The 57671-nt window shown below is 71.6% G+C and carries 46 protein-coding genes and 2 pseudogenes (1 of these 48 running past the window's edge); 24 read left to right on the top strand and 24 right to left on the bottom strand.

The features are described from left to right. From IPQ09_24830 to IPQ09_24815, 4 genes are all read right to left on the bottom strand, one after another. Nucleotides 1-94, bottom strand: the 5' end (the start) of a protein-coding gene (locus IPQ09_24830; GenBank protein MBL0197394.1) for a HAMP domain-containing histidine kinase. 1517 nt of this gene lie to the left of the window's left edge; only the first 94 of its 1611 coding nucleotides appear in the window; the start codon lies at nt 92-94; its stop codon lies beyond the left edge, outside the window. Between the two features lie 84 nt (nt 95-178). Further along, nucleotides 179-736 (bottom strand): GAF domain-containing protein, encoded by a 558-nt coding sequence (locus IPQ09_24825; GenBank protein ID MBL0197393.1) that lies wholly within the window; start codon nt 734-736, stop codon nt 179-181. 2 nt (nt 737-738) lie between these two features. Continuing rightward, nucleotides 739-2484, bottom strand: coding sequence for a hypothetical protein (locus IPQ09_24820; protein MBL0197392.1), 1746 nt, complete (start codon nt 2482-2484; stop codon nt 739-741). A 150-nt stretch (nt 2485-2634) separates the two neighbouring features. Next, nucleotides 2635-4167 carry an ABC transporter permease gene (locus tag IPQ09_24815; GenBank protein MBL0197391.1) on the bottom strand — a complete coding sequence of 511 codons (1533 nt, stop codon included), beginning with the start codon at nt 4165-4167 and terminating at the stop codon, nt 2635-2637. Nucleotides 4168-4284: 117 nt separating this feature from the next. Between IPQ09_24815 and IPQ09_24810 the strand changes: the two genes are divergently transcribed. Further along, nucleotides 4285-5895 (top strand): serine/threonine protein kinase, encoded by a 1611-nt coding sequence (locus tag IPQ09_24810; GenBank protein MBL0197390.1) that lies wholly within the window; start codon nt 4285-4287, stop codon nt 5893-5895. Nucleotides 5896-5929: 34 nt separating this feature from the next. Here IPQ09_24810 and IPQ09_24805 read toward each other — a convergent pair whose 3' ends face one another. Beyond that, nucleotides 5930-6937, bottom strand: a complete 1008-nt coding sequence (locus tag IPQ09_24805) for a serine/threonine protein kinase (protein ID MBL0197389.1) — start codon at nt 6935-6937, stop codon at nt 5930-5932. Between the two features lie 172 nt (nt 6938-7109). Between IPQ09_24805 and IPQ09_24800 the strand changes: the two genes are divergently transcribed. The 7 genes from IPQ09_24800 (at nt 7110) to IPQ09_24770 (ending at nt 18374) form a co-directional block, all read left to right on the top strand. Beyond that, on the top strand, nt 7110-7502 hold the full coding sequence (locus tag IPQ09_24800) for a CesT family type III secretion system chaperone (GenBank protein MBL0197388.1): 393 nt from the start codon (nt 7110-7112) through the stop codon (nt 7500-7502). A gap of 112 nt (nt 7503-7614) precedes the next feature. Further along, nucleotides 7615-8448, top strand: coding sequence for a PspA/IM30 family protein (locus IPQ09_24795; protein ID MBL0197387.1), 834 nt, complete (start codon nt 7615-7617; stop codon nt 8446-8448). 298 nt (nt 8449-8746) lie between these two features. Then, on the top strand, nt 8747-11578 hold the full coding sequence (locus IPQ09_24790; GenBank protein MBL0197386.1) for a cation-translocating P-type ATPase: 2832 nt from the start codon (nt 8747-8749) through the stop codon (nt 11576-11578). Between the two features lie 78 nt (nt 11579-11656). Then, nucleotides 11657-13777: a hypothetical protein gene (locus IPQ09_24785; protein MBL0197385.1), complete on the top strand. Its 2121-nt coding sequence runs from the start codon at nt 11657-11659 to the stop codon at nt 13775-13777. A gap of 79 nt (nt 13778-13856) precedes the next feature. Further along, nucleotides 13857-15176 (top strand): sigma 54-interacting transcriptional regulator, encoded by a 1320-nt coding sequence (locus IPQ09_24780; protein ID MBL0197384.1) that lies wholly within the window; start codon nt 13857-13859, stop codon nt 15174-15176. A gap of 327 nt (nt 15177-15503) precedes the next feature. Continuing rightward, nucleotides 15504-17309: a serine/threonine protein kinase gene (locus IPQ09_24775; protein ID MBL0197383.1), complete on the top strand. Its 1806-nt coding sequence runs from the start codon at nt 15504-15506 to the stop codon at nt 17307-17309. A gap of 75 nt (nt 17310-17384) precedes the next feature. Beyond that, the gene (locus IPQ09_24770) at nt 17385-18374 is read left to right on the top strand and encodes a hypothetical protein (GenBank protein MBL0197382.1); all 990 of its coding nucleotides are present in this window, start codon (nt 17385-17387) and stop codon (nt 18372-18374) included. Nucleotides 18375-18441: 67 nt separating this feature from the next. Here the strand turns inward: IPQ09_24770 and IPQ09_24765 are convergent, their stop codons facing one another. Further along, nucleotides 18442-19380 (bottom strand): ABC transporter ATP-binding protein, encoded by a 939-nt coding sequence (locus IPQ09_24765; GenBank protein MBL0197381.1) that lies wholly within the window; start codon nt 19378-19380, stop codon nt 18442-18444. 107 nt (nt 19381-19487) lie between these two features. On the opposite strand from IPQ09_24765, the gene IPQ09_24760 reads away from it, so the two are divergent. From IPQ09_24760 to rbfA, 8 genes are all read left to right on the top strand, one after another. Beyond that, complete coding sequence (locus IPQ09_24760) at nt 19488-20852, top strand: sigma-54-dependent Fis family transcriptional regulator (GenBank protein MBL0197380.1); 1365 nt, start codon at nt 19488-19490, stop codon at nt 20850-20852. A gap of 186 nt (nt 20853-21038) precedes the next feature. Further along, entirely contained in the window at nt 21039-23336 is a 2298-nt protein-coding gene (locus tag IPQ09_24755; GenBank protein MBL0197379.1) for a carboxypeptidase regulatory-like domain-containing protein, read from the top strand. Nucleotides 23337-23583: 247 nt separating this feature from the next. Continuing rightward, nucleotides 23584-24144: a ribosome maturation factor RimP gene (locus IPQ09_24750; GenBank protein MBL0197378.1), complete on the top strand. Its 561-nt coding sequence runs from the start codon at nt 23584-23586 to the stop codon at nt 24142-24144. 58 nt (nt 24145-24202) lie between these two features. Further along, nucleotides 24203-25834 (top strand): transcription termination/antitermination protein NusA, encoded by a 1632-nt coding sequence (gene nusA / locus IPQ09_24745; GenBank protein MBL0197377.1) that lies wholly within the window; start codon nt 24203-24205, stop codon nt 25832-25834. A gap of 1 nt (nt 25835) precedes the next feature. Continuing rightward, the gene (locus IPQ09_24740; GenBank protein MBL0197376.1) at nt 25836-26495 is read left to right on the top strand and encodes a YlxR family protein; all 660 of its coding nucleotides are present in this window, start codon (nt 25836-25838) and stop codon (nt 26493-26495) included. Then, entirely contained in the window at nt 26492-29389 is a 2898-nt protein-coding gene (infB, locus tag IPQ09_24735; GenBank protein ID MBL0197375.1) for a translation initiation factor IF-2, read from the top strand. The genes IPQ09_24740 and infB overlap by 4 nt, the downstream gene beginning before the upstream one ends. Before the next feature lie 65 nt (nt 29390-29454). Continuing rightward, nucleotides 29455-29820 (top strand): DUF503 domain-containing protein, encoded by a 366-nt coding sequence (locus tag IPQ09_24730; GenBank protein MBL0197374.1) that lies wholly within the window; start codon nt 29455-29457, stop codon nt 29818-29820. 9 nt (nt 29821-29829) lie between these two features. Further along, nucleotides 29830-30198 (top strand): 30S ribosome-binding factor RbfA, encoded by a 369-nt coding sequence (rbfA, locus tag IPQ09_24725; protein ID MBL0197373.1) that lies wholly within the window; start codon nt 29830-29832, stop codon nt 30196-30198. Nucleotides 30199-30267: 69 nt separating this feature from the next. Here the strand turns inward: rbfA and IPQ09_24720 are convergent, their stop codons facing one another. Beyond that, complete coding sequence (locus IPQ09_24720) at nt 30268-31221, bottom strand: methionyl-tRNA formyltransferase (protein MBL0197372.1); 954 nt, start codon at nt 31219-31221, stop codon at nt 30268-30270. 131 nt (nt 31222-31352) lie between these two features. Here IPQ09_24720 and IPQ09_24715 point away from each other — a divergent pair, with 131 nt between their 5' ends. After that, nucleotides 31353-32924, top strand: coding sequence for an aldehyde dehydrogenase family protein (locus tag IPQ09_24715; GenBank protein ID MBL0197371.1), 1572 nt, complete (start codon nt 31353-31355; stop codon nt 32922-32924). 75 nt (nt 32925-32999) lie between these two features. Here the strand turns inward: IPQ09_24715 and surE are convergent, their stop codons facing one another. Beyond that, nucleotides 33000-33773 carry a 5'/3'-nucleotidase SurE gene (surE, locus tag IPQ09_24710; GenBank protein MBL0197370.1) on the bottom strand — a complete coding sequence of 258 codons (774 nt, stop codon included), beginning with the start codon at nt 33771-33773 and terminating at the stop codon, nt 33000-33002. Between the two features lie 101 nt (nt 33774-33874). On the opposite strand from surE, the gene IPQ09_24705 reads away from it, so the two are divergent. From IPQ09_24705 to IPQ09_24680, 6 genes are all read left to right on the top strand, one after another. Beyond that, nucleotides 33875-36154 carry a S9 family peptidase gene (locus tag IPQ09_24705; GenBank protein MBL0197369.1) on the top strand — a complete coding sequence of 760 codons (2280 nt, stop codon included), beginning with the start codon at nt 33875-33877 and terminating at the stop codon, nt 36152-36154. A gap of 126 nt (nt 36155-36280) precedes the next feature. Continuing rightward, nucleotides 36281-36562, top strand: coding sequence for a hypothetical protein (locus IPQ09_24700; GenBank protein ID MBL0197368.1), 282 nt, complete (start codon nt 36281-36283; stop codon nt 36560-36562). Between the two features lie 135 nt (nt 36563-36697). Continuing rightward, complete coding sequence (locus IPQ09_24695) at nt 36698-37156, top strand: hypothetical protein (GenBank protein ID MBL0197367.1); 459 nt, start codon at nt 36698-36700, stop codon at nt 37154-37156. A gap of 276 nt (nt 37157-37432) precedes the next feature. Beyond that, entirely contained in the window at nt 37433-38413 is a 981-nt protein-coding gene (locus IPQ09_24690; GenBank protein ID MBL0197366.1) for a hypothetical protein, read from the top strand. Nucleotides 38414-38510: 97 nt separating this feature from the next. Beyond that, the gene (locus IPQ09_24685; protein ID MBL0197365.1) at nt 38511-40433 is read left to right on the top strand and encodes a DNA mismatch repair protein MutS; all 1923 of its coding nucleotides are present in this window, start codon (nt 38511-38513) and stop codon (nt 40431-40433) included. 127 nt (nt 40434-40560) lie between these two features. Beyond that, a complete protein-coding gene (locus tag IPQ09_24680) occupies nt 40561-41562 on the top strand; it encodes a hypothetical protein (protein MBL0197364.1) in 1002 nt (333 codons plus the stop codon). 112 nt (nt 41563-41674) lie between these two features. Here the strand turns inward: IPQ09_24680 and IPQ09_24675 are convergent, their stop codons facing one another. The 16 genes and pseudogenes from IPQ09_24675 to IPQ09_24600 all read right to left on the bottom strand — a co-directional run bounded on the left by IPQ09_24675 (nt 41675) and on the right by IPQ09_24600 (nt 55092). After that, nucleotides 41675-41923, bottom strand: coding sequence for a MoaD/ThiS family protein (locus IPQ09_24675; GenBank protein MBL0197363.1), 249 nt, complete (start codon nt 41921-41923; stop codon nt 41675-41677). Continuing rightward, nucleotides 41923-42396 carry a MogA/MoaB family molybdenum cofactor biosynthesis protein gene (locus tag IPQ09_24670; protein MBL0197362.1) on the bottom strand — a complete coding sequence of 158 codons (474 nt, stop codon included), beginning with the start codon at nt 42394-42396 and terminating at the stop codon, nt 41923-41925. The genes IPQ09_24675 and IPQ09_24670 overlap by 1 nt, the downstream gene beginning before the upstream one ends. Nucleotides 42397-42566: 170 nt before the next feature. Next, a pseudogene (locus tag IPQ09_24665) lies at nt 42567-42968 on the bottom strand (molybdenum cofactor biosynthesis protein MoaE). After that, on the bottom strand, nt 42965-43441 hold the full coding sequence (moaC, locus tag IPQ09_24660) for a cyclic pyranopterin monophosphate synthase MoaC (GenBank protein MBL0197361.1): 477 nt from the start codon (nt 43439-43441) through the stop codon (nt 42965-42967). Before moaC ends, IPQ09_24665 begins: the two are co-directional and overlap by 4 nt. Before the next feature lie 110 nt (nt 43442-43551). Beyond that, the gene (locus IPQ09_24655) at nt 43552-44802 is read right to left on the bottom strand and encodes a molybdopterin molybdotransferase MoeA (GenBank protein ID MBL0197360.1); all 1251 of its coding nucleotides are present in this window, start codon (nt 44800-44802) and stop codon (nt 43552-43554) included. A gap of 200 nt (nt 44803-45002) precedes the next feature. After that, nucleotides 45003-45946: pseudogene (gene genX, locus IPQ09_24650) on the bottom strand (EF-P lysine aminoacylase GenX). Nucleotides 45947-45972: 26 nt separating this feature from the next. After that, complete coding sequence (locus tag IPQ09_24645) at nt 45973-46653, bottom strand: TetR/AcrR family transcriptional regulator (GenBank protein ID MBL0197359.1); 681 nt, start codon at nt 46651-46653, stop codon at nt 45973-45975. Nucleotides 46654-46730: 77 nt separating this feature from the next. Next, nucleotides 46731-46991, bottom strand: coding sequence for a flagellar biosynthetic protein FliQ (locus IPQ09_24640; GenBank protein ID MBL0197358.1), 261 nt, complete (start codon nt 46989-46991; stop codon nt 46731-46733). Between the two features lies 1 nt (nt 46992). Further along, the gene (locus IPQ09_24635; GenBank protein MBL0197357.1) at nt 46993-47427 is read right to left on the bottom strand and encodes a hypothetical protein; all 435 of its coding nucleotides are present in this window, start codon (nt 47425-47427) and stop codon (nt 46993-46995) included. 109 nt (nt 47428-47536) lie between these two features. Further along, nucleotides 47537-48136: a CDP-diacylglycerol--glycerol-3-phosphate 3-phosphatidyltransferase gene (gene pgsA / locus IPQ09_24630; GenBank protein ID MBL0197356.1), complete on the bottom strand. Its 600-nt coding sequence runs from the start codon at nt 48134-48136 to the stop codon at nt 47537-47539. A 251-nt stretch (nt 48137-48387) separates the two neighbouring features. Next, nucleotides 48388-50232, bottom strand: coding sequence for a tetratricopeptide repeat protein (locus tag IPQ09_24625; GenBank protein MBL0197355.1), 1845 nt, complete (start codon nt 50230-50232; stop codon nt 48388-48390). 33 nt (nt 50233-50265) lie between these two features. Beyond that, on the bottom strand, nt 50266-51117 hold the full coding sequence (locus tag IPQ09_24620) for a CPBP family intramembrane metalloprotease (GenBank protein ID MBL0197354.1): 852 nt from the start codon (nt 51115-51117) through the stop codon (nt 50266-50268). A gap of 15 nt (nt 51118-51132) precedes the next feature. Then, a complete protein-coding gene (locus IPQ09_24615; GenBank protein ID MBL0197353.1) occupies nt 51133-51645 on the bottom strand; it encodes a biotin/lipoyl-binding protein in 513 nt (170 codons plus the stop codon). A gap of 824 nt (nt 51646-52469) precedes the next feature. After that, nucleotides 52470-53240 carry an ATP-binding protein gene (locus IPQ09_24610; protein ID MBL0197352.1) on the bottom strand — a complete coding sequence of 257 codons (771 nt, stop codon included), beginning with the start codon at nt 53238-53240 and terminating at the stop codon, nt 52470-52472. Beyond that, nucleotides 53237-54727 (bottom strand): IS21 family transposase, encoded by a 1491-nt coding sequence (locus IPQ09_24605; GenBank protein ID MBL0197351.1) that lies wholly within the window; start codon nt 54725-54727, stop codon nt 53237-53239. Before IPQ09_24605 ends, IPQ09_24610 begins: the two co-directional genes overlap by 4 nt. Continuing rightward, the gene (locus IPQ09_24600) at nt 54724-55092 is read right to left on the bottom strand and encodes a hypothetical protein (protein ID MBL0197350.1); all 369 of its coding nucleotides are present in this window, start codon (nt 55090-55092) and stop codon (nt 54724-54726) included. Before IPQ09_24600 ends, IPQ09_24605 begins: the two co-directional genes overlap by 4 nt. Nucleotides 55093-55885: 793 nt before the next feature. On the opposite strand from IPQ09_24600, the gene IPQ09_24595 reads away from it, so the two are divergent. After that, nucleotides 55886-56095 (top strand): type II toxin-antitoxin system HicA family toxin, encoded by a 210-nt coding sequence (locus IPQ09_24595; GenBank protein ID MBL0197349.1) that lies wholly within the window; start codon nt 55886-55888, stop codon nt 56093-56095. Nucleotides 56096-57671: the final 1576 nt, after the last annotated feature.

Genomic DNA, 57671 nt, shown 5'->3' with positions numbered 1-57671 from the left:
AGTAGGCGAGGACCGCGACCGCGACGATGACGGCCGGCAGAAGGACGAAGCGGGTCAGGCGGTCCCGCCGGGATCGCTCAGCCTCGCGCGCCACGGCGTTCCTCCGCGGGCTCCGCGGGGAAGCGGGGTCGCCGCGCGCCGCGTGCCTCTCGCGTCCGCGAGCTCAAGGGAATCTAGCTCAGCCTTGGGCCGCGCGTGCGCGACCGTGATCGAACACCAGGCCTCGTGAGGACAGGAACTCGGCGAATTGTTCGGCGATGTAGGTGAGCGCGTTCGCCTCGGCCTGCGTGAACGGCGCGCCGTCGGACGGGTTGACGAGCTCGAGGATGGCGAGCGCGCGGCCCGCGACGAAGACGGGGCAGAGCACGACGCTCGTGGCCCCGCCCAGCGTCATGTAGCGGCTCGTCAGCGCGTCGTTGGCGTCCTTGAGGATGGCCTTCTTGGTGCGGACGGCCGCCGACAGCAGGGGCTCCGCCTCGAGGTGGCGCTTGCCGACGAGGTCCTCCGTGTCCTCGCCCTTGGCGCGGACCAGCACGAACTCGCGCTTCTCGACGTCGAAGAAGTGGGCGTAGCCAGCCCGCGAGGGGATGACGCCGATCGCGAGCTGGAGGCAGAAATCGGCGCCTTGGATGGCGTCCTGGAGGAAGTGGAGGTCGTGCATCGCCTCGAACAAGGTGGCGATGAGCTCGTCGCCCGAGACCCGCGTGCCCGTCTGTGATCGGGGCGGGATGACCACGGTCACGTTCCCCGGGGGGGGCGTGAAGGGGGACTCGGCATCGGAGCGCGCGGGGGCGGGCGCCGGCGCCGGCGGCACCATCGCGACGGCCCCGGGGCCCGGCGTGAAGCGTGGCAGCACCAGAGGCCCCGCCGGAGCGGGCGCGGGGGCGGGAGGCGGGACGCTCTGGGGGCGCGCGACCGGGGCGGGAGGCGGGACGCTCTGGGGGCGCGCGACGGGGGCGGGAGGTGGCACGCTCTGAGGGCGCGCGGCGGGGGCGGGAGGTGGCACGCTCGCGGGTCGGGAGGCGGGGGCGGGAGGCGGGACGCTCGCGGGTCGGGTGGCGGGGGCGGGAGGCGGGACGCTCGCGGGTCGGGGCGCGGGGCTTGCGGACGCGGGGCTTGCGGACGCGGGGCTCGCGGACGCGAGTGTGTGCGGGGCGGGGGCCGGCGCGTTCGGCGGGAGAGGCTCGACCAGCTGCGGCACGCCGAGCAAGGTCGCGGCGCCGCGGCCCGGGCGCGCGGGGCCGGCCGCTCCGCCGTGCGCTCGAGATCGGCGGGCACGACGATGCGGAGGGGTTCTTCGGTGCGCCCCTCGGCGGGGCGGATCGCGCGCGTGTCGTCGAGCGTGGTGACGGGCTCCACGAGCGTCTGCTTGACGGCCGCGGGCGGCGCTGCGGCCGCTGGCGCTCCCGCCGGCGCGCTGGACGCTTTGGATCCCGGGGCTGCGCGCCTCGGGAAGTGGACCGTTGGATCGCCGCGCCAGTCCTTCCAGGTGAGCGTCGCGAGCGGAGGCTTGCTGGCCTTCCCCTCGAACCGCTCGTCGAACACTGCGAGCTGCACCAGCTTCCCGGTCTGCGCGGTGCCTAGGGCGGCCTGCACCAGCTCGAGCTGCGCGAGCAGCAACCCGACCGCGGCTCCCTCCTTCGTCCCTGCTTGCACCAGGAAGGCGTACTCCCGGTAGCTCAGGGGGAGGCTCTCGGTGGGCGAGTGCTCTCGACGCGACAGCACCTCCAGCCCCGACCCGACGGCGGCTGCGTTGTCGGGCACAGGCTCAGCCGGGGCGCCCTGCGGCGCCACCGGCGCGGGCACGGGCACCACGGGAACCTCTACGGTCGCGCTCTCGAAGACGTTGCGACTCGCGTTTCCCGCGACGTCGAGCGGATCCACGGTCTTCACCGTGGTGTCGAGGTCGGTGGAGTTCGCGAGCGACGCGGGCAGGGCGCGCGGCGCCGACGGCTTCGTGGCGGTGGCAGGTGCGGCGCTCGTCCCGCCGGGTCGCGGAGCCGCTGCGCCTGGCGCAGCCGCCGCGGGCTTCGCGCCCACCGCGGGCTTGGAGCCGACGGCGGCGGAGGCGGCGGGCTTGGACCCGACGGCCTGGGCAGGCCCGGCGGCGACCGCAGGCTTGGAGCCAACGGCCGGCTTGGGGCCAGCGGCGGCCGGCACGGCAGGGGCAGTCGCGGAAGGCTTGGTGGTGGCGCCAGGAGCGGCCGACCCCGCCGAAGCCGCGGCCGGCGCGGCCGCCTGGTTGTCGAGGGGCGTCAGCGCCGCGGTGTCGGTCGTTCGCTTGACGACGAAGCGCAGGCGCGCCACCGGATCGACGGCCCGGTAGCCCGCCTCCAGCAGCTCGATGGAGAACCCGCTCATCGGGCTGGTCTCGCCCCGGTGGGCGCGGACGAGCTGGAGGGCTCGCTGCCAGGTCTCTGCTTCGACGCAGAAGGACTGCGGGTCGCCCTTCCCAATCGCCGACACCTCGACGAGCCATCGCATGAAGAATCGCGCCCCTTTCGGTGGTTACGCTCGCACCGCCGCCGACGGCGGCCAATGAAAGAGGCACAGTAGCTCCGATTGCCGCCGACTGGACCGACTTTCTCGAGAGGAAGCGGACGAGAACGGCGCGGGGCGATGTCTCTAGGTGCCTTATTCCGCCCGCAGCCCGTCGGCGGGCCGCATGCGGGACGCGTAGAGCGCGGGGACGATGGTGGCCACGCTGCTGATGAACACGGCGATGGCGCCCGTGATGAGGAACTCGTTCGGCCGAATGAGGACCGGCAAGTGCGAGATGAAGTAGACCTTGGGGTCGAGTGGGAAAGGGTAGGCCGCGATGGCTCGGCAGCAGGCGTACCCCAGGAGGAGACCCAGCCCCGTCCCCACGACGCCGATGAGCGTGCCCTGGTAGAGGAAGATGCGGAGGATGGCGCGGTCGGTCGCGCCCAGGGCCTTCAAGAGGGCGATCTCCCGCTTCTTGTCGAGCACGACCATGATGAGCACCGCCACGACGGTGAACGCCGCCACGAGGATGTTCAGGGCGAGCATGAAGCTCATCCCGATTTGCTGGATGAGGAGCGCCGTGAAGAGGCCATGGTTGAGCTCCCGCCAGTCGAGCGTGTGGTAGACGCCGTTGGCGAGGCGACGGTCGATTTCCTTCGCGATGGCCCCGGAGTTGTCGATGTCGTCGATGGTCATCTCGACCCCCGTGACGCTGTCGCCCTGGTCGTAGAAGCCCTGGGCCTCGTAGAGGTCGGTGTACACCAGCTTGGAGTCGTACTGGTCGAAGCCGGCCTCGAAGACCGCGATGACGCGGAACTGCTTCGCGATCGGCGGTCGCGCACCGCTCGCGCCGAGGGAGACGCCGATGGTCGGCGAGGTGATCTGCAGGCAGTCGCCGAGCTTCACGCCGAGCTGTCGGCCGAGCGTCCGCCCGATCACCACGCCGGGCAGCTTCTTGATCTGCTCCGGGCTCTTGCACGGATCGGGATCGACCGACTCGGGGAGGACGTCGTCGTCGTTCGTGGGGAGCTGGCTCGCGTAGCCGCCGTCGGGCGTGACGGCGCCGACGACCGTCGGGGCCGGGGCCGCGGTCGGTGCGGCCGCGTCGTCGGGCGCGCCGGCGTCCGAGCGATCGGGATCGAGCCCCGCCGCGTGCAGATCGCCGAGGACCGAGCGGCTCGCGCCGCCATCGCGGGCGCCCGAGTTGGACGGGAAAGGGTCGAACGGCTCGACCCGTCGCTCGGGCGGCTTCGCGCCCGGCTTTCGCAGGCCGTCCAGGTTTCCCTCGACGATGTGCCTCGGGAGGTCGAGCACCTTCGGCATGAACTCGGGGTCGACGCCCTTCAGCAGCACCCCGGTGGCCGTGCGGCCCCCGTGGGTGACCATCATCGGGTTGATGATGAACGGCGCGACGCCCTTGACGCCGGGCACGTCGGCGACCTTCTTCATGACGTCCGGGTACTCGCGGAAGTCGACCGAGTATTTCAGCACGAGGACGTGGGCGTTCACCCCGAGCACCTTGTCCCGGAACTGCTTCTGGAATCCGCCCGTGACGCTCATGACCGTCGCGAGCGCCGCGACGCCGATCATCACCCCGAACATCGCGAACGCGGTCCCGACCGAAATGAAGGAGCGCTTCTTCGAGACGAGGTAACGGAGAGCGACGGTGAGGGGGTAGCCCATGAACGCGTGGTGCAGTTACCACGAAACCGCACGCCGTCGCGAGCGCCGCGCCGCCCGACCCCCGGCGAGAACCTGCGCGCTTGGCGCGCCAGGCTGGCCGAGGGTAGAGTTGGCCGCATGGCGAGGGACCCGGACGGAGACACGCTCCACATCGTCGGGGGCCCCGCGCAGGCGCCCCCGTCTGCGGGGGCCGATCCGTACCTCGGCACCGTAATCGAGGGGCGGTACCTCGTGGACTCGGTGCTGGGCGAAGGCGGCATGGGCATCGTCTACGCCGGGCGCCACCGCACCCTGGCCAAGCGCGTGGCCATCAAGGTGCTCAAGCGGGAGCTCGCCGACGATCGTGACATGCTCGAGCGGTTCTTCAACGAAGCGCGCGCGGCGTCGTCGATCGGCTCGCCCCACATCGCCGACGTCGCCGATTTCGGCATGCTCCCGGACGGGGCCGCGTACTTCGTCATGGAGTACCTCGACGGCGTGAGCCTCGGCGGGCTGCTCGACCAGCTCCGGATGATCCCCACCCCGCGGCTCCTCAAGATCGCTCGCCAGATGGCCGTGGGTCTGTCTGCCGCGCACGCCGCTGGCATCGTCCACCGCGACCTCAAGCCCGACAACATCATGCTCGTGTCGCGGGGGGGCGAGAACGATTTCGTCAAGATACTTGACTTCGGCATCGCGAAGGTCACCCACGCGGCGACGCGGCTCACGCGGACCGGCAGCGTGTTCGGCACGCCGCACTACATGTCCCCGGAGCAGGCCGCCGGGCTCTCGGTCGACAGCCGTGGCGATCTCTACGCCATGGGCATCATCCTCTACGAGATGGCCTGCGGGCGGGTGCCGTTCGACTCCGACAATTACATGGGCATCCTGACCCAGCACATGTACAAGGCGCCGCCCGCGCCGCGGACGCTCGTGGTGCCTCCGAACGCCGTCTCCCCCGGGCTCGAGGCGATCATCCTGAAGTGCCTCACCAAGAAGCCGGAGGGGCGCTACGCCACGGCCGACGAGCTCGTCGCCGACCTCGACCTCTTGCTCGCGGGGCAGCCCCCGAAGGCGGTGGGCGAGCTCATGGCGCGCTCGGGCAATTTCAACGCTCCGGCCGACTACTTCCACGGCGCCGCCGCGAGCACCATGCTCCCGCAGTCTCGCGGAGGGGGCGGCCGCCTCGGGATCGCGCTGGGCCTCGGCATGGGGGTCCTCCTCGCGATCGCCGCGGTCGTTGCGTTCGCCCTGCGCGACAAGGGCGCTGGCGCGCAACCCACCATCCGCGCGCTCGCGCCCCCCCCCTCCGCTTCGACGAGCGCCGCGGTCGCGGTCGTCGTGGCGTCGGCGGCCCCCGTCGTCACGAAGCGCGTCGTGATCGTCGCGATCGAGCCCGTCGACGCGCAGGTGGCGCTCCCGTCGGGGACGCTGGTGCACGTGGAGCGCGGCTTCGCCCACGTCTCGCTCGCGCCGGGTGAGAGCGTGAAGCTCACGGTCTCGCGCGCGGGTTACGCGCGGCAGGAGCTGGTGGTCGGGCCCGCGTCGGCCGACGCCGAGCGGGTCGCGCTCGCGGCCGAGCCGAAGGCGCCCGTAGGAGTGACGACCGCCCACCCGACGGCCCCCCGTGTCGCGCCCCCGCCGCCGTCCGCGAGCGCCGCACCGCCGCCTCCGAAGCAGCGCCCCGAGTGGTGCGCCAAGATGAAGACTTCGGATCCGACCTTCAGACATTTCCCCGAGTGCAGGTAGTCGGCGCCGCGCGGTCCCGCTCCGGTGCCTGCAGTCAGCGCCGATACGGCAGCTCGTAGTCGTCGGCGAACGTGCCTTGCGTCGGCTCGGCGGGTTCGGGGGCCGGCTCGCCGACGCTGCGCGGCCGGTGCCTCACGTCGTCCATCGCGGTGGACACCGCGCGCCAGGCGGTGAGGGTCTCGGCGGCCGTGCGGAAGCGGTTCTCGCGCTCGCGGGCCATGAGCTTGCCCAGGAACCGCTCGATCGCCTGGGGCCACTCGTCACCGGTCGTGGAGGTGAGGCTGGGCGGATCGCGATCGAGCTTCAGCGCCACCAGCGTGAGCGCGTTCGTGCCCTCGAACGGGAGTCGCCCGGTGAGCCCGCGGAACGCGACGGCGCCGAGCGCGTACAGATCGGCGCGCTCGTCGACGCGCGCCGAGCCCCGCACCTGCTCGGGCGCCATGTAGGCAAAGCTGCCCAAGGTCGCGTCGAACGCGGTGAGCGAGGGCTCGTTGCGGTCGGCCGCCGGGCGGAGCTTGGAGACCCCGAAGTCGAGGATGCGGGTGCGCTCCTCGCGCGCCCCGCCCGCGAGCTCCGCGTGCGTCAGCTTTCGCTTCTCGACGAACAGGTTCGCGGGCTTGATGTCGCGGTGGATGACGCGGGCGTCGTGCGCCGCGATGAGGCCCTGCAGCGCGTCGTCGACGATCGGGACCACCTCGGAGAACGCGAGGTACTGCTCGCGGCGGAGTCGCTCGTCGAGCCCCTCGCCCACCAGGCGCTCGAAGGCTATCCAGAGGCGCCCGTCCCGCTCTTTCCCCGAGCCGAGCACCGCGGCGACGTACTCCGAATGGATGCTGCGGGCGATCTCCGCCTCGCGGTTGAAGCGCGCCACGAGGTCGGGATCCTTCGCGGCGCGGTCGTGGAGCACCTTGATGGCGACCTTCTCGCCGCGGCGCCCCTCGCCCGCGTACACCTCGCCCATGCCGCCCTGTCCCAAGAGCCGGCGAATGCGGAACTTACCGCCGAGGATGGTCCCCGACGGGATCCTGGAGTCCGCCACCATGTGGCCGGAAACGTAGCACAGCGCGCGGGCGATTTCGTTTGAAAGCGGAATGGACGCCGAAGCCTGGCGGTATGCCGTAGAGTGGTCACGTTCCTTCCCGTTGCGTTGAGCGGGGCGGAGGTGGGGCGCGCTCGCGCCCACGGAACGCGATCATCTGCACGCGAGGGGTAGAATGCGCACGGAGAAAGACGTCGAGGCGTACCTGACCAAGATGAACCGGCGGTTCTCGCCGCTGGAGGACGGGACCTACGTCCTCGGCGCGACGAGCGAGGCGGCCCCGCCCATCGCCCTACACGTAGACCCGCCCCTCGTCGTGACGCGGGTCAACGTCGGCAAGGCGCCCGCCGAGGGCGGCTCCGAGTTTTTTCGTCGGCTCCTGTCGCTGAACGCCAGCACGCTCGTGCACACGAGCTTCGGCCTGGAGGAAGACAACGTCGTGCTCACGAGCGCGCTCGAGCTCCAGAACCTCGACTACAACGAGCTCGAGGCGCTGCTCGACGAGATCGACGTGACCTTGGCGCAGCAAGTGCCCGCGCTGGTGGAGCTCTCCCGAGCGCCAAGCTGAGCCCCGCGCCGCCGCCGAGCGCGGTGGCGTCCCCCCAATCTTTACGTGTCCACGTGGGGAGCGCGCTGGCGCTCCCGCAACGGCCAATCCCTCGAGCCCGCGAGATCCATCCATGGGAATATTCAGCCGCCTGGCGCAGCTCATCAAGTCGAACCTGAACGACCTCATCAGCAAGTCCGAAGACCCGGAGAAGATGCTGAACCAGGTCGTCGTCGACATGAACAACCAGCTCGTCGAGGCGAAGAAGCAGGTCGCCGTCGCCATCGCCGACGAGAAGAGGCTCGCGAAGCAGCACGAGCAGGAGGCCGCGAACGCGGCCGAATGGGAGCGCCGCGCGATGATGGCCCTCCGCGCCGGCAACGAAGAGCTCGCGAAAGAGGCGCTCTCGCGCAAGAAGGAGCACGACGAGCTCGCGCAGACCTTCAACGATCAGTGGTCGAAGCAGAAGGCCTCCGTCGATCAGCTGAAGCGGGCGCTCCGCATGCTGAACGACAAGATCGAGGAGGCGAAGCGCAAGAAGAACGTGCTCGTGGCGCGGAAGAAGCGCGCCGAGGCTCAGAAGTCTATCCAAGAGACCAGGCACGGCCTCAAGGACCAGAGCGCGTTCGAGACCTTCGATCGCATGTCCGCCAAGATCGACCAGCTCGAGGCGGAGGCCGAGGCGGGCGCCGAGCTGCAGGAGGAGTACTCGGGCGACGTGCTCGCCTCTCGCTTCCAGTCCCTCGAGCGGGACGCCGGAGCCGAGGACGAGCTGGCGGCGCTCAAGCGCAAGATGGGGCTCGCCCCGGCGGAGGCCCCCAAGGCCCCCGAGGTGGGGGTCCAGGCGCGCGTGCAGGCGCCCGCCGCGCCCCCGCCCGCCGCCTCCTCGAAGGAGGAGGACGAGCTCGCTGCCGCGCTCGAGGAGATGGAAGCCGAGGCGGCCGGCCAGCAACGCAAGGCGCGGTAGCAGAGCGAGAAAACATAAGTAGTGTCGCGCTCTTGGGCGGGATCTTGGGCGCGGATCCCGCCGTTTCGACCGCGCGGCGCTGGGCGAGACGTAGGCGCGCTCGGCGTTCAGCCTGGCCGAACCGTCATGAAGCGCGCCGCGTTTCCTTGCGCGGGGCGAGACACGCGCGAGGGGGCTGCGTCGGCGCGGCGGGACGGCGTCCACGCTCCGCGGGCGAGCGGCGGGGCTCCGCTGCGTGGCGGCGCCGCCGAAGGCGCTTACAAAAGTGCCCAGGCTCTTGCATGATGGCGCCCCCCCTTTGGAACGTACCCCGCCCAGCGCAACCACACCCGCCGGGGGCTCGGCGCCCACGGCGTTCCACGTCGAGGCCCCCGAGGTCCTGCTCGAGCGCCTGAAGGCCACCCCCGTGGGCCTCACCGCGAAGGAGGCGGCCGCTCGCCTGCTCACCGCGGGCCCGAACGAGCTCCCGGCGCCGCCGCCGCCGAGCGCCTTGAAGCAGTTCTTCGGGCAGTTCGCGAACCCCATCGTCGGGACCCTGCTGGTGGCTGGCGTCGTGGCCGTGGTGAATGGTGCCGGCAACGCGCAGGAGGGCTTCCTCTCACGCTGGGGTGACGCGATCTCGATCGTCCTCATCGTCGTGCTGAACGCGGTGCTCGGGTACGTGCAGGAGCGCCGCGCGGGGGCCGCGCTCGACGCCCTCCAGAAGATGCTCTCGCCCTCGGCGCGCGTGCTGCGCGACGAGCTCCCCACGGTCGTCCCGGCGCGGGAGGTCGTGCCCGGCGACATCCTCGAGGTCGAGCCCGGCGACGCCATCGCGGCCGACGCGCGCATCCTCCAGGCGATCGATCTGTCGGTCGACGAGGCCTCCCTGACGGGCGAGTCGGTGCCCGCCACCAAAGACGCGCGCGCGGAGCTCGCGATCGACGCGCCGCTCGGCGACCAAGCCACGATGCTCTTCGTCGGCACCCTCGTCGTGCGCGGGAAGGGGCGCGCGCTCGTGGTGGCGACCGGCCCCGAAACCCAGCTCGGGAAGGTCTCCACGCTCATGAGCGCGCCGCGCGAGAGCACTACGCCCCTCGAGGAGCGCCTCGAGCACTTCGGCAAGCGCATCCTGTGGGCGTGCCTCGTGCTTTCGGCGCTGATTTTCGCCTGGGGTCTCTACCTAGGCAAGGAGACCTGGCAGCAGATCCTCCTCGGAGCCGTGAGCCTCGCGGTCGCGGCCATCCCCGAGGGGCTCCCCGCCATCACCACCATCACGCTCGCGCTCGGCATGCAGCGCATGGCGAAGCGTGGGGCGATCGTGCGGAAGCTCGCCGCGGTCGAGACGCTCGGCAGCGCCACGGTCATCTGCACCGACAAGACCGGGACGCTCACCCAGAACGAGATGACCGTCCGCGAGGTGTTCTGCGGGGGGCGGAGCTACGACGTCACCGGCACGGGCTACGAGCCCGTCGGCGAGCTCATGAACGTCGACGGCTCGCCTGCGGACACCGACTACGCGCCGCTGCGTCACCTGCTCGCCAGCGTCGCCCTGGCGAACTCGGCCCGCCTCGAAGTAGGCGAGGGGGGGCGCCACCGGGTCGTGGGCGATCCCACCGAGGGCGCGCTGCTGACGCTCTCCGCGAAGGGTGGGCAGCCCAAGGAGTCGGTGCTCCCGAGCCACCGAATCCTGAAGGAGCTGCCCTTCGACAGCGATCGAAAGCGCATGACCGTGCTCACTCTCGACGCCAAGGGGCGCGAGATCGTCCACACGAAGGGCAGCACCGACGTGCTCCTGCCGCTGTGCCACGCGCACGAGACCGCGGAGGGGATCGTCGAGCTCACCGACGAGCAGCGCGCGGTGATCCAGGGGGAGGCCGACCGCATGAGCGGAGAGGCCCTCCGCGTGCTGGCGGTCGCCCGGCGCGAGCTCCCTCGGCACGTGCACGACGACGCGAGCGCCGATCACCACGGCGATCTCGAGCAGCGGCTCTGCTTCCTCGGCCTCGTCGCCATGATCGATCCGCCGCGCGTCGGGGTGAAGGAGGCCGTGCGGGCCTGCGCCGACGCCGGCGTGCGCGCGGTGATGATCACCGGCGATCACAAGCTCACCGCGGTCGCGATCGCGCGCGAGCTCGGCCTGTGGGAGGAGGGCGCGATCGCCCTCACGGGGACCGAGCTCGCCGCGCTCTCCGACGAGGCGCTGGCGGCGCGTATCGACGCGGCCCGCGTGTTCGCGCGCGTCACCGCCGAGCAGAAGCTTCGCATCGTGCGGGCCTTCAAGGCGCGCGGGCACGTGGTCGCGATGACCGGCGACGGCGTGAACGACGCCCCCGCGCTGCGCGAAGCGCACATCGGCGTGGCGATGGGCAAGGACGGCACCGACGTGGCGCGCGGCGCGGCCGACATGGTGCTCGCCGACGACAACTTCGCGACGATCGTCGAGGCCGTCCGCGAGGGCCGGGCGATCTGGCGAAACATCCAGAAGTTCATCTTCTTCCTGCTCTCGTCGAACGCCGGGCTCGTCGTCACGGTCTTCGTCGCCGCGTTCCTCCCTGGGCTGCCGCCGCTGCGCCCCATCATGATCTTGTGGATCAACCTCGTGACCAACGGGCTCCCCGCGCTCGCGCTCGGCGTGGACCCGCCCGACGACTCCCAGATGCTCGAGCCTCCGCGCGAGGTTGCGGCCGGGCTGCTCGGAAAGCGCGAGTATTTCGGCATCGCGTTCGTGGGGGTGGTGATGGGGGGGCTCGGGGTGGCCTGCTACCTGTACCCATGGGAGCTCGGGCCTGGCGTCGCGGAGCCCGAGCGGGTGCTCTACGGGCGAGCCTTGGCGTTCTCTCTCCTCGCGCTGTCGCCCCTGTTCCACGCGTTCAGCTGCCGGTCAGCGACCCGCTCGATCTTCAAGCTCCGTCCAGGCTTCTCGGGGCCGCTGCTCATCGCCGTGGCGCTCAGCGCTGCGATCCACCTCGTCTCGGTGCTGGTCCCGAGCCTCCGGGTGGTCTTCCAGACCTACGCGTTGACGGGCGCCCACTGGCTCGTGCTGGTCGTGCTCTCGATCCTCATCGTCCCGGTGATCGAAGGCACGAAGGTGCTTCAGCGCGTGGCGGTCGTCGGAAAGAGCCTGGGGCCCATGTCGCGGCGTGCGTGACCGATGGCCACGTCGGCGGCGAGAGCGGTTGGCGGAAACGCTCGCTCGTCCGCGACCTTTGACTATCCTGTCGGCCCAATGGCTCCTCCAGTGTCCGAGCGCTCGCCTTCGTCTGCGTTCCGCTCTCTCCGCTCGCACCCCGCGCTCGGCTCGCGCCCCGCGCTCGGCTCGCTCGGCTCACTCCGTCGGCTGACCGCGCTCACCTCCGCGTCGCTCGCGATCGCGTGTGGGGGGGCTCAGGCGCCGAGACCGAACACGCCGAGGCCCGCCGCTCCCGACTCGATCGCCGCCGCGGCGGCCGCGCAAGGCGGCCTGCCGTCCCTCGGCGACGGCGCGGGCGCGTCCGGCTACGAGTCGACGCTGGTGGGCCCGCTCAGGGCCGAGCTCATCGACGAAGCGGCACCGGTGAAGCTCGACGGGCTGCTGAAGGAGTGGCAGCCGCGCAGCCCGACCGAGCGCCTCCGCGGCGCGACCGAGGGCCGCGCGTTCGCGGTGGCGCTCCAATACGACGGCGCCAAGGTGTACCTCGCCGGAGAGATCACCGATCCGAATTACGTGCGAACTGCACGCTTTTCCGAGCACGAGGATCGCGTGTCGGTGGCGCTCGCGTTCCCCTCGGCGGGCGGACGCTACAAAGTGTACGAGCTGTCGATCTTCCCGGGCAAGGCGGGCGAGACCGCCGGCAGCGTGCGCTACGCCGCCGGGCCGTCGAAGGGGCAGGCGGTCCCCTCCGCCAAGGTCGTGGACGCGCCGCAGGAGCGCGGGCTCACGTTCGAGGCGGTCGTGCCGTGGGCCACCTTCGCCGAGGCCTCGACCGTGCGGGTCGGGCTCCGCGCCGCCGTGCGCTACCACGACGGTGACGGTACGAAGGAGCTCGGCGTGCTCGGCACCGGTCCGGGGGGCGAGTCTGCCCCTACGGAGCTCCCCGCGCTGCCGACGGCCGCCGAGCGCGCCGTGGTGGACGGGCTCCTCGAGCCGAACGGGCTCGCGAAGGCCGTGCCGAAGATCGACCTCATCGTCGACATCACGGGTGACGCGATGAAGGAGCGCGTGAGCGTCTTCGACCGCTACGTCACCGTCTGTGGACCGGGCTACCGCGGGGGCAAGCAGTTCTTCTACCGCCAGCTCGTTGGCGACGTGGCGCGCCTCGAGGCGCGCGACCTCGGGGGACGCGGGAAAGACTCGCTCCTCGTCCGCAGCCGGATCGCCCACGGCGGTGCCGAGCGCGAGGCGTTCGAGGTGTGGGCCTTCCCGCACGACGAGCCCGAGACTCTCTTCGCGCACGAGGTCGCCGCAGGCCGGGGCGCCAACAAGCTCGTGAATTCCCTGCGGATTTCGCGCTCGGAGATCGAGGTGTCGGTGGAGCCCGCGGTCGGCTGGGTCGCCGAGAGCTACCGCGAGCCGGCCCTCGGAGGGGACGTGCTGCCGCTGCTGCTCCCGTGGGGCACGGTGAAATCGCGGCTCTATCGGTTCGACGGGCATCGTTTCCAGCGGGCCTCGGAGGTCGCGCAAGACGGGCCCAAGGCGTCGGCCGCGCCCGCGGCGACGCCGCCCGTTCCCCGTGATCTCCCCACGCCGCCCGTCGCCAACGGCGGCGACCTCGGCCGCCGCCTCTTCGAGCAGTACCTGACCGACCAGCAGGTGGCCCGGGGCACGCGCCCGAAGGTCGACCTCCAGGTCCAGGCGCACGGCGATCCGCGCCCCGAGCGCGTCGCCCTGGTGGGCCGCGACCTCGTGGTGCTCGGGCCCGGCTACAAGGGCGGCACGCAGTACGCGTTCGTGCGTCTGTCGGACTTCGCCGCGGCGGAGGACATTGGCGAGGTCACCGCCCGCGATCTCACCGGCGACGGGCTCGCCGAGGTGCTCGTGCGCGGGAAGGTGAAGCCATCGCCCGGCGTCGAGAGCGACGTCCTCCTGGTGTACTCGGCGGCCGGCGACCGGATCGTCCGTCTGCTCGGCGTGGAGACCGGGCGGGAGGCGGGCGGGGCGCGCGCGCAGGGGCTCGTGCAGTTCGTGCCGAACAAGACGCGAGGCTTCGACGTGGACGTTCGCCCAGGCGTCGTGCGCGGCTGCACCGAGCGCACGTGCGTCTTCGTGGAGGGCGAGCCGACGGCCCAGACCGTGCCGGTGCTCCTGCCGTGGGGGAAGACCCGCCACGTGCGGCTCGTCTGGAACGGCACGGCGTTCGCCATCCAGTAGGCGCGCGCGAGCGTCGGGCGCCCTCCGCCGGGGATCTCTTTGCGTCATCCGCTCGGATTCATGTTAAAAACGGCGAACCGTGGAAAACACCATCGTCGCCAAGGGACGCCTGGAGGTCCGAGGCGGTACGCTCTCGGTCAAGCGGGGCGCCGGCAACAAGTCGAAGCTCGAGATCGGCCCCGAGATCACCGTGATCGGCCGCAACGAGGCGTGCGATCTCGTGCTCGACGACAAGCGCGTGAGCGCGGTCCACGTCGAGCTCATCGCGACCGAGCGCGGGGTCCGGGTGCGCGACCTCGGCTCGCGCAACGGCACCTTCCTCGGTGACACCCGCGTCGGTGAGGTCTATCTCCTGAAGCCCACCGTGTTCTCGGTCGGCGAGTCGGTCCTCGAGTTCACGCCGAGCACGCCCGAGACCGTCGAGATCCCCGAGGTGGCCGCGTTCGGCCCGCTCGTGGGGTCGAGCGCGGGCATGCGCGCCGTGTTCGAGCGCTGCCGCAAGGCCGCGCCGACCGAGCTCACGGTGCTCATCCTCGGGGAGACCGGCTGCGGCAAGGAGCTCGTCGCGCAGGCCATCCACCAGGCGTCCACCCGCGCGCACAAGCCCTTCGTCGTGGTGGACTGCGGCTCCATCCCGCCCTCGCTCGCGGAGAGCGCGCTCTTCGGCCACGAGCGCGGCAGCTTCACCGGCGCGGTCGACAAGCGCATCTCGCCCTTCGTCGAGGCCGACGGCGGCACGATCTTCCTCGACGAGCTCGGGGAGCTCCCGGTCGACGTGCAGCCGAAGCTGCTTCGCGCGCTCGCCGAGCAGCGCATCAAGAGCGTCGGTTCGAACAACTACAAGCCCGTGAACGTGCGGGTCATCGCCGCCACCCGCCGCGATCTCGTGCGCGAGGTGAACGCCGGCACGTTCCGGAGCGACCTTTATTTCCGTGTGGCGCAGCTCCGCGTCGAGCTGCCGCCGCTCCGCGAGCGCCTCGAAGACATCCCGGCGCTCGTGCGCAAGATGATGATCGACATCGGCGACAAGGAGGCCTACGCGCGCATCACGAGCGACTCGCTCGAGCGGCTCATGCGCCACGACTGGCCTGGCAACGTGCGCGAGCTGCGCAACGTCATCTCGGTCGCGCTCGCCTTCGGCAAGGAGGGGCCGCTCGACCTCGCGCAGCACCTCGCGCCGCTCGTGGCCTCGAGCGACTCGACCCCCACCCGCGGGCGCACCTTCCAAGACGCGAAGCGCGACGTGCTCGCGCGGTTCGAGCGCGAGTACTTCACGGCGCTGTACGCCGAGTGCAGCGGCAACGTGAGCGAGATTGGGCGGCGCTCCGCCATGGAGCGCGCGCACGTGCGCGGCTACCTCCGCCGCCACGGAATCGGCGATCCGAAGGCCGGCGGTTAAGGCTGCCCGCCCGCGCGTGCGTGTCGACTTCTACCCGTCGCCTCGGTTCATGGCCATCCGCGGGGAGGCAGGCTCGTGAAGCGCGCGCCAACCGCGGGGCGAGGGCAAATGCGAGCGGAGCCGGGCGCGTGGCACGAATCGCAGGGGGTGAATCGTGCATGCGGCTGCGCGAAGCGCAGCGAAAATAGGAACAGTGTCGACTGCTTGGATGAGCGCCAAGCCAGGGGACACCTCAGCGTTTCTGCCTAATCGGGGCGCTCGTGGGAGGCCGAGACGCTGCGCGCCTCGCGGGACCGCGACTGGAAAAGCCGCTACGCTTCCGGCGCCATGGTGGCGAAGCTGAGCCCCGTACCGCGCGCGCCGCGCCTGCCGTCTCTCGCGAAGTACGAGCTCCTCGGCGAGCTCGGACACGGCGGCATGGCCACGGTGTACCGCGCGCACGACCCGCGACTCGGCAGGGACGTCGCCGTCAAGCTGCTGCACGCGCACCTTCGGGAGTCCGTGGAAGTGGCGGCCCGGTTCGCGACCGAGGCGCGGGCCGTCGCGAAGCTCCGGCACCCCAACATCGTGGAGGTGTTCGACGTCTCCGGCGACGAGGACGACGAGCAGTTTCTCGTCGTAGAGCTCGTCCGCGGACCGAGCATGCGGCGGCTGCTGGCCGAACACGGCGCGCTGCCACCGGAGGTGGGGTGCGCGATCGTGCTCGACGTCCTCGGGGCGCTCGCGAGCGCTCACGACGCGGGGGTCGTGCATCGCGACGTGAAACCCGAGAACGTCCTCATCGAGCATCGCGCGCTCGACGGCGACGTTTCTGGCGATCTTCTTGGGCACCGAGTTCGCGTAAAGCTTACGGATTTTGGCATCGCGAAGCTGCTGGACGTGCAGGGCGTGACCTCCACGGGCCAGGTGCTCGGGAGCCCCGCGCACATGGCCCCCGAGCAGATCGACGGCTCCGAGGTCGACGAGCGCGCCGACGTGTTCGGCGCCGGTGTGCTGCTCTACGAGTGCCTGGTGGGGCACCTGCCGTTCGAGGGCCAGAACCCCGCCCAAGTCCTGAGGCGTGTGCTCGACGGGATCTACGCGAAGGCCGAGGCCGAGCGCCCGGTGGTGGGTACGGCGCTGTCGGCGATCTGCGATCGCGCGCTCGCCCGAGAGCCCGCGGACCGTTACCCGACCGTCCGCGCCATGCGCGACGCGCTGGTGGCCGAGCTCGCCCGCCTCGACTTTGGCGAGCCCCGCGCCGAGCTCGAGGCCTGGCTCGACGACCCCGAGGGCTACGAGGGCCGGCACTCGGCGAAGATGGTCGAGCGCCTCTGCGCGCTCGGAGCGGAGCGCCGCCGTCGCGGCGACGCGCTCGCGGCCGCCGCCGACTACAACCGCGCGCTCGCCTTCGCGCCGCACGACTCGCAGCTGCTCCGGGTCGTCACGAGCCTGCAGCGCCGCAGCAGGCGCGTCGCGTTCGTCCGGCGGCTCGCGCCGCTCCTCCTGGTGGCGGTGTGCGCGGGGGTGAGCGCGTTCGGCGCGACACGACGCCTCCGGCGAGCAACGCCCCCGCCGCCTGTCGCGGTCGTCCCCTCCGCGTCGGTCGCGCCCTCGGCGAGCGCAGCGCCGCCCGAGCCCTCGAGCGAGCTCGCCGCGCCCTCCGCGCCCCCGCGCACGCCCGCCCGCCCGACCGTGATCACGCGTCCACCCCCGCCGAAGACCCGCGCCGTCACCTTCGTGCGGCTCCTCCCGGTCGCCGGCGTCCTCGTGGCGGTCGACGGGAGCCCGGCGGGCCCGGCATCCACCGATCGCGTGCTCACGGTCGACGACAAAGCCCACGAGCTGACGTTCTCGTGCGCGCAGGACATGTGCCTCCCGGAGAGGCGCTTCCTGCCCGCGGGCGAGGCGCCCGAGCGGCTCGTCGTCTCGCTCAAGATCCGTGACGCGCGCCTGACGGTCAACGGCGATCCGGCCCGCACCTACGGCATCGTGAGCCGGCCGGGCCTCACGTTCCGCGCGGGCTCGGTCGTCTCGGTCGCGATGAGCACGGGCGCAGCGCCGTTCCGCGTCATCGAGCTCGAGACTCAGCGGGTGACGCCCGTCTACCTGAAGAGCGGCCAGCTCGTGACGGCGAGCTTCGAGGCCGAGTAGGCGCGCCGGCGCCGTCCCCGAGGCGGCCGCCAAAGAGAACACCCGCGCCCGAAATTGTGCGAACCTGCGGCCCTGGTGCGCGACCATCGGAGACCGGCGACCCGGGCCCTCGGCGTGCTCGCGGCGCTCGCCGTGGGCGCGGCGCTCTGCGTGGCCACCCCCGCCCGCGCTGACGTCCAGTCCGACATCGAGAAGGGGCGCGCCGCCTACGTCGCGAAGAACTACGCCGAGGCGGAGCCCCATTTTCGGCGGGCCCTCGACCCCGCGGAGACCTCGCGTGATCCGTCGCAGACGTCGGTGTCACGCATGTTCCTCGGGGCGATCGCCGTGGCGCGCGGGCGCCGGGAGGACGCGGGCAAGCTCTTCGAGACCCTGCTCCTCGACGATCAGCTCTACGAGCCCGATCCGCTGAGCTTCCCGACCGACGTCATCAACCTCTTCATCGACACGCGGGCGCAGCTTCGCGAGCGTCTGAACGCGGCGGCGGCCGAGCGCGCCCGGCAGGAGGCGGCGAGGCGTCAGCGCGAAGAGGTGGCGCGCAAGAGCAAGGAGGACTGGCTGCGGCGGGTGCAGCTGCTCGCCGCGGAGGAGAAGGTCACCGTGAAGAGCTCGCGGCTCGCCGCGATGCTGCCGTTCGGGGTCGGGCAGCTCCAGAACGGCCAGCGCGCGCTCGGGTACACCCTGCTCGTCGCGGAGGGAGTGCTCGTGGCTGGCACCGCGCTCACGCTCCCGTTCTATGTGTCCGCCCAGGCGTCCGCCGCCGAGGACTACGCGCGCGGCGATCCCGAGCGCCGCGCGCAGGCCTACAAGGACCGCGCGGCCTCCATTCGCGCCGTGAACCTCGCGCTCGCGGGCGGGTTCGTGGCCGTCGCCATCGCGGGGGTGGTGCAGGCGCAGCTCGCGTTCGTGCCCGAGCGCGTCGAGGTGCGCAAGCGCTCGCTGCCGCCCGAGCCCGACGGCGCCCCGGCGAGTGCGAAGGTGGGGAGAGCGCCGCACACCGTCGTTTTCCCGTCGCTCGCGCCTGTCGAGGGCGGCGGCGTCGCGGGCCTCTCGGGGAGGTTCTAGCGTTGCGACGAAGGCACGCGGTCGACGAGCACCGCCAGGGCGCCCGGACCCACCTCACCGCGAGGCCTCAGATGGCGCGGCGCACGAAGATGTCCTCGAGCGTCTCGCGGTGAGCGACCACGCTCTCGACGCGCGCGTTTGCCTCGAGCGCTGCCTCGAGGACGGCGCGCACGCGGTCGTCGCCCTCCGCCTGGAGCGCCCAGGACCGCCCGAGCGAGCGCGGCTCGAAGCCGCTCGTGCGCAGCGCGTCGAGCAGCGCGTCGCTCGCGTCGCCGAGCGTGATCTCGCGGAGGCCGCCCGATTCGCCGAGGAGCTCGCGCATGGTGCCCGCGACGACGACCTCGCCCTTCTTCAGGATGCTCACCCGGTCGCACAGCATCTCCACGTCGCTCAAGATGTGGCTCGAGAAGAGCACGGTGCGGCCCCCACGCTGCTCGTCCAGAATGAGGTCGCGGACCTCCTTGCGGCCCACCGGGTCGAGGCCGCTCATCGGCTCGTCGAGGATGAGCATCTCCGGGTCGTGGATGAGCGCGGCGGCGAGCCCGACCCGCTGGAGCATGCCCTTGGAGAGCGCGCGCACCGCGCGGTCTATCGCGTAGAGCACGCCCACGCGATCGAGCACCTCCGGGACGCGCTTCTGCAGGGTCCGCCCGGGGACGTCGTTCAGGCGGCCCGCGAGCGTGACGAACTCGCGCGGGGTCAAGTACGGGTAAACATAAGGGTTTTCTGGAAGAAAACCGACGCGCCCCATCGCGTCGCTCGAGGGAACGGGGAGCCCGAGCAGGGAGGCGCGGCCGCCGGTGGGCGAGATGAGGCCCGTCAGCATCTTGATGGTCGTCGTCTTGCCCGCGCCGTTGGGCCCCAAGAAGCCGAAGATCTCGCCCCTCCGCACCTCGAAGGAGACCTCCTTCACCGCGTGCACCTTCTTCCCGGAGAACGGCTTCTTGAACGTCTTCGAGAGCTTGCTCACGGAGAGCACGACTTCGGGGCGGGCGGGCTCGGCCATCGCCGCCCAGCATACGGGAGGTTGGCCGCCCACGCATCTGCGCCCGACGTGACACAACTTGACTGTCCGCAGCCCACGCGCGCGGGTCCGGTGCTAAAGGTTGGGGCATGGGCCGCGGGCGGATCCTGATTGTCGACGACGAGGCGAACGCGCGAGCCGCGCTGAGCGAGATCCTCCACGACGAGGGCTACACCACCGAGACGGCGGCCGACGGCTTCAAGGCCCTCGGCAAGCTCGAGGAGTTCCAGCCCGACGTGATCTTGACCGACCTGAAGATGCCGGGCCTCGACGGGCTCGCCTTCATGGAAAAGGCCCGCGCGGCGTCGCCGCTCACCGTGTTCGTCGTCATGACGGCGTTCGGCACGATCTCGAGCGCCGTGCAGGCCATCAAGCTGGGCGCCGAGAACTACCTCGCCAAGCCGCTCGACTTCGAGGCGCTCTCGGCCGTGGTCGAGCGTGCCATGGAGAAGGCCCGGTTGCTCGAGGAGACCTCGCGGCTGCGCGACCGCTTGCGCGAGCGAAACGCGTTCGGCCACATCATCTCGGCGGATCCGAAGACGCAGGCCGTGCTCGCGCTGGTCGCGCAGGTGGGCCCGAGCCGCGCCAGCGTGCTCGTCACGGGGGAGAGCGGAACGGGCAAGGAGCTCATCGCCGAGGCGGTGTGCATGGCGTCCCCTCGGGCCGACAAGCCGTTCGTGCGCCTCCACTGCGCCGCGCTCTCGGAGTCGCTCCTCGAGAGCGAGCTGTTCGGTCACGAGCGCGGCGCGTTCACGGGCGCGTTCGCGCGCCGCGAGGGGCGGTTCAAGCAGGCCGACACCGGCACGCTCTTCCTCGACGAGATCGGCGAAATTTCGCCGAGCACCCAGGTGAAGCTCCTGCGCTTCCTCCAGGAGAAGACCTTCGAGCGGGTGGGTGGCAACGAGACCATCAAGGTCGACGTGCGCGTCATCGCGGCCACGAACAAGGATCTCTTGGCCGCCTCACGGGCCGGCCAGTTCCGAGAGGACCTCTTCTACCGCCTCAACGTGATCGCGGTCGACCTGCCCCCGCTCCGCGCCCGCCCGCACGACATTCCCGCGCTCGCGAGCTTCTTCCTCGGCAGGTACGCCCGGGAGAACGGGCGCGCGATCGAGGCGTTCTCCGACGAGGCCCGCGAGGCGCTGGCGGCGTACCCGTGGCCGGGGAACGTGCGCGAGCTCGAGAACGCGGTGGAGCGCGCGGTGGTGCTGTGCGACGGTCCCCGCATCGAGCGCCGCCACCTGCCGATCCACATCGTGCCGGAGGAGGCGAGGGGAGGGCCGCCCCGCGTGCCGGGCTCGACGATCGCCGAGCTCGAGCGCTACGCCATCCTCCAGACGCTCGAGGCCTGCGGCGGGTCCACCTCCAAGGCGGCGCTCGTCCTGGGTATCTCTCCCCGCAAGATTCAGTACAAGCTGCACGAATACTCGGCGAGCGCCGGACCCCGCGGGTGAAACAAGCTTTCCCGTTATGAGCGGCCCGTGTAAGACTCCGCGAACTCTTCGGGGTGGAGCTCCACTCACTCGCTCTACTCACTCCGTGGGAGTCCTCGGGACGCACGCTGCGCGCGAGGTCGCTTCTGGCAACGAGAGCCGCATCGTGGCTCACAGGAGACGGCGCGTAGCGCCGTTCAGGAACGAATGAAGACCAAGGCCTTCGCGCTTCTCTCGATCCTCTCGGCCCAGGCAGCGTTCGCGGGGATCGCCGGCGCGCAGCCTGCCGCGGGCGGTGGCGCCCGCGCCGGTGGCGCGGTCGGCGGCGGGGTGTCTCTCGGCGGGCCCCCCGCGGGCTCGCTGGGAGGTGGCGCGGCCGCCGCTGCGCCCGGCGCGCCCGCTGCGCCCGCCTCCGTGTCGCCGGCGGCGCTGGTCTCTCCCGACGACGAGTGGCTGGCTCGCGACCGAAAGCTCAACGAGTCTCCGACGCTCATCGGCGGGGTCGGCCTCCTCCACATGCCGTTCGCGCAGGGCGGAGCCCCCGGTCAGTTCCGCGTGGCCTTCACGGCCGAGACCTTCTCTGCGGGGTTCCTCTGCACCGCGGAGCAGCCGTGCCGCAACCCGCGCGCGGGCGCGCCGAACACGGCCTCCTCCCTCAGCCACATCGGCGGCACCCTCGCGCTCGACGTGCAGATCTTGAACTGGCTCGAGGCATACGGCTCGACCGGCGCCTACGCCAACTCGAGCGACCAGAACCGGCCCGCGCTCATCCAGGTGCTCGGTGACACGCAGCTCGGCCTGAAGGGCCACATGGCGGTCAACAAGGTCCTCCACGTGGGCTTCGCGCCGGAGCTGTGGCTCGTGAACGGCACGGGCTCGGTCGGCCTGCTCGGCGCGGGCACGAGCGCGAAGTTCCGCGGGTTGGTGACCGGCGATCTCCGCGAGATGAAGAAGTCGCTGCCCCTCCGCGTGGGCGCGACGCTCACCTACTCGCTCGACAACACCGGCCAGACCCTGAACGACGTCGAGACCCTGCGCGGCGAGTCGGTCACCCGCATCGAGCGCTTTGGCCTCCGCGTGAACCGGGTCGATCACTTCGACGTCAACCTCGGCGCCGAGGTCTTCCTGCTGAAGGAGAAGGTTCGGCCCTTCCTGGAGTACGGGATCCAGATCCCCGTGAACCGGCAGGGGTACGCGTGCAAGCCGAATAACCCGAGCAAAGACGGTTGCTTGGCGAACGATCAGAACGCCCCCAGCAGCCTCACCGTCGGCGCCCGCGTTCTGCCATGGAAGGGCGGCTTCGCCCTGACCGCGGCCTTCGACATCGGCGTGACCGGCACAGGCCGTTTCATCGAGGAGGTCTCGCCGACCCCGCCCTGGATGCTGTACCTCGGCGCGGGGTGGGCTTTCGACACCCGCGAGCGGCCGCCGGTCGAGACCGTGCGCGTCGTCGAGCGCGACGTGCCCGCGCCCGTGAAGGCGACCGGCCTCGTCATTGGCGGCCTCGTGCACGAGGACGGGAAGCCCACGGGCGTCTCGAACGCGATCGTCTCGTGGGACGAGCACCCGCAGTGGACCTCGCTCGCCACCGGCGGCGACGGGCGCTTCACGACGCACGATCTGCCGCCCGGCACCTACACGTTCAGCGTCAAGGCGGAGGGCTACAAGCCCGGTCGCTGCGCGGTCACGCTCGGCCCGCAGTCGGGCGCGCAGGGCTCCATCGTTCAGCTCGACTGCCCGGTCATCGCGCTCCCCCGCGTAGGCGCCATCGTCGGCCGCGTGAAGGACGCCGAGACCCAGGCGGTCGTGCGCGGCGCGGTCGTCAAGCTCGTCGACTCGCAGCGCAAGCCGCTCTCCGGCACGGCCGACGACAACGGCTCGTTCCGTTTCGTCGAGGTCTCTCCCGGCACCGCGACGGTCACCGCCGAGGCCGACGGCTACCTGTCGTACGTGGCGCCCACCGACGTGCGGCCGCTGCAAGACAACTCGGTCGACGTGCTGCTCCAGAAGAAGCCGAAGAACACCTCGGTCACGCTCGGCGCGAACGAGATCATCATCAAGAAGCAGATCCAGTTCGCCCTCGACTCGGCGAAGATCCTGCCGGAGTCGACGGCCCTCCTCACCGAGATCGCCGACGTGTTCATCCGCAATCCGCGAGTGCGCCGCGTCGAGCTGCAGGGGCACACCGACAACTCGGGCACGCCCGACCACAACAAGGCGCTCAGCGAGGACCGCGCGAACGCGGTGGTCGCGTGGCTGGTCGCGCACGGCGTCGAGTCGTCGCGCCTCGTGGCGCGTGGCTACGGGCAGGGCAAGCCGCTCGTGCCGAACGTCACCGCGGCGAACCGCGCGCGCAATCGCCGCGTGCAGTTCATCATCCTCGAGCAGGACGCGGCGACGAAGGCCGGCGGGGCGGCGCCCGCGGCGAAGCCTGGCGCCGCGAAGGCCCCGGCCGCCAAGGGGGCCTCGAAGCCCGCCAACTCGGATCCGAACTTCCTCAAGTAGGCAGACCTCTCCGGGGCGACCGGCTCGCTGCGGGGCCGGCCGCCGCGTTGCCGGCCGCCGCGTTGCCGGCCGCGTCGCGACGAACCCGGATCGCAACTTCCTGAAATGAGCCCAGAATCGGTGCCCTGGCGAGGTGCCCGCAGCCAGGGCTTGCAGGGCGCGCGTTCCGGCGCTATTACGCGACTCCCCCTTTGGTGGCTCTTCGAGCGGACCCAAGTTCTGGGCCCGCCTTTTTTTTGTCTCGCGCATGACCTCACCTGAAAAGCTGACCTCCACCGTCGACCTCGATCGCGTGCGCGCCCTCGCGCAGCCGCTGGCGCACGCCTCGGGCGCCGAGCTCGTCGCGATCGAGTGGAAGTCGGACGGCCGCGGCTTCGTCCTGCGCGTGCTCATCGACAAAGCAGGCAGCGCCGAGCGCCGCGCCTCGACCCAGGACTCTGCCGTGGATCTCGAGGTGTGCGCCGACGTGTCTCGCGCGCTCTCGGCCGCCCTCGACGCCGCCGACCCCGACCCCGTCCCCGGTCACTACTCGCTCGAGGTCGGTTCACCTGGGGTCGAGCGCGACCTGCGGGGCGAGGCCGACTTCGTACGATTCGAGGGCCAGAAGGCCAAGCTCCGCCTCTCGGCGCCGCTGCTCGGCCAGCGCGTCGTCGTGGGCCTGCTCTCCGGTGTGGTCGACGGCCACCTCCGCCTCGCCCTCGGCGGCGAAGCCGAGCCGGCCACCGTCCCCCTCGCGACCATCACCTCGGCCCGGCTCGTGTTCGAGCTCGGCGCTGCTCCCAAACAGAGCAAAAAGACCCGAAAGTAATCGCGCGCCGCAGCTGCGACACGCGCCGCACCCAGGAACGCCTACCCAGGAACAGACCATGGCGACGACTCAACCACAGCACACACCCGCCGAGCCCAACCTGCTCCAGGCCATCGAGATGGTCGCCCGCGACAAGGGCATCGACAAGGCACGCCTCATCAAGACGGTCGAGGAGGCCATCCTGAAGGCCGCCCAGTCCGTCTTCGGGCCCACGCGCGAGCTCGAGGCGAGGTTCAACGACGAGACCGGGCAGGTCGACCTGTTCCAGTACATGACCGTGGTGGACGACCCGTCGGACGACGAGCGCGAGATCGCCCTCGAAGACGCGGAGCAGGCCGGGCTCGAGGCGGAGCTGGGCGAGGAGCTCGGCTTCCAGATCTTCTGGCACCCGTCGGACGCGAAGAAGGCCGCCCAGCAGGACAAGGACTTCGGCGACATCCTCATGGTGAAGCAGGCGCGGTCGACCTTCGGTCGCATCGCGGCGCAGACCGCCAAGCAGGTGCTCATCCAGCGCGTGCGCGACGAAGAACGCGACCTCATCTACAACGAGTTCAAGGACAAGAAGGGCGAGCTCATCAAGGGCGTCGTGCGACGCTTCGAGAAGGGGCAGAACCTCATCGTCGATCTCGGCCGCACCGAGGGCATCCTCCCGTTCCGCGAGCAGACCCCGCGCGAGTCGTATCGCCCCGGCGATCGCATCGTCGCGCTGTTGAAAGACATCGATCGCGAGGCGCGCGGTCCGCAGATCATCCTCTCGCGCTCGGACGCGAAGCTGGTCGAGAAGCTCTTCGAGAGCGAGGTCCCCGAGATCTACGAGGGGATCGTCCGCGTCGTGGCCTGCGCCCGCGAGGCCGGCGCGCGCTCGAAGATCGCCGTCGCGAGCCGTGACTCGGACGTCGATCCGGTGGGCGCGTGCGTGGGCATGAAGGGCTCACGCGTGCAGGCGGTGGTGCAGGAGCTGCGCGGCGAGAAGATCGACATCGTGCCGTACGACCGCGATCCCGCGCGCTTCGTGTGCGCGGCGATCCAGCCCGCCGAGGTGCTCAAGGTCATCGTCGACGAGGCCGACAAACGCATGGAGCTCGTCGTTCCCGACGAGAAGCTCTCGCTCGCGATCGGCCGCAAGGGCCAGAACGTGCGCCTCGCGGCGCAGCTCACCGCGTGGAAGCTCGACATCATCAGCGACACGAAGTTCAAGCAGATGGAGGAGGAGGCGATCGCCCAGCTCCAGCGGCTCGACGGCGTGAGCGACGCGGTCGCGCGGAGCATGTATCGCCAGGGCTTCCGGGCGCTCGAGGAGCTGCTCGAGGCCTCGGAGGAGGAGCTCGTCGCCATCCCCGGGCTGGGCGGGGCCGAGGCGGCGGAGGCGATCAAGGCCTCGGCCGAGAAGACCATGGAGCGTCTGCGGCAGGAGCGCATCAGCAACGTCGCGAGCCGCACCGAGCCGCTGACCGAGCGAGATCGCCTGCTCTTCCTGCGCGGAGTCGGTGAGCGCACCGTGCAGCTCCTCGAGGAGGCGGGCTACCGCACCATCGAGGAGATCCTGCGCGAAGACGAGGACAAGCTCGCCATCAAGACGGGCCTCGGAATCAAGAAGGCGCGCGCGCTGAAGCAGGGGGCCGAGTCGTTCCTCGCCAACGAGTGGCACGAGATCTCCGACGTCCTCAAGCGCGCGCAGGCGCCGGGCTGACATGAGCGCGATCAGGCGGACAGCGAGCACCGAGGGCGTGGCGGAGAGCTCCGCGCGCACCCGGACCTGCGCTGGGTGCGGCCAGAAGGCCGACCCGGACGCGCTCGCGCGCCTGGTTCGGGGCCCCGAGGGACCGAACGCGACGGAGCTCGCGTTCGACCTCGCCGGCGGCGCGTTCGGGCGTGGCGCGTGGGTGCACCCACAGCCCGCGTGCCTCGAGCGCGCCGCCCGATCGGGGTTCTCCCGGTCGTTCAAGGCGCCGGTGCGCACCACGGCGGCGGCCCTGTCGTCGGCGTTTCGCGAGGCGGCCGAGCGCCGCGTCGTGGGGCTCCTCACCTCTGCGAAGCGCACACATCACGTGCGAGTGGGCACCGACGCCGCCCTCGCGGCCCTGGCCGACGGCGCGACGTGCGTTGTCGTGGCGGTCGACGCGAGAAGCGTGGTAGAGCGGCGCGAGATCACGGATGCAGTTTCACGAGGACTCGCGGTGAGTTTTGGATCGAAGAGCACGCTTGGCGCGCTCTTCGGGCGCGACGAGGTGGCCGTGCTGGCCGTCACGCACAGCGCGCTGGCGGATGAAATCAAACGGATGTGCAGAGCCGCCGCGGCGTTGGCCGGTTCGGGGAGTGAAGCAGCATGGCGGTCGTCGGAGGTTCGATGAGCAAGGTTCGGGTTTACGAAGTTGCAAAGCAGCTCAACCTCGATCCGAAACAGGTCGTGGCGCTGTTCCAGTCGATTGGCGTCGCCGAGGTTCGCAACCACATGAGCTCGGTCGAGTCCGACGTGGTCGACCGCCTCAAGAGGCACCTCGAGAAGCAGAAGACTCACAACGTCGTGGAAGAGCGCATCCGCCCCACGGTCGTGAAGCGTCGCGCCATCGCCAAGTCTCCCGACGCCGCCCCGAGCGGTTCGCTCCCGGCCGCCCCGCCGTCGATGGCCGACGTCGCCGCGGAGCCTTCGCGCCGAGAGCTTCCCGCGTCTCGCGACTCCGAGCCGGCGCCCGCGGTCGTACCGGCGCCGCCCCCGTCGGTCGTCCGAGTGGAGGAGCGCAAGAGCGCCCGGGAGCTCGTCGCGGAGGAGCGCAAGAGCGTACGCGACGTGGCCGCCGCGGTCGCGGAGGAGCGCAAGAGCGCCCGCGACGTGGCCGCCGCCGTGGTCGCGGAGGAGCGCAAGAGCGCCCCTGCCTCGGTCCGCTCAGTGGTCGCCGAGGGGCGCAAGAGCGTGCGTGACCTCGCGGCCGCCGCCGCCGGCGCCGCACCCGCCCCGGTCCGCAAAGAGCGCAAGAGCTCCACCACCCTCGTGATCGACGAGGCGCCTGCCGAGGTCGTCGAGGCCGCGCCGCCGCCCGTCGAGGTCGTCGCCGTCGCGCCGCCGCCCGTCGCGCCCGTCGCGCCGCTCCCGGAGCCCGTCGTCGTCGCCGCGCCGCCCGCGGTGATCGAGCCGCCGCGCCCGGCCACGCCGCCTCCGCCTCCGCCTCCGCCGCTGCGCTCCGCGCCCCCCAAGACGGGCATCGAGGTCTGGGCGGGTCGCCCCGGCGTGCCCATGCCGACCCCTGCGGGCGTCTCCCGCACCGGAATCGGCGGCGGCTCCGCCGGGACCATGGCGCGCCGCGTCCAGTACGATCCGCGCGCCGGAGGCGCTAGCGGCCCCCAGCGTGGCGGGCTCCGTGGCGGTCCTGCGATGGGGCGCGGCGGCCCCATGGGCCGCGGCTTCGCGGGCAAGCGCGGCTTCGGGCCTCAGGTGCCCGGCCGCAAGCCGGCCGTCTCCACCCAGGAGATGAGCGCCCACAAGAAGGTCATTCGCATCGAGGAGAACATCAACCTGCAGCTCATGGCGCAGAAGATGAGCCTCAAGGCCACCGAGCTGCTCGCGAAGCTCTGGTCGATGGGAATGCAGAACGTCCACATCAACACCACGCTCGACGCCGACACCGCGAAGATCCTCGCGTCGGAGTTCGCGTGGGAGGTCGAGGACGTCGCCGTCAGCGAGGACGACAGCATCGCGGCCGCGCGCGGCGAGGAGCCCACCGTGGCGGCGGACGAGGCGAGCGAGCCTCGCCCCCCCGTGGTCACCGTCATGGGCCACGTCGACCATGGCAAGACGAGCCTCCTCGACCGCATCCGCAAGGCCAACGTGGCGGCGGGCGAAGCGGGGGGAATCACCCAGCACATCGGCGCCTACAAGGTGGCCACTGCGAACGGAACCATCGTGTTCCTCGACACACCCGGCCACGAAGCGTTCACGCAGATGCGCGCCCGCGGCGCGGGCGTGACCGACATCGTGGTGCTCGTGGTCGCGGCCGACGACGGCTGCATGCCGCAGACCCGCGAGGCGATCGCCCACGCGAAGTCGGCGAAGGTCCCGATCATCGTAGCGGTCAACAAGATTGACAAAGCCGGCGCGGACCCCGAGCGCGTGAAGCGCGAGCTCTCCGAGCTCGGCCTCATCCCCGAGGACTGGGGCGGCGACACGATCTACGCGCCCGTCTCCGCGCTCACCGGCGCGGGTGTGCCGGAGCTGCTCGAGGTGCTCGCGCTCCAAGCGGAGGTGCTCGATCTCCGGGCCAACCCCGCGAAGCCGGCGAGCGGCACGGTCATCGAGGCGCTCCTCGACCGAGGCCGCGGCCCGGTCGCCCGCGTGCTCGTCCAGGAGGGCACCCTCAAGGTGGGTGACTTCATCCTCGCCGGAGCGGGCTTCGGCAAGGTCCGCGCGATGACCAACGAGCACGGCAAGCCCGTCCACTCGGCGGGCCCCTCGACCCCCGTCGAGATCCTCGGCCTGTCCGACGTGCCGAGCGCGGGCGACCCCGTGCACGCCGTCAAGGACACCAAGAAGGCGCAGGAAATCGCCGAGAGCCGGCGCGGAAAGATGGCGAAGAGCCTCATCCCGTCGTCCGCGAAGGTCTCCCTCGAGGAGCTCTCGAAGCGCATTCAAGACGCGGACCAGCAAGAGCTTCGCATCATCATCAAGGGCGACGTTCAGGGCTCGGTCGAGGCCGTGGCCGACACGTTCGCCAAGCTCTCCACCGACCGCGTGCGCCTCAGCATCGTGCACGCCGGCGTGGGCGCCATCACCGAGGGCGACGTCAACCTCGCCATCGCCGCGAAGGCGATCGTCATCGGCTTCAACGTGAGGCCCGCCGGCAAGGCGGCGGCGCACGCGGAGGAGAACAAGATCGAGATCCGCCACTACTCGATCATCTACGAGGCCGTCGACGACGTGAAGAGCGCGATGGAAGGCCTGCTCCCGGCCATCCTCGTCGAGAAGGCCGTCGGCAAGGCCGAGGTCCGCGCGGTCCTCAAGATCCGCGGGGTCATCGTCGCGGGCTCCTACGTCATCGACAAGCAGATCAAGCGCAACGCGATGGCGCGCCTGCTCCGCGGCGGCGAGCGCATCTGGGAGGGCAAGATCGCCGCGCTCAAGCGCTTCAAGGACGACGTCAAGGACGTGGCCGAGGGCTTCGAGTGCGGCATCAGCCTCGACGGAGCGTCCGACATCAAGGAGCTCGACATCATCGAGTGCTACGAGATCGAGCACGTCAAGCAGAAGCTCTGAGGGCGTCAGCGGCGCCCCTCGAGGGGCGCGGGCCTCCAAGCCAGCATGCGTTATCCTGGTAGGCCGTGCACGTAGGTGTCCTCCGGCTCACGTTCCACGTCCCGCACGCGCGCTCGCTGAAGGAAAAGCGCAGCGTCGTGCGGCGTATCCGCGACCGCCTGAGAGCGCGCTTTGCGATCTCCATCGCCGAGGTGGCGTGCCAAGACCTCCTGCAGAAGATCGTGCTCGGCGCGTGCGTGGTGTCGGCGGACGCCGCGGTGTGCGACCGCGTGCTCGCGGAGGTCGCCCACGCCGCCGAGCTCTCCGAGGACGCGCAGCTGCTTTCCCGCGAGACCGAGCTCGTGCCCTTCGGCGACGAGCTGTTCGGTGACGACGGCGGCGACGGCGGCGGCGACGGCGATTGGCAGGACGACGACGACCTTTCGGAGTAGAGCCATCTCATGGCTGGTGAAGTGAAGCGCGCCGCGCGAGTGGCCGAAGGAATTCGCGAGGAGCTCTCGATGCTCCTCACCACGAAGGTGCGCGATCCGCGGCTCGCCGGCGTGCTGGTCTCGCGCGTGGAGCTCTCGGACGATCTCCGGATCGCGAGGGTGTTCTACCGGCTGCTCGAGGGCGGCGACGACGCCTCGCGCCTCGAGGGGGCCAAGGTGGGCCTCGGCCGCGCCGCGGGCCTCTTCCGGAAGGAGATCTCGGGGGCGCTCAAGCTGCGCTCGGCGCCGGAGTTTCGGTTCAGCTACGACGCGGGCCAGGAGGCGCGCGATCGCATCGACTCGCTCCTCGAAGAGGTCAGGCGCGAGCGCCGCGACTGACGGCTGGCCCGGACGCCGAGAGGCCGCGATGCGCGGACGGCCGAGCTTTCGACTGGCGGCTCGTCGCGGCTACTCGGTCGTCGCGGCGGCGTTGAAGGTGTCGCCCTCGGCCACGCCGCGCCCCGCGATCCAATCCACGCCGCGGATGGGCTTTTTGCCCTCGAGCTGCACGCGCGCGAGCGCCACGCTGCCGTCGCCGCAAGCGACCACGAGCCCGGTCTTGTCGGCGAGCACGACCTGCCCCGGTCGCGCGCCGGGGCTCGTCAGGTCGGACGCGGTCGCCTCGTGCACCTTCACCACCTTGCCGCGCAGAGTCGCGAAGGCCCCGGGCCACGGGCTCATGCCGCGCACGTGGTCGTGAACCTCGACCGCGGTCTTCGTGAAGTCGACCAGGCCGTCCTGCTTCGTGAGTATGGGCGCCGTCGTCGCGCGCGCGCCGTCTTGCGCGACGGGCGTGTAGCCCCCGCTCACGAAGCGCGGGAGGCCTCGGCGCACCGCGAGCGCGCCGAGCGCCGAGAGGCGCTCCGAGAGCTCTCCGGCGGTCTCGTCGGGGGCGATCGGTGTGACGAATTTCTCAAGGATATCACCAGTGTCCATGCCCTCGTCCATCTTCATTAGCGTGACGCCCGTCTCTGGCTCGCCGCGCACCACCGCCCAGGTGATCGGAGCGGCGCCGCGGTACCTCGGGAGCAGCGATGCGTGCACGTTGACGCATCCGAGGCGCGGCGCGGTGAGCACGTCGAGGGGCAGGATGCGCCCGTACGCGACCACGAGCGCGACGTCGACCTTGAGGTCTCGAAGCCACGCCGCGAGCTCGCCCGTCCGCACCTTCTCAGGCTGGTAGACGTCGAGCCCTCGCGCGAGCGCGCGCTCCTTCACGGGCGGCGCTGCGAGCACCTGGCCTCGGCCCGACGGGCGATCGGGCTGGCACACGACCCCGCACACCTCCGAGATCTCGGCGAGCGCGTCGAGGCAAGGCACGGCGAAGGCGGGTGTCCCGAAGAAGACCGAGCGGAAGGTCATGCGGGCATCCTAGACCATCTCGCGCGGCCGCGATCCGCCTGCGACGCGACCCACCCGCGGCCAAACGCGGCCCCTCGCGCCGCGCGCGAATGCGCACCCGGCGAGGGCTGGCTTCTGGTACGACCGCGGCGATGAGCGACGACTCCCCTTTCTCCTCCGTGAGCCCGGTCGACGGCGAGCCCCTCGCCGAGGTGGTCGCCACGCCGCTCGACACGCTGGAGGCGCTCGTCGCGAAGGCGCGCGGCGCCCAGGTGGCGTGGGCCGATCGCGACGTCGACGATCGCCGCAAGGCGTTGGCGAAGCTCGGGCCGCGCGTCCTCCAGGCGGCCGACGAGCTCGCGACGCTGGTCCACCGCGAGACCGGCAAGCCCGAGGTGGAGGTGCTCCTCGGCGAGGTGCTCGCCTCCGCCGACGTCGTCGCGTACTGGTGCGCCGCCTCGGAGGAGCTCTTCGAGCCCGAGGAGGTCGAGCTCGACGCGCTCTCGTACCCGAAGAAATACGGCTTCATCCACCGCGTCGCGCGCGGCGTGGTGGCCATCGTGATGCCCTGGAATTTCCCCTTCGCGCTGCCGCTCCGAGCGATCGTGCCCGCGCTCTTGGCGGGCAACGCCGTGGTGTTCAAGCCGAGCGAGGTCACGCCGCGCACCGGCGAGAAGATCCGCGCGCTCCTCGAGGGGCTCGTGCCCGAGGGCGTCTTCCAGGTCGTCCAGGGCGGGCGCGACCTCGGGGCGGCCCTCGTCGGCGCCGACGTGGACGCGGTGGTCTTCACGGGCAGCGCCGCCGCCGGTCGCAAGGTCGCCGCGTCGTGCGCCGAGCGCCTCGTGCCGTGCGCGCTCGAGCTCGGCGGGAAGGACGCCGCCATCGTGCTCGAGGACGCGAACCTCGAGCGCGCCGCCAACGGTCTCGTGTGGGGCGCGATGATGAACGCGGGCCAGAACTGCGGCGCCGTGGAGCGCGTGTACGTGGTGGAGAAGGTCGCCGCCGCGCTGAAGGAGAAGATCGTCGCGGTGGCGAAGTCGCTGGAGGCCGGCCGCGACTACGGCCCGCTCACGACCGAGACCCAGCGCGCCATCGTACGGCGCCACCTCGCGAGCGCCAAGGCCGGCGGGGCGAAGCTGCTCGCGGGCTCTTTTGGCGACGAGGGCGAGGGCGGCGGCGTCGCGGAGGCCGCGAAGGGGGCGGCTCCTATCGCCCCCACGGTGCTCGAGGTGACGACCGACGAGCTCGACGTCATGTGCGAAGAGACCTTCGGCCCGGTGCTCCCCATCCGCGTGGTGAAGGACGCCGAGGAGGCGCTCACCCTCGCGAACGCCTCGAAATACGGCCTCACGGCGAGCGTGTGGACCAAAGACGTCGAGCGCGGCGAGAAGCTCGCGCGCCGCCTGCGCGCCGGCGTGGTCACCGTGAACAACCACTCCTTCACGGGCGCCATCCCCCAGGCCCCGTGGACCGGCGTCGGCGAGTCTGGCTACGGCGTGACGGGCTCCCACTTCGCCCTCGACATCTTCACGCGCCCGAAATTCGTCCTCGTGGACGAGAACAGCGCGGCGCGCGAGCTCTATTGGTACCCGTACACGCCGGCGCTCCGCGCGGTGGCGACGGCCCTCGTGCTCGTGCGCGGCGGCGCGCGGTCGATCGGCGCGCGCATCGGGGCGATCTTTGCGCTGCTCAAGTCGCTGCCGAAGCGCCTCTTTGGAGGGTGACCGCTCGGGCGTCGGAGGACCTCGTGTCCTCCCCGTCGCGCCAAGGCCTTGGTCTCGTCGCGCGCTCGACGCGGCTCAGCGCCCCCGCGAGGAGGCGGCGAGGCGCTCGGCGAACGCGGTCTCGGCAGGGGCCGTGAGGTCGATGACGAGGGGCGTCAGGGTGACGGCGCCGTCGTCGTAGGCCTCGGTGTCGCTCCCGGGATCGGCCTCGTGCCGAACGCCTGGCCCGCCGAGCCAGAGGTACTCGCGGCCGCGAGGATCGAGGCGGATGTCGACGAGCTCGTCGTAGAGGCGCGAGCCGAGGCGGCAGACCCGCACCTCGCCGCTCCATATCTCGGGTGCGTTCAGGCTGAGCAACGGCGCCTTGCCGGTGGCGGCGCGCGTGCCCACGAGCGAGAGGGCGAAGAACGCCGAGAGCTCCGCGATCTTGGGCAGATCGGCGTGCACGTGAGCGCTCGAGGCGAGCGCGGGGATGCCCCGGAGGGCGCCCTCACGGGCCGCGGCGACCGTGCCGGAGTAGAAGGCGTCCTGCCCGAGGTTGAGCCCGCGGTTGATGCCCGACACCACGACGTCGGGGCGGCGCGGGAGGAACCGCTCGCCCGCGTGAAGTGCAATATACACGCAGTCGGCGGGGGTGCCGTCGATGGAGAAGATGCCGTCGCCGTGCGAGCGCGCGCGGAGAGGCCGGTGGAGGCTCAGTGAGTGGCTGGTCGCGCTCTGCTCGTTCGAGGGGGCGACGACGACGACCTCGGCGCCGGCGTCGACCAGCGCCCGATGGAGCGCGTGCAGGGCCTTGGACTCGTAGCCGTCGTCGTTCGAGAGGAGGGCGAGGGGGCGGGGCGTGGACATCGCCGGCGGAGGCTACCACGAGGGGCGCCGACCTCGCCGCCACCCTCGCCGTGGCCCCGGTATCGCGTGACACCGCGCGAAAAGTCGGCATGCTCGGCCCCATGCGAACTGGTGCGCGCCTCTCCGTCTCCCGCCTCGCGCGGCTCCTCACCTGCGGGCTCGGCCCGGCGCTGACGCTCGTCGTCGTGTCGGGCGTCGCTGGTTGCGTGGGCGCGCCCCCGCCGCCCCCGCTCCCGCCGCCGACGGTCGCGATCCCGGATCCGTCCATACCGCTCGCCTCGTCGGAGCCGTCGGGGCCGATGAGCGCGAGCGTGGTGGGACCGAACCTCACCGCGCCACCCCACGTGGGGCGCTTCGCCGACCAGATCGACCCGTTTCGGTGGCTCGAGGACGGCGAGAGCGCCGAGACCCGCGCCTTCACCGAGCGCGAGAACGCGCGGACGCGCCAGGTGATCGACGCCATCCCGGGGCGCGCCGCCTTCCGCGCCGACATCGAGCGCTTCCTGCAGGTGGGCACGCTGGGCGCGCCCGCGGTGCGTCGCGCGAAGGCGGGCGTGCTGCGCTATTTCCACACGAAGCGTGAGGGCGCGCAGAACCAGTCGACGCTCTACGTTCGCGACGGGCTCCGCGGCCGCGACCGCGTACTCCTCGACGTGTCGGCGCTGTCGGCCGACGGCACGAGCGCGCTCGACTGGTGGTTCCCATCGCGCGATGGCGCGTGGGTCGCGTGGGGGCGCAGCGAGAGCGGCAGCGAAGAGAGCGTCCTTCACCTGCGCGACGTGGAGACCGGCCGCGACCACGAGCTGCGCATCGACCGGACGCGCCACGCCTCGGTCGCGTGGAAGCCCGACGGCTCGGGCTTCTACTACTCGCGCTACCCGAAGAAGGGCACCGTGCCCTCGGGCGACGAGAAGTACGGCGCGAAAATTTTCTACCACGACCTCGCGAGCCGCGACCCCGACGCCGACCCCGTGGTGTTCGCGGCGAGCGTGAAGACCGACGTGCCCAGCGTGAGCATCAGCCCGAACGGCAAGTGGCTCGCGTTCCACGTGCACCAGGGCTGGGACAAGAACGAGCTCTACCTCCAAGACGCCACCACGCCGGGCGCCCCGCGGGTGCCCCTCGCCGTGGGAAAAAAGGCCCTGTTTTCGGCGGCCCTTCGCGACGAGGGGCTCTTCATCCACACCAACGACGGCGCCCCCAAATACGAGCTCTACGCGGCGGACTACGCGCACCCCGAGCGCGCGGCGTGGCGCAAGGTGCTCGCCGAGGCGAAGGAGCCCCTCGAGGACGTGGCGATCACGAAGCAAGAGATCGTGGCCACGTACCTCGTGGACGCCGCCACCAAGGTCGTGCGCTTCGGTCACGACGGCACGAAGAAGGCCGAGGTGCGGCTCCCCGAGGCCAGCACCGCCCACGTGAGCGCAGGCCTGGACGGCGAGGAGCTCTTCGTGCGTGACGAGAGCTTCGCGCGCCCATCTCGCGTGCAGGTGCTCGACGCGCGCGGCGGGCTGCAGCCGTGGGACAAGGTCGGCGCGACGTTCTCGGCGGGCGACGTGCAGGTGAAGCGGCTCTTCGCCACGTCGAAGGACGGCACGCAGATCCCCCTCTTCGTGATCTCGAAGGGCCCGCTGCGCTCCCTCGGCTCGTCCGGCGCGCGCGGCGCCAGCGGCGCGGCCACGGTGCTCTACGGGTACGGTGGCTTCAACGTGAACCAGCGCCCCGCGTACAGCGCCCGCGTGATGAGCGTGCTCTCGCGCGGGGGCGTGTGGGCGCACGCCGTCTTGCGGGGCGGCGGCGAGTACGGCGAGGCGTGGCACGAGGCCGGCATGCTCGCGAAGAAGCAGAACGTGTTCGACGACTTCTACGCGTGCGCCGAGAAGCTCGTCGCCGAGGGGATCACCTCGCGCGAGAAGCTCGCGGCGATGGGCGGCTCGAACGGCGGCCTGCTCGTCGCGACCGCGCTCACGCAGCGGCCCGAGCTGTTCCGCGTGGGCCTCTCGCTCGTGCCGCTCACGGACATGCTGCGCTACCACCTGTTCCGCATCGCGAAGCTCTGGATCCCCGAGTACGGCGATCCGGAGGCCGCCGCCGCGCGGGAGTGGCTCTACGCCTACTCGCCCTACCACCACGTCACGAAGGGCACGCGCTACCCGGCCGCGCTCTTCACCACCGCGGAGAGCGACTCGCGCGTGGACCCCATGCACGCCCGCAAGATGGCGGCGCGCCTCGCCGCCGCGCAGTCCGACGCGACGAGGCCGGTGCTCCTGCGCGTCGAGGCCAAGGCCGGCCACGGCGCGGGGAAGCCCGTAGGGAAGCTGGCGGAGGAGATGGCCGACGAGCTCGGGTTCATGCTGAACGAGCTCGGACAGAAGCTGTGAGCGCGTTCCGTGCTGCGCACGGGAGCAGTGGTGAACTTGGGCGAAATAATCATTAAAAACAGCACTTTAGCAAAAATCGGCGCCACATTTTGGACGTCCGTTCAGTGGTGAACGTAAGGTGCGTACATGCACCTCGAAGCCTCCCTCCTCCGCGCCATCGCCCGCCTCTCCCGCCAAGGCCGCCGAGCCACGCTGCCTGAGCTCGAGCTCCGCGTCCTCGGCGAGCCCGACGCCCTCCGCGCCGCCCTTGGCCGGCTGAACGTCGCGTCGCTGCTCACGGTCCACGGGTCCGAGGTCCGCCTGACCCTGGCGGGCCTCGCCGTCGCCGTGTCCACCGCGGCCCACCGCCGCGAGCCCCGCGCGGCCACCGCCGCGGGCGAGCGTCGGGGCAAGCGCCGCGCGGCGTGACGAGGCGTCGGCTCACGACGCTGCGGGCACGGGCCGAAGGAGCATGAGTCCCTCCCGCGGGCGTCGGCGCGCAGCGAGGGACCTCTCGCAGGGCAGTGCTAGAGTCCCACCTCCGCGAGCGCGTCGGTGGGCGCGGTGATCCTGGCGAAGAGGGTGACGCTCGAGGAGAACCTCTTCTTCGGAGTGGGGCCGGGGATCGGCGTGCGCGTCTACACCGCGCGCGGCGCGCAGCCGGCGTCCGCCGTGGGCAACGTCTTCGCGACGGTCCAATTTAGCCCCGAGGTGGCCAATTTCCTCGGACCCTTCGGCGAGCCGCACACCCGGACATTCGCGGCCGATTGGCCTTCGCCGGCCGCGAACAACCGCGCGGTCCGTGAGCTCTCGCAGGTCCTCGTCGATCCGAACTTCGCCGACTGGCACAGCGCTCCGACCGTGAAGCTCGATCTGCCCTCGAACGCCTACTGCTCAATCACAAATCACGTCCCCAACGCCCAGACCACCCCCAAGGACGACTTCCTGAGGCGACCGCGGACAGGGTCGACGGTCTCCGCGGGGGCGTTCCAGTTTCAGGGCACGAGCTGCTCCTCGCCCTGACGCCTCGGCGAGTCCGGCGCCGTGCGCCCTGCGCCGTTGGCCGTCTTTCCCCCGCGAACCCTGCGCCGCGGCGCGCCTCGCCGTAGGGCTCCTCCCTGGCACCCCTCCTCGAACGGTGAGGCCCTCCGTGTTCCTTCGCCGAAGCGGGTCAGCGTCTGCTTGCCGAAGCTCAAGCGTCTTCAAGCGACACACAAGGTAAGCGAGCTTGACGTCGACCTGGGCCACGCGCCGTCTTCGCTGTCGCGTCGGAGCGCGCGGTGCGCATAGCCTGTCTCGATGGTGAACCTGTCGGGGCTCGCGTCCGCGGTTCGTGACGGGGGGCTCGCCTCCGCCGTCGCGGCCGGCTTCGCTGCGCTTGGGGTGCTCGTGGCGCTCGCGGGGGCCGTCGCGTTCGTCGCGTCGCGGCGGCTCGTCCACCCCTTGGGGGTCGCGGCGCTCGCGCTCGCGGCGCTCGCGGCGGGCTCGGGGCTCGCGGGGACGGTCGCGCTTCGGCGGAGCGCCGGCGTCGAGCTCGCGGCGATCGAGAACGAAGCGGCGCGTGAGCACAGGCTGCGACCGGCGCACGCCGCGGCGGCGGCCTCGGCGGAGGTCGGAGCGTGGGGCGGCGGGCTGGCGGCGACCCTCGGCTTGCTGGTGGCCCTCGTGGGCGTGGCGGGAGGCCGGCGAGCGTCCCCGTCCAGCGCTGAGCCGGCGCCGTCGCCGCCCGCGGCCGATCGCGGCCGGCTCGCCCTCGTCGGTGTGGCGGCCGTGCTCTCGCTGGGGCTCGTCGGCGGCGCGGCGAGGGTGGGCGCCTCGGAGAGGCCCGCCGGGCGCTACCCGGTCGAGACCTTCGGACGTCCCCCGTTCAGCGACCACGAGACGCGCGCGTGGGACGTCGCGATCGCGCTGGAGGTCGTCAAGAAATACCCCGATCGGGGCTGCGATGCGCTCGACGCGGCGCTCTCCTCGTTTGACGACGGCGAGGGCGCGGACCGGGCCCGCCGCGATCGCGCGCTCGAGGGCGTCTCGCCCGACTGGCGACCCACGGCCCGCAGGTGCGCGACGCGCATGGCCGAGAACATCCGACGGCGCGCGCCAGGCGAGGCGTGCGTGACCAGGCTCCCTGGCACCTATCCCCCCGACGAGGCCACGCTCCTCGACTGCCTCCTCCCGCTACCCTGGACTCTGGAGCGACTGCGGACCTCCCCGCTCGTCCACGACGACGCGACCTGGGCCGAGATCACGGGCGCCGCCTCGAAGGGCCCGCCCTCGAGGTGACGCGCGGATCACGGCGGGTCGCGGCGGGGTCCGCCCGCCACGCGTGGGCAAGAAGCTTCGCGCGGCGTGACCTTGGCCTGATAGGTTCGCGGGCTCCATGACGCGTGAGCCCAGCCCCCCGTCGTCTCCGGAGGGCGAGACCCCCTCGGAGGAACAAAAGCACTACCGCGCGCGCCGCGCCGCGCGCGCGGCCGACGCGGCGCGCCTCACCGCCCGCGCGAACCTCATCTCCACCCTCCGGGTCGTGGCGTTTCTCGCGGCCATCGTCGGCGTCGGGTTCATGGTGTGGTCGCCGGCGCCGCCTGCCGCGTGGGCCGCCCCGATCGCCGCGATGGCGGGGTTCTTCGCCCTCGTGGTCGTCCACGCGCGCGTCCACGAGCAGCGCGAGCGAGCGCTCGCCTCGGTCGCGTATTTCGAGCGCGCCCTCGCGCGACTCGCGGGCGAATGGAAAGACTCTCCGTCACGGGGCGATCGCTTCATGGTGGGCGCAGAGGAGCACCCGTTCATCGACGACCTCGACATCTTCGGGAAAGGCTCGCTGTTTCAGCTCATCGACGCGACGTCGACGAAGCGCGGCGAAGAGCTCCTCGCGTCGTGGCTCACCGGCGGCCTCGACGCGGAGCCCCCGTCCCGCACGCGGGAGCGCCAGGCGGCTGTGCGCGAGCTCACGACCGCCCACGATCTCCGGGAGCAGCTCGCGGTCTCGGGCGCGCTCCTCTCCGACGGCGACAAGCCCGATCCCACGCCGTTCGCGGCCTGGGCCGCGGCGCCAGCGGTGGTCGCGTCGCCCGCCGTCCGCGTGGCGGCGTTCGTGATCCCCGCCTTCACGCTCGCCGCGCTGGTGCTCGGCCAAGCGAAGGTCGTGCCGTGGTGGTGGTTCTTCGTGCCCCTCGCGGCGGGCCTCGCGGTGACCCGGGCCTTCCGCGCGCGGGCCGACGCGGCGCTCTCGGTCGCGTCGTCCCGAGAGAGCGCCCTCGGCCGCTACGGCGAGATGCTCGAGCGCATCGAGGCCCACAGGTTCGAGGCCGCCGCCCTCGTGAAGCTGAAGTCGGACCTCGAGTCGACGGGCGCCAGCGCCACCCACGAGATGGCGCGGCTCGGGCGCATCGTGGCGTTCGTCGACGCGCGGCAGAACGAGTTCTTCAAGCTCTTCGTGTCGCCCGCGCTCCTGTGGGACGTGCACTGCGCCGTGGCGCTCGAGGGCTGGCGCGCGCGCGTTGGGCGGGCGGCCGGCGCGTGGTTCGCCGCGCTCTCCGAGATGGAGGGCTACGCGAGCCTCGCCACCTTCGCGTTCGAGAACCCCACGTACACGTACCCCGAGCTCACCGACGCCGCGCGCTTCGACGCCACGCAGCTCGCCCACCCGCTCTTGCGCAAGGGCCAGCGTGTCGGCAACGACGTGGCCCTCCAGGGGCGAGGCACCGCCCTCGTGGTCACGGGCTCGAACATGTCCGGCAAGTCGACGCTGCTCCGCGCGCTCGGCACGAACGCGGTGCTCGCGAGGGCCGGCGCCCCCGTGTGCGCCGAGCGCCTCGCGCTCGGGCGCTTCGTGGTGGCGAGCAGCATGCGCGTGCGCGACTCGCTCGACGACGGCGTCTCGCGGTTCTACGCCGAGCTGAAGAAGCTCAAGGTGGTGCTCGACCTCGCGCGCCGCCAGCGGGGCGAGCGGGACCACGCGGACGAGGCGGGCGGGACCGCCGTGTTCTTCCTGCTCGACGAGATCTTGCACGGCACGAACACCCGCGAGCGCCTCATCGGGGCGCGCGCGCTGGTGCGCGAGCTCGTGTCGCTCGGGGCCGTGGGCGCGGTGTCGACCCACGATCTGGCGCTCGGAGAGCTCGAGGCCGAGCTCGCCGGTCACGTGCGCAACGTGCACCTCGAGGAGCAGGTCGAGGGCGAGGTGATGAGCTTCGACTACCGGCTGCGTCCGGGCGTCGTTCGGAGCTCGAACGCGCTCCGGTTGATGCGCGTCGTGGGCCTCGGGGTCGAGTTCGAGGTCCCTGAAGCGCCACCAAAATGACGCAACGCATGCGAAAACCTGAATGGTTCTCGCGATGCGTCAATTTTCGGTGCGCGCATGTGAGAATCGGGTTGACGGAGTAGGATACTGAAGTACATAAGCGCGCAACCCAACAGGAGTCGTCCCCATGCGCGCCCACCTCTTCGCCTTCGCCGGAATTTTTGCCTCCTTCACCGCCCTCGCGGGCTGCGCCGCCGAGACCACGACCGCCGACCTCGAAGAGGAGACGGGCGAGTCGGAGGAGGCCCTCGTCGCCAACGGCAACACCGGCTTCTTCGTCGTGACGCACCGTGACTTCCGCCGCTGCGTGTCGCCCCTCTGCGGCGGCGTGTGGGTGAAGCGCGTGAACGAGTCTCGCACGTACTGCGGCAACGGCACCTACGGCGCCGAGTGCTACGTCGCCGCGACCGACCTCGTCCCCACCGGCCTCGACCAGGCCGAGCGCGAGGCCTTCCTGCAGAAGTTCGAGTCGGGCACGGCGCTCGTGCGCGGCACGATGCGCACCATGAGCTTCAACGGCACGCGCCTCGGCAAGCTCCGCGCGATCGAGGCCTGGGCCGGCGCCGGCGAGGCCGCCGTGACCGACGCGACGTTCTACCGCACGGCCGACAACGGCATCCGCTGCATCAAGGCGCCGTGCCCGTCGACCACCGCGTACACGCTGAACTCGCGCGACTCGCACAACATCCTCCGCGTCGACCTCGACGGCGTCGCGGCCGACCGCAGCGAGCTCGCGGCGGCGCACGCGGCCCTGGGCACGCGTGAGGGCATCCTCGTGGCCGGCGGCCTGGCCCTGCCGAAGTGTATGCCGAACGCGGCCGACTGCGGCCCGTTCGTCAACGCGGACGAGCTCTACCTCCGTCAGACCCACAAGGTGTCGACCGTCGGGCAGATGTGCGGCACGCGCGGCGCGTCGCCCTGCGGCGCCGGCGAGTTCTGCTCGTACCCTCTCACCGCGGATTGCGGCCGCACCGACCGGCCCGGCACCTGCGCTATCCGCCCCGAGGCGTGCATCGCCCTCTACCAGCCGGTCTGCGGCTGCGACGGCCGCACCTACGGCAACGCCTGCTCCGCGGCCTCGTCCGGCATCTCGGTCGCGTCCAACGGCGAGTGCCCCACGCCCCGCTGAGCGTCTCGCGGGTCCTCGCGATCTCACCGACGCCGCCCGCGAGCCTCTCGCGTGGCGGCGTCGTCGCGTCGAGCGCGACCCGTCCCCGTGGCGTCGCCGCGTGGCGGTCGCCTCAGCCGCCGGAGACGGGTGGCACGAGCGCGAGCACGTCGCCCTCCGCGAGCGCGACGTCGAGCGCCGTGAAGCGCTCGTTGCGCGCGATACGCACGCTCCCCATGCGGCCCGCGAGCCCCGGATAGGCCGCCTCGACGGCGTGGACGAAGTCGGCCACGGTCGGCGCGTCGCCAGGCACCTCGACGGTGGCTTCCCCTACGCCCGCGAGGTCTCGGGTGACCGCGAAGAAGAGGGCCTGCACTCGCATCAGCGTGACTCCTTGTCGGGCGGCGAACGCAGCAGCGCGACGGCGTGCACGAGCAGCGGCGCGACGAGGGCGCGCGCCCCGAGCCGGGCGGCGTTCGTGCTCCCGGGCAGCGCGAACACGAGCATTGAGCCCACGACCCCCGCCGTCGCGCGCGAGAGCATGGCCCGCGGCCCGACCTCGTCCCACGAGAGGCGCCGGAACGTCTCGCCGAAGCCGTCCAGGGTGCGGTCGAACATCGCCGTGACGGCCTCGAAGGTCGTGTCGCGGGGGGCGATGCCCGTGCCCCCGGTGAGCACCACGGCGTCGGCGTCCTCGGCGGCGCGGCGCAGCACCTCGCGCACAGCCTCCGGGTCGTCGCGCACGAGCTCCCGGCGCACGCACGTGAACTCGGCGAGCTCCTCGACCAGCGCGCGCCCCGAGGTGTCGTTCTCCGAGGTGCGCGTGTCGCTGACCGTGACCGTGACGACGCGAATGGCGCGCTTCGCGTCGGGCGTCTCGGGCCTCGCGGCGCGCGCGGCCTCGACGGTCGCGTGCGAGTGCGACGAGTGCGAGTGCGAGTGCGACGAGTGCGAGCGCGCGAGTGCGAGTGCGAGTGCGACGAGTGCGAGCCATGGCCCTCGGGGCTGCAGCGCGCGTCCACCCAGCCCACCCACACCGGGCCGTCCTCGCCGTGCTCGCGCTTCCAGATGGGCACGTCCGCCTTGATGCGATCGATGAGCGCGCGCGAGGCCGTGAAGGCGTCGGGCCGGTGCTTCGAGCTCGCGGCGCACACCACGGCGAGATCGCCCACCGCGAGCTCGCCGACGCGGTGCGCGACGGCGAGTCGCACCCCGGGCAGCTCGCGGGCGATGCCCTCGATCACGCGGTGCATTTCGGCGAGGGCCATGGGCTCGTAGGCGGTGTAGTCGAGGCGCTGAACTCGCCGGCCCTCGTTCTCCTCGCGCACCACCCCGAGGAAGAGCACCACCGCGCCGGCGCCCGCGTGCGCGACCGCGGCCGTGACCTCGTCCACCGAGAGGGGCTCGTGTTTCAGCCAGGCGGTCATCGTTGGATCTCCTTCGCGGCGCGCGGCGCGCGCGGGGCGGGTGCGGCGGCCTCGCGCTCGAACGTGCCGCTCCTCCCGCCTTCCTTGCGGACGAGCGCGACATCGAAGGTCATCGAGCGATCGACGGCCTTCAGCATGTCGTACAAGGTGAGCGCCGCCACGCTGACCGCGGTGAGCGCCTCCATTTCCACTCCCGTGGGGCCGTGGCAGCGCACCAGGCTGCGCAGCGTGACCGACCGCGCCTCGAGCGTCGCGTGCAGCTCGACCTTCGAGAGCGCGAGGGGGTGACAGAGCGGGATGAGATCGCTCGTCTTCTTGGCGGCCATGATGCCCGCGATGCGGGCCGTGGCGAGGACGTCGCCCTTCTCGGCGCGGCCCTCGCGGAGGAGCGCGAGCGTGGCGGGCGCGAGGGTGAAGCGCGCCTCGGCCTCGGCCGTGCGTGTGGTGGGCGCCTTGTCGCCCACGTCGACCATGCGCACCTCGCCGCGCGCGTCGACGTGCGTGAGCGCGGCGCCCTCGTGGGTCTTCGCGCGGGCGCGCGTGGCGCGGGGCGCGCTCGTGGCGGAGCGGGCCTGCGTGCGCTTCACTGGAGCCCGAGCTCGGTGAAGGGGTACACGACCGCCGCGTCGCCCGCGCGGAGCCCCGCGGACTCCAGGGGCACGGCGAGCAGCGCGTCGGCCCGCGCCATGCCGAGGCTCGCGCCGCTCGCCTGGTGGGTCACGGCGCCCGCGCAGAGGGCCCCGTCGACCACCGACAGCGCGGCCCGCACGAGCTCGAGGCGCCCGGGCTCGTGCGCCACGTCGTGGAGCACGCGGGCGGTGAGCGCGCGGGGCAGCGGCGCGCGCTCGCCGCCGAGCGCCCGGAGGAGCGGCACCCCGAAGAGCGCGAAGGTGACCATCGCCGAGGCCGGGTTGCCGGGGAGCCCCAGGAACAGCGAGGCCCCGCGCGCGCCCACCGCGAGCGGCTTGCCGGGCTTGATCGCGACCTTCCAGAAGTCGAGCGTGGCGCCCGCGTCGGCGAGGGCGTCGCGCACCACGTCGTGGTCGCCCACGCTCACGCCGCCCACGGTGAGCACCAGCTCCGAAGTGGCGAGCGCCTCGCCCAGCGCGCGCGCCGTCGCCGCGCGGTCGTCGGGGAGGGTGCGGCGGGCGATCACCGTGGCGCCCGCGCGCCTCGCCATCGCCACGAGGGCGACGCTGTTGCTCTCGGGCAGCTGCCCACGCGCCCTGGGCGCGCCCGGGGGCACGAGCTCGTCGCCCGTGGTGAGCAGCGTGACGCGCGGCCTCGCGAACACCTCGAGCGTGGGGCGATCGCACGAGGCGGCGACCCCCAAGGCCGCGGGCCCGAGCCGTGCACCGGCCGCGAGCGCGAGCTCCCCCGCGCGGAGATCGCTGCCGCGGCGCCGCACGCACTGGTACGGCCGCGCAGCCGCCTCAAAGCGCGCCCCCGGCCCGCCCGCGCCCGTGAGCGCAGCGACCCGCTCTTGCATCACCACCGCGTCGGCGCCAGAGGGCAATTCTGCACCGGTAAAAATGCGCATCGCCGTGCCGCTCGCGAGAGGGCTCACGGGGTGCCCGGTGCGGCTCTCGCCCACCACGCGGAGCACACCCCGTGCCTCTCCGGGGCTCGCGAGCGCGGCCTCGAGGCCGGCGGCCGAGAGCGCGTAGCCGTCCATCGTGGAGGCGTCGAACGGCGGAAGGTCGTCGGGCGCGAGGAGGTCCTCGGCGAGCACGCGGCCGTCGGCGTCGTCGAGCGGCACAGCCTCGATCGGCGGCGGGCCCGCGCGCCCCGCGAGATCGAGCAGGCGGAGCCGCGCTTCCTCGAACGTGAGCATCCGCCCTCACTAGCCTCGAAGCCGCCCGCGTGGCGAGGAGAACCGCCAAGTGAGCCCCGAAGGGGCGAACGAAGGTCGAGGGCGAGCCCCGAAGGGGCGAACGAAGGTCGAGGGCGAGCCCGAGCCGAAGGCGCGGTCTCGCCATGAACGTAGGAGGCGCCGGTCGCGCGAGGTGGGAGGGCGCGTCGCGTCGCGCGTCGTCAGAGCTCGTCGTCGGTGAACGCGATCACCTCGCCGATGCGGGTCGTCCCGGCGGCCAGCGCCGCCAGTCGGTCGAGCCCCATCGCGTTGCCGGAGCACGGCGGGAGCCCCGCGGCGAGGGCCGCGAGGAAGCGCTCGTCGAGGGGGTACACGGGCAGGCCGCGGGCCACGCGCGCGGCCTGGTCCGCCAGCAGCCGCGCGCGCTGCTCCGCTCGCAGGTGAGCTCGCCGAAGCCGTTGCAGAGCTCGACGCCCGCGACGTAGAGCTCGTAGCGCTCCGCCAGGTGCGGCGCCTCGGGCACGCGCCGCGCGAGCGACGCCTGCGACGCGGGGTAGTGGGTGAGGAACACCGCGTGGTCGAGCGCCGCGAGCCCCGGCTCCACCTGGTCGACGAGCACGCGGAAGAAGGTGTCCTCGTCGCGCTCGGCGAGCTCGAGCACTCGCGCCTCTTCCAGGCCCGCGAAGCGCGCGAACGCCTCGCACACCGTGAGGCGCGCGAAGGGCGGACGGGTGGAAATGCGGCGCGCGCGTGGCTCACGGAGGCGCACCTCGCCGCCGGTCACCTTGGCGACGAGCTGCTCGGTGTCGCGCATCGTGTCGGCCATCGAGCCCGGCGATCGGTAGAACTCGACGAGAGAGAACTCCGGGTTGTGGCGCTCGCCTCGCTCGTCGTCGCGGAAGGCGCGTGTCAGCTGGAAGATGCGCCCCGCCCCGCGCTCGCCCCCCGCGAGGAGGCGCTTCATCTGGTACTCGGGCGAGGTGATGAGGTAGCGGTTGGGCGACCGCGTCTTCACCTCGAACGCGGCGAGGTGCACGTCGAGGCCCGGTGACGGCACGAGGCACGGCGTCTCCACCTCGACGAACCCGCGCGACACGAAGAACGCGCGCACGTCGCAGAGCACCCGCGCGCGGAGCTCGAGCTGCTTGCCCTTCGCGAGGCTCACGCGCACCTCACTCGCTCACGCTCGCCTCACGCAGACAGCCCTCGCAGGAGCACGTCGGCGAGCTGTTTGGCCGCGCGGCCCAGGGCGCCGTGCTCGGCGCGGCCGAGGGCCCACGTGAGGACGATGCCGTCGAGCGCGCCGAACGTGGCGCGCGCGATGAGGCTGGGCGACACGTCGGTGCGAAACATCCCTTTGGCCTGCCCCTCGGCGACGACCCGCGCGATGGCGTCGAGGTACTCCAAGAAGCGAGGCGCCGCGTACTCCTTCATCAGCTTCGTGGACTGGCGCAGGATGACCGTGATGACCTCGGCCAGCTCGCGCTCGCCCTCGAGCAGGCCGAGCTGGAGCTCGATCACGGCGCGCAGCCGGGCGCTCGCGTCGGGGTACTTCGGGAGCTCGCGCTCCATGTACGCGAGGAGGCGCTCTACGCGGTCCTCGAAGAGAGACACGAGCAGCTCGTCTTTCGAGCGGAAATACAGGTAGATCGTGCCGTCGGCGACGCCCGCGGCCTTCGCGACCTCGCTCACCCGGGTCGCGTGGAAGCCGCTCCGCGCGAAGACGCGAACGGCCGCGCTGAGGATGCGCTCGCGCTTGTCGCCGCTGCGGCGCGCGGGGGGGCCGTCCTGCGCGACGGGCGTGGCGACGCGCGTGGTGCGCTTGGCGGCGGGCTTCGCGCGCTTGCGGGCGGTGAATGAGGATTCAGTCACTTCTTCGTGGCTACCAAAGGCGACCCCGCGGGTCAACCCACCGGCGCGGGCGTCAGCCTCGAGGGTGGGCGTGGCCTTCAGCCGGCGGCGGCGAGGAGCACGCGCGTCGCGAGCTCGGCGAGCGCGTGGCCCATCCACGGCGCGGCGACGCCCAACGCGAGCGCGCCCGCGAGGACGCGGGGCAGGTGGGAGACCGCGGGGTCTTGGATCTGCGTCGCGCCTTGGAACGCGCCCACGACCAGCCCCACGAGGAGCGTCGCCAGCAACACGGGGAGCGAGAGGAGCACCGCCAGGAGGAGCGCGCCTTGAGCGTGACCGACCAGCGACGCGGCGGACACGTCAGCCGCCGTCGATCGGCGCGTCGGTCGAGGCGTCGGCCCCTGTCTCGGCGGCCGGCGCGTCGGCCCCCGTGTCGGCGGCGGGGGCGTCCGCGGGGGCGTCGCCGGAGGCGTCGGCCGGGGTCGCGTCGGGCGTGGGGCCGGCCTCGGCGGGCACGGGCACCACCGCGCCGCCACCCGGGGCCTGGCACGCAGCGACCGTGGGGGCGCCGACGAGCGGGCAGCACAGGTCGTCTTGCGCGCCGTTGAGCTGCCCCTTCGGCTTGCAGACGAGGCCCTCTTGGCAGTCGTCGTTGCCGGCGTTGTCGCCGAGGATGTTGCAGCGCTGTCCCTCGCTCTGGTTCGAACAAGAGGCCTGTCCGAGGAGGACCGCCAGCCCGAGGGCGAGGGCCGCCGTGGCGGCGCCGAGGCGCGCGGGTGCGAGGTTCCGCTTCATGGCGCGGAACTTCGCATAGGTGAGCGCGCCTTGGCAAGCGGGCGCGCGGGGGTGGGGGCGGTCGCCGCGCCGGCCTTCGAGCGGCGGGCGCGCAGCGCGGCGCGCGGACTCAGGACGGGCCGACGTCGGACTCGGGGGATAGATCGGACGTGGACGCCCGCTCCTTCGCGAGCTTCTTGTCCTTCGCCTCGACCGCTGCGCCGAAGATGCGCATGTAGTCGATCGCGCTCGCGAGGGAGAAGAACAGCGAGAGGTAGACGAGCCCGCGCCCAACACGCGCGAGGTCGACGATGCCGAGGTCGATGAACCCGAGGTACCTCATGGGGTACGGGAAGCCGACCAGGATGGCGATGACCCCCACCATCTGCAGGGCGGTCTTGGTCTTCCCCTCTTGGCCAGCCGAAATCACGACGCCCTCGCTCGCGGCGACGCTGCGCAGGCCCGTGATGGTGATGTCGCGGCCGAGAATGACGACCACCACCCACGCAGGCACGCGGCCGAGGGGCACGAGGTAGATGAGCGACGCCATCACGATGAGCTTGTCGGCGAGCGGGTCCATGAACTTGCCGAGCACGCTGACGATGCCCATCTTGCGCGCCAGATAGCCGTCGAGCGCGTCGGTCAGGGCCGCGAACGTGAACACCAGGGCCGCGAAGAAACACCCCCGCGGCGTGTTCGACTGGAGCAAGGCGAGGCACGCCGGGATCATCAAGATGCGCGCGAACGTGATCAGGTTCGGGAGGTTGAGTGCGTCCTCGGCGAGCGAGCGGCGCCGCGCGCGCTTGGCTGTCAGATCGCGCGGGGGCGCGCTCAAATCGCTCTCGTGTTCGGGGACCACGGCGTGACGATAGACCGATTCGGGGCGGCGTGCGCCTTTTGCGCGCGGCCCCACGGCCCCGCGGCGGTGCCGTCGGCGCGCCTGCGCGAAGGAGCGAACAGGGAAATCGAGAACCCCCCGGATCAGAGGCCGGAGACGAACACGCTGCCCTCGCCCTGGAAGCGGACGAGGCCGTGGTGCGCCCCGGGCGCGTCTGCCGGGAGCACCGGGGTGATGTCGAGGACACCGAGCCAGCCGACGACCACCTCGCGGCGCACCACGATGGCGCTCGCGGGCGTCACCGCCAGCGTCACGAGCGCGCTCGACGTCTCGAGGACGAGCGCGCCCGCTCCGGCGAAACGCACGACGCCTAGCTCCGCGGAGCCGAGGGCGACCCGTTCATTCTCGTAGGCGAGCGAGAGCTGGAAGCCGAGCACGCGGTCTTCGCGGACGCTGCAGGGAGCCCCGTCGAGCGTGAAAGACCAGAGCGTATGGCCGGGCTTCGGGCCGACCACGAGGTGCCCCTCGCCCACGAGCTCGACGAGCGGGCTGCCGAGGCCGCCGAAGGTCTCGCCCAGCGAGGCGCCGCGCTGCTTGCGCTCCAGGATCTTGGAGTCGAGCGCGCCCGACATCGCGCGGATGCTCTCGAGTCGGGTGGCGAAGGGGACCGCGACCGTGGGGCGCGCGACGACGACGCCGCTCGCGTGCAGGCTTACGGCGCCGTCGCCGGGCGCGACGAGCGCCGCGGCCCTGGCGAAGTGGGCGGCAGACGGCGGGGGAAACACGCTGGGAGCCGGGACGGCGCCGGGGGGCGTCGACACGAGCCGCCCCGCGGACCACGAGAGCGCCGGCTCCTCGATCGTGGGGAGCCGCTGGGACGAGGGGAGGCGCAGGCTCACGGGCGCGAGCTCGGCGCCCGCGGTCGCGGCGCCGGGCGGCGGAGGGCCCACGATGAGCGTCTTTCGACGGGTTGGAGGCTCGGGGGTCGGCGGCGCCGCGGGGATCGCCCGCCGCGACGGCGGCGCGACGGGAGGGAGCACCGAGGGAGGGGCCGAGTCGCGCGCGCGCGGTGCGCGCACCGACGGCGGCGGCGGGGCAGGTCGCGGGAGCGCCGGCGGAGGCGGTGGACCGTCCCGGGTCGATGGGGGATGGGTGAGGATCGCGTGGGCGCGCGTGGAGGTTGGGGTGCTTCGCGGAGTGGCTGGGGGAGGGGCGTCGGGAGCCTCGGTGAGCTCGGGGCCGGGCTCGAGCGGGGAGGAAGCGTGCTGCCATGGGGCCGCGGGCGCGGCGCCCGCCGCGTCGAGCTGGTCGGCCTCCGCCGCTTCCGCGGCCGCCGCGAGGTCGTGGAGCCCGCCCGGCGCAGGCCGCGTCCCCTCCGCCGCCGGAGTCGGGGCCGGAGCAGGGGGGGCCGTGGGGGCCCCGTGCGTCGCGCCCTTTCGTGCGGCGAGCTGCTCCATGACGCGGCGGGCGAGGTGCCCGTGCCCGCTCTTTTCGAAGGCCGCCTGGGCCTCCCCTAGCTCGCCCAAGCGCTCGTGGCATAGCCCCAAATACCCCCACGCGCGGAGGTGGTCGGGGCTCTCCGCGACCAAGGCGAGGAGCTGCGCGCGCGCCTGCTCGGGGGCGTCGGACTTGAGGTGACAGAGCGCCAGGTTCAGCTGCAGCGCCGGATCACGTGGGCTCGACTCCTGGAGCTGCTCGTAGATGGCGATGGCGCGCGCGAAATGCCCGACCCGGAAGTACACGGCGGCGAGCAGGTCTTGCCCCTTCTGGTCGCCTGGCTTGCGCAGGAGCGCCTGCTCGAGCTCCTCTTTCGCCTCGTGCTCGCGCCCGTCCTGGAGCAGCTCGCTCCCACGGTAGAGGTGAAAGAGGAAATTCTCGTCGTCCTCGGGCTCGGACTCACCGCGCTCGGGGCGCGGTTCGCGCGAGGCTCGGTTGCGGGCGCTCCGAGGCCCGTTCCGCGCGCTCATCGGCTCGTCCCCGCGGCCCATAGGAATAAGCTAACGCGTTCGAGGGTCTCGCACTCAATTTCCGTCGGACATCGTGGTCGGGATCGGCTCGCGGGCGCGGACGACCAGGCAGGCTACGAGCGAAGCGCCGAGCACGCCGGCCGCTGCGCCCCCCACGAAGGGCCCGGCGCCGTTGCCACCGAGCAGGGTGGATGACCCCGCGAGCTCGAACACACCGCCTCGGAGCACGCTGCGCGTCATGAAGAGCCACCCGGCGTGCGCCGCGCACGCGAGGACCGCGCCGCGGTCGTGCAGCCAGAGGGCCGCCATGAGCGCCCCGAAGAGGCCCGCCACGAGCACCTCGAGGGGCGTCGCCCCGGGCATCGCCGCCGTCGCGGCCGCTCCCGCCAGGCCGGCGGCGAGCAGACGAAGGTAAGGGTACTTGACCTTCTCGGTGATCCGGAGCACGAGCCCACGGTAGTAGAGCTCGTGCGACACGGCGGTGGCAGCTGCCGAGAGCGCGCCCGCGGCGAGCGTCGTCGGCACCAGGCCGCCCGGCTCGAACCGACCGGTCCCGGTGGCGAGCAGCACCGCCGTCGTCAGCGCGGCGGCGCCCGCGCCGAGCGCGAAGCCTCGCGCGGCGCGCGCGGCGGGCGAAGGGGGTTCCGGGGCGTCGCTGGCGCGCTCGGCCGTCCAGCGCACCCCGAGGCGGGACATTCCCCATTCGGCGATGACCGCTTGGGCGATCATGGCTGCGAGGCCGTAGCTCGCGAGCAGCGCCGCCGCGAGGAGGCCGCAGGCGTGGAAGAACAAACCCGCCGCCGCGATCCGCGCCGCGTTGCCCGTGGTCATGGGCGCCGCGTCGAGGTCGGGCTCCTTGCCCGCGCTGCCGGTCGGCCCCGGCGCGTCCGCGTGCTGCTCGCTCATGGTCGTGGGCCCTCGCTACGCGAGCGTGAGCAGGCGCGCGTTGCTCTCGACCGTGGCGCCCTCGGTCACGTGGACGGTGAGCACCGTGCCGTCTGCCCTCGCCTTGACCTCGTTTTCCATCTTCATCGCCTCGAGAACGAGCAGCGGCTGGCCTGCGATCACGGCGTCGCCAGGCTTCGCGAGCACGCGCACGACGCGTCCGGGCATCGGCGCCTTGAGGGTCTTGTCGCCGCCGCCGCCGCCGGACGTCTTGGTGCGCGCCGCGGCGCGCTGGCGCTCGCTCTCCACCCGCACGTACGAGCGGTGGCCGCTGGCGATGGCGCCCAGCTCCGGCGGTGCTCCCTCGGTGGTGAGGTCCACCACCCGGCCGTCGACCCGGATCGACAGCGAGGGGCCGACCTGCTCGGCGTCGACCTCGACGCGCCGCCCCTCGATCTCGACCTGCAGCGCGCCGCTCGGCAGCTCGCGGATGTCGACGGTCGTGACGGCCTCGGGGGTCGCGGGATCGAAAGAGACGAAGTAGCGCATGGTCGGCTCGGGGCGAGGGCGGTCGGAAGGGGTCGGCGGGGGCGCGGCGTCCCCTTCCTAGCACTAGTGCGGGACTTCCTTCTCGCCGTAGTGGTCGCTGGCCGAGGGAGAGGGGCGTGGCTCCCGCCGGCGACGCCCTACAACCCCGGCCACGGACCGGTCACCCAGGGCCGAAGTCCCATGGCAGCCCGGCTTGAGGACTGGCAGGAGGTGGCGGTGGCGGCGGTGGCGCGGGCTGAGGCAGAACAATCGAATATTGCTGGTCGGAAGGGGCTGACTGTTGCTTAAGAAATGGGATCTGGACGACCTAACGAAGGGTGAGCTCTTGAAATTCTCCACGAATCTGGAGCGGTCATTGTTCATGGATACCAGCACCGCATTTGTCGCCAATCCGTCATACTACGCCCGCTCATCAGCTAGAGGGGCACTATATGGCTCTTGATGCACCCACTGGCGATTTGGCCTGGACTTCGTTATCCCATCTTCGAGCACAGGCTGCCTCGTTCGACGTGAGCTGGTACAACATCTTGTCGACAGCGTATCGGCTGCAATGCTAACGTTGGAGGACGGGACGCGCCCAGGGTTGCAGGCTCGATGACCAGGTTTGGGTGTAACCACGTGAGAGGGCGCGCGCGTACGGAGCTCGTCCATCCCGCGAGCAGGCGGTGAGGCGACCGCGCGAGAGGGGTGTACACGCCCGGGAAGATCCGCGGCGGATTGGCCCGCCTCGCGAGCGCGTGAAAGACGGGTGCGCCCCGCTCTCATGGAAGCCGAAGGGCGCCGGCGAGAGTCGCGCGGCGCCCTTGGGCTCCTGGGTTGACGGTTCAGGCGCGCTTCTTGGGCGGCCTCGGGGGCGGGGGCTTCGGCGTCGGCCTCGTTCGCTGCCTGTAGGACGGGCCGCGGATGTCGAAGGCGATCATGTTCTCGGTGAAGCGATCCACGAGCGGTACGAGGCAGGCCGCCCCTGGAAACACGTTCGCCCAGTCCTTGAAGGGTAAGTTCGTCGTGAGGATCGTTGACGCGTGTTCGTGTCTTCGGCTGACGATCTGAAAGAGGAGGTCGACGGCGCGTGCGTCGACCGGCTGGTATCCGAGCTCGTCGAGGATGACGAGGTTCGCGGCCGTGTAGCGGCGAAGGCGTCGCTCGACGGCCGGCAACGACTCCTGCCGAAGGAGGTCGGCGAGTGCCGAGGAGAGGTTCGCGAAGACCACGGTGTGCCCGCGCTCGAGCGCTCGCAGGCCGAGGTTCTTCGCGAGCATGGTCTTGCCGACGCCCGCCGGTCCGCGGAAGAGGACGTTCTGCTTGCGAGTCATGAAGCCGAGCCCCAGGAGGTCTTCGTATGTGGCCTCGTCGGCGCTCTGGGGGTAATTCCAGTCGTAGTCGGTCGCGGGCTTCGTCGTGCCGACGCTGGCCTTCTTCGTCCGCGACGCCAGATTGCGCACCTCGCGCTCGCGCCGCTCGAGCGCCGCCCATTGTTCCAGGACCTGGACCGGGCTCGCGTGCGCCTTCGTCAGCTGCGTCAGCAGGGCCTGGAGCTGCTCGGGCGTGGCGCGGAGGCCGAGGCCGTCGAGGAGGTGGTGGAGAGCTTCGGTCATGACGGCGCCTCCTCGCTCGCGTCGGGGTCGTACGACGCGAGGTCGTGCGAGCCGACGTCGCGATCGACGACGCCGCTGGGAAGCGGCAGAGGGAGCGGGATAGGCATGTTGCGTCGCCGCCGCGCCTCTTCGCAGAGCAGGCTGAGCGCGCCGGGGTCATGAGTGCCGTGATCGCACATGACGCGCGTCGCCTCGCGCAGAGTCTCGATACCGTACAGCTCGCGCAGCGTCTTGATGCGGGCGGTCATCGCTCCGACGTTCCGGCCGCGGTCGACGGCGCGCTCGAAGATGATGCGCAGCTCAGGGACATCGACGAAGAGCTGCTCGCGGACTGGAGCTGCGTTCGCGGCCGCGCGCTCCTCAACGAGCGCGCGGCGATGCGACAGGTCTTCGATGCGCTGATGCTTGCCCCAAGAGCGCGCGTGCCGAGCGACCTCGGACCTGCCGTCGACGAGGCGGACGAGCGCGTCGTCCGCGAAGAGCGTCAATGTGCCGCCCGCGTAAGACGAGGGCACTGAGTATCGGTTCGTGGCGAGGTGGATGTTCGCCAGCTTGTCGACTGCGACCGGCGTCACGAGGTCGGCCGACGGCATGTGCGTCGGGAGTGGCAACAACCTCTGCCGCTCTTCTTCCCACACCTCGCGTACGGTTCGCGTCGGCTGGCGAGGATGCCTCCGCGCGCAGACCACCTCGTCGATGTACGTGAGCAAATCGCGGTTGCCCGACTCGATGCTCCGGACCTTCTCCCCGGCGAAGTGACCTTCCTTCAGGTCGCGGATCCCGCGCTCGACGCCGCCCTTGTGCTCTGGCCTGCGAGGCGCACACAGCCTCGGCATGACGTGGAAGGCCGAGGCGAATTCGTGGAGGTCCTTCTGCAGACGCTTGGCACTCCCGAAGCGCTCGACGACGACCGCCTTCGTGTTGTCGAAGAGCCACTCGCGCGGTGTGCCGCCAAAGAAAGTGACTGCGCGCCACAGCGAGCGGCGGAGCGATTCGACGCCCAGCTCGAAGACGAGCTCCGCGTACCGGTAGCGCGAGTACGCGAGCGTCATGAGGAAGACCCACAGCGCGCGCTCCCCTCCCGGCACGGCCAGGACGCCGACCTTGCCCCAGTCGATCTGCGCTTGCTCGCCAGGTAGCCGCTCGCACTCGAGGTACGCGGCGCTGCGAGCACGCGGGCGCACGGTCGCGACGTACCGGCGCACGATCTTGACGCTGCCCGGAAAGCCGCGCTTCTTGATCATCGTGTGCAGGCGCGTAGCCCGGAGCGTCGGGTGCTCGTCGAGCTTGCGCAGCAGAAACGGCTTGTACGGGTCGAGCTTGCTCGCCCGAGGTGGACGCTCCTTCGGGGTGACAGTGTCCGCATCGAGCACTCGCTCGACGACCTCGTGGTGGACGCCGAGCTGGGTGGCGATCGTGCCACGTGGCCAGCCCTCTGCGTGCGCGAGCCTGCGGATCTCCGCTTCGACTTCCTGCGAGATGGTCATCGGAATGCCTCGAAGCAGAGCTGCCTCAGGTCACCGAAGCGGCCGAGCACAGAGAGCCGGCGGCCACCGCGGCGTTCGCGGGGTACGACCGCGACGCTGTAGTGGACGCTGCGCTCGCCCATGCCGAGCGCGTCGAACAGGTGCAGGCTCGAAGAAGAGTCCCTCTCGCCCACACACAAGGCAACAGCGAGCGGCCGCTGGTGCCAGAGCGCAAGGCCCTCGAGCAGCGTCGCCGCCGCCCGCGGGTGCGTCGCCGTCGCTGGCCCGAGGACCGCCCGCAGGAGCTCGTCCCGGCCCTCCATCACGAGCAGTCGCGTGGCGCGCACGCCCGGGTCCATCGTCACCATCAACGGATCGCGTTCCATCGTCGTTACTCCTCGCGACGGGGACGCCCGGGTCCTCCGTGGACGGCGGCGCCTCGTCGCGTGCGCACGAGTTCGCGACCACCGGCAAGTTATTGGAACCAACTTCCATCACGCTCGCGACCCCCGCCCCCCTCGCCGCCGCCTGCCTCGCGGCGATGGCGCGTCGCTCACGGAAGGCCCGCTGGCGGTCGCGGTGGTCTTCGCGGCCGTGCTCCGACCGCTGATGCCTCCGCCGCGACTCGCGCAGCGACGCCGCCCGGCACTCGGCGCTGCAGAGGCTCTGGCCGCGGTAATCACGGCGACAAGCGGCGAACATGCCCTTGCATTGGCCGCAGCGGATCTGGAAGCAAACCTCGGGCTCCACGCGCTCGCCGTCCGCAAGCGCCGCTCACCTTTCTTGCCTCCTCGCACCAGACCAGGCAGGGTGCCAAGGTCGGTGCTCGCCGACGTGAAGGCTCGGGCTGCTACCCGGGCCTTCGATCTTTTTGCGCTCGCCCCTCACCCCTACAGCGGCGCGGTCGGCGGGGCCACTTCGTGGGTCACTTCACCGCGGATCCTGAAGGGCGTGTGCAAGAGCGCGACCGTCCGGTCTGCAGGTGGGTGGGCGCGACGCCTCGGGCACGGGTGGCGAGGCGCTCCGGCCGCGGAACCCGGGCGCCACGACTGAGGGCGAGCCGGTTCGGTCACGGGGCGCGGTCGCCGCGAGCGAGGAGCCGAGCGCGACGTGACGACGGAGAGGCTGCTTCCGTAAAGCCGACTTGACAGAGTGAAGCGGCCGACTAGACTTTGGAAGGTGAAGGCTAGCGAGGTGGTCGCCGAAATCCTCCGGAGAGGGGGGCGTAAGCTACGGCAGAAGGGGTCGCACGCGCGATACGAGTGCGCGTGCGGAACGAATAAGACAACGGTACCGATCCATCCAGGAGAACTGGGCAGAGGTCTTCTGGGAGCGATTGAGAAGGACTTGGAGCCATGCTTCGGAAAGCGCTGGTTGCTAGGGAAATGAAGGTAGTTCTAGAGGCAGACGGAGGTGGGTGGCACGTGCACCTCCCCGAGGTCGCGGGATGTCGTTCGCACGGGCGGTCGATTGCGGAGGCGCGTCGAAACATCCGAGAGGCACTGTCACTGTGCGAAGACGTGCTGCCTGGGGCAGCGGGCATCGCGAGCAAAGTGACGTTCGTGGAGGAGATTCGCATACCCAGGGCGGCGCAGCGAGCGATGACGAGGGCGCTGAAGGCGCGCGTGGAGGCGCAGCGAAAGGATGAGGAGGCCGCCAAGACCGCAGCGGAGGGTGCAAGGGAGTTGCGTCGGGCCGGGCTGTCGCTTCGAGACGCGGGGCTGTTGCTCCAACTCTCGCATCAGCGGATTAAGCAACTAACGGAGTAGGGCCGGGCGATACGATTCTGTCACGGAACCGGGCGCACTCTTGGGGTAACTTATCTTGAGAGTAAATCGATCGCGAAGGCGCCGGCGATGGGGAGGTGTTCCGGTCGCTGCTTGGTTGGAGCGGGCGAGGGAGGGACGCTCCGGCCACGCGAAGGAGGTAAAGCGGGCGAGGGCGCGACGTCCCCGTCCCCGTCCCGGGACTCGGGTGAAGCGGGAAGCGGGAAGCGGGAAGCGGGGGACTCGGGTGCAGTTGGCGAGGGTGCCCCGGTCACGGGACTCGGCCACAGTGGGCGAGGGCGCGATGTCTCGGGACTCGGGTGAAGTTGGCGAGGGCGCGACGCCCCGGTCACGGGACTCAGCCACCAGAGGGCAGTATACTGGGATGTGCGGCGCTGTAAGGCGAGGGTCGGCGGGGCGCGACGAGCATTCGCGGTGCTCAATCGCCGAGGTTCGGCGCGTCACGTGGGGGGGCCGTGGAATCTCGTGGCGGAGTGCACGCGTCTCCAAAGTCCGAAATTGGTACCGCGCGGGAGTTTCCGGTTTTCCCGTCGCAACCGCACACCCACTCCAAAATCGAAGAGTCCGTGCAGCGACCCCAGCGCTCGCACGTCCCTTCGGGCGCCGTGCAGCCAGCCCTGTAGATGCAGTCGAGCCTTGGATCGCATGGCATTGAAGGCGAACAGCGCACGTGAAGCTCGGACGGCAGGGTCGACCCTCTGCAGATGTCACCGGCGTCAACCGAGGTATCCCCTTTGGAAGTGTCACCGGCGTCAACCGAGGTGTCCTCTCTGGAGCCGTCGGCCGCATCCCCCGAGATACCGGGCGCGCCGGCCTCGGGATCATCGGTGGCCGTGGCGGCCGCGCACGAGGCGACAGCCCCCGCCATAGCGAAGATTGCGCCAATAGCGCGAAGTCTACGGATTCCAAAGTTTGGCATGCCGCGTCATTCTACGATGGTATCCTGCTGCGCGCAAGTCGGGGGGCGAGGGCGAGGCGCTCCGGTCACGGGCTGCCGCGAGCGAGGGCGCGAAACGGTTCGACTAAAGGGGCGGCCGAGGCGTGCGAGACGATCCAGCTAAGAAGCGGAGGCGGCCGACGCTCCGGTCACGGATCGACGCCGACGCGTGCGAGGCGCGACTCGACGCAATGGTCTCGGAAGTGGCTGCCCACAGAGAATGAGGACATCTCGCAAACTG

This window comes from Myxococcales bacterium, from assembly GCA_016720545.1.
GTDB lineage: Bacteria > Myxococcota_A > Polyangia > Polyangiales > Polyangiaceae > JAAFHV01.
This window is presented reverse-complemented; position numbering and strand designations above follow the sequence as displayed.

What these genes read in the sequence shown, in the direction of transcription:
- IPQ09_24820 (MBL0197392.1), bottom strand. Translation starts at nt 2,484, where the DNA reads ATGCGATGGCTCGTCGAGGTGTCGGCGATTGGGAAGGGCGACCCGCAG.
- IPQ09_24815 (MBL0197391.1), bottom strand. Translation starts at nt 4,167, where the DNA reads ATGGGCTACCCCCTCACCGTCGCTCTCCGTTACCTCGTCTCGAAGAAG.
- IPQ09_24810 (MBL0197390.1), top strand. Translation starts at nt 4,285, where the DNA reads ATGGCGAGGGACCCGGACGGAGACACGCTCCACATCGTCGGGGGCCCC.
- IPQ09_24805 (MBL0197389.1), bottom strand. Translation starts at nt 6,937, where the DNA reads ATGGTGGCGGACTCCAGGATCCCGTCGGGGACCATCCTCGGCGGTAAG.
- IPQ09_24800 (MBL0197388.1), top strand. Translation starts at nt 7,110, where the DNA reads ATGCGCACGGAGAAAGACGTCGAGGCGTACCTGACCAAGATGAACCGG.
- IPQ09_24795 (MBL0197387.1), top strand. Translation starts at nt 7,615, where the DNA reads ATGGGAATATTCAGCCGCCTGGCGCAGCTCATCAAGTCGAACCTGAAC.
- IPQ09_24785 (MBL0197385.1), top strand. Translation starts at nt 11,657, where the DNA reads ATGGCTCCTCCAGTGTCCGAGCGCTCGCCTTCGTCTGCGTTCCGCTCT.
- IPQ09_24775 (MBL0197383.1), top strand. Translation starts at nt 15,504, where the DNA reads ATGGTGGCGAAGCTGAGCCCCGTACCGCGCGCGCCGCGCCTGCCGTCT.
- IPQ09_24765 (MBL0197381.1), bottom strand. Translation starts at nt 19,380, where the DNA reads ATGGCCGAGCCCGCCCGCCCCGAAGTCGTGCTCTCCGTGAGCAAGCTC.
- IPQ09_24760 (MBL0197380.1), top strand. Translation starts at nt 19,488, where the DNA reads ATGGGCCGCGGGCGGATCCTGATTGTCGACGACGAGGCGAACGCGCGA.
- IPQ09_24755 (MBL0197379.1), top strand. Translation starts at nt 21,039, where the DNA reads ATGAAGACCAAGGCCTTCGCGCTTCTCTCGATCCTCTCGGCCCAGGCA.
- IPQ09_24750 (MBL0197378.1), top strand. Translation starts at nt 23,584, where the DNA reads ATGACCTCACCTGAAAAGCTGACCTCCACCGTCGACCTCGATCGCGTG.
- nusA (MBL0197377.1), top strand. Translation starts at nt 24,203, where the DNA reads ATGGCGACGACTCAACCACAGCACACACCCGCCGAGCCCAACCTGCTC.
- IPQ09_24740 (MBL0197376.1), top strand. Translation starts at nt 25,836, where the DNA reads ATGAGCGCGATCAGGCGGACAGCGAGCACCGAGGGCGTGGCGGAGAGC.
- infB (MBL0197375.1), top strand. Translation starts at nt 26,492, where the DNA reads ATGAGCAAGGTTCGGGTTTACGAAGTTGCAAAGCAGCTCAACCTCGAT.
- rbfA (MBL0197373.1), top strand. Translation starts at nt 29,830, where the DNA reads ATGGCTGGTGAAGTGAAGCGCGCCGCGCGAGTGGCCGAAGGAATTCGC.
- IPQ09_24720 (MBL0197372.1), bottom strand. Translation starts at nt 31,221, where the DNA reads ATGACCTTCCGCTCGGTCTTCTTCGGGACACCCGCCTTCGCCGTGCCT.
- IPQ09_24715 (MBL0197371.1), top strand. Translation starts at nt 31,353, where the DNA reads ATGAGCGACGACTCCCCTTTCTCCTCCGTGAGCCCGGTCGACGGCGAG.
- surE (MBL0197370.1), bottom strand. Translation starts at nt 33,773, where the DNA reads ATGTCCACGCCCCGCCCCCTCGCCCTCCTCTCGAACGACGACGGCTAC.
- IPQ09_24705 (MBL0197369.1), top strand. Translation starts at nt 33,875, where the DNA reads ATGCGAACTGGTGCGCGCCTCTCCGTCTCCCGCCTCGCGCGGCTCCTC.
- IPQ09_24700 (MBL0197368.1), top strand. Translation starts at nt 36,281, where the DNA reads ATGCACCTCGAAGCCTCCCTCCTCCGCGCCATCGCCCGCCTCTCCCGC.
- IPQ09_24690 (MBL0197366.1), top strand. Translation starts at nt 37,433, where the DNA reads ATGGTGAACCTGTCGGGGCTCGCGTCCGCGGTTCGTGACGGGGGGCTC.
- IPQ09_24685 (MBL0197365.1), top strand. Translation starts at nt 38,511, where the DNA reads ATGACGCGTGAGCCCAGCCCCCCGTCGTCTCCGGAGGGCGAGACCCCC.
- IPQ09_24680 (MBL0197364.1), top strand. Translation starts at nt 40,561, where the DNA reads ATGCGCGCCCACCTCTTCGCCTTCGCCGGAATTTTTGCCTCCTTCACC.
- IPQ09_24675 (MBL0197363.1), bottom strand. Translation starts at nt 41,923, where the DNA reads ATGCGAGTGCAGGCCCTCTTCTTCGCGGTCACCCGAGACCTCGCGGGC.
- moaC (MBL0197361.1), bottom strand. Translation starts at nt 43,441, where the DNA reads ATGGTCGACGTGGGCGACAAGGCGCCCACCACACGCACGGCCGAGGCC.
- IPQ09_24655 (MBL0197360.1), bottom strand. Translation starts at nt 44,802, where the DNA reads ATGCTCACGTTCGAGGAAGCGCGGCTCCGCCTGCTCGATCTCGCGGGG.
- IPQ09_24635 (MBL0197357.1), bottom strand. Translation starts at nt 47,427, where the DNA reads ATGAAGCGGAACCTCGCACCCGCGCGCCTCGGCGCCGCCACGGCGGCC.
- pgsA (MBL0197356.1), bottom strand. Translation starts at nt 48,136, where the DNA reads ATGATCCCGGCGTGCCTCGCCTTGCTCCAGTCGAACACGCCGCGGGGG.
- IPQ09_24625 (MBL0197355.1), bottom strand. Translation starts at nt 50,232, where the DNA reads ATGGGCCGCGGGGACGAGCCGATGAGCGCGCGGAACGGGCCTCGGAGC.
- IPQ09_24620 (MBL0197354.1), bottom strand. Translation starts at nt 51,117, where the DNA reads ATGAGCGAGCAGCACGCGGACGCGCCGGGGCCGACCGGCAGCGCGGGC.
- IPQ09_24615 (MBL0197353.1), bottom strand. Translation starts at nt 51,645, where the DNA reads ATGCGCTACTTCGTCTCTTTCGATCCCGCGACCCCCGAGGCCGTCACG.
- IPQ09_24610 (MBL0197352.1), bottom strand. Translation starts at nt 53,240, where the DNA reads ATGACCGAAGCTCTCCACCACCTCCTCGACGGCCTCGGCCTCCGCGCC.
- IPQ09_24605 (MBL0197351.1), bottom strand. Translation starts at nt 54,727, where the DNA reads ATGACCATCTCGCAGGAAGTCGAAGCGGAGATCCGCAGGCTCGCGCAC.
- IPQ09_24600 (MBL0197350.1), bottom strand. Translation starts at nt 55,092, where the DNA reads ATGGAACGCGATCCGTTGATGGTGACGATGGACCCGGGCGTGCGCGCC.